This is a genomic window from Staphylococcus sp. 510 (assembly GCF_057219715.1).
On sequence record NZ_JBXVVK010000001.1, the window covers coordinates 115,343 to 173,013 of the forward strand.

The 57,671-nt window shown below is 33.5% G+C and carries 42 protein-coding genes, 4 pseudogenes and 1 riboswitch (2 of these 47 running past the window's edge); of the genes and pseudogenes, 15 read left to right on the plus strand and 31 right to left on the minus strand.

Features of this window, described 5'->3' with window-relative positions:
- From AC2D8K_RS00545 to lysA, 9 genes are all read left to right on the plus strand, one after another.
- Positions 1-1,108, plus strand: partial view of an ABC-F family ATP-binding cassette domain-containing protein gene (locus tag AC2D8K_RS00545; RefSeq protein WP_002451353.1) — the 3' portion only. Its footprint begins 494 nt before the window's first position; only the last 1,108 of its 1,602 coding nucleotides appear in the window; the start codon falls outside the window, past its left edge; it ends in the stop codon at positions 1,106-1,108.
- A 316-nt stretch (positions 1,109-1,424) separates the two neighbouring features.
- Positions 1,425-1,601, plus strand: a riboswitch (Lysine riboswitch).
- An 81-nt stretch (positions 1,602-1,682) separates the two neighbouring features.
- The gene (locus tag AC2D8K_RS00550; RefSeq protein WP_172852438.1) at positions 1,683-2,888 is read left to right on the plus strand and encodes an aspartate kinase; all 1,206 of its coding nucleotides are present in this window, start codon (positions 1,683-1,685) and stop codon (positions 2,886-2,888) included.
- Positions 2,889-2,946: 58 nt separating this feature from the next.
- Positions 2,947-3,936, plus strand: a complete 990-nt coding sequence (locus tag AC2D8K_RS00555) for an aspartate-semialdehyde dehydrogenase (protein WP_002451355.1) — start codon at positions 2,947-2,949, stop codon at positions 3,934-3,936.
- 1 nt (position 3,937) lies between these two features.
- Entirely contained in the window at positions 3,938-4,822 is an 885-nt protein-coding gene (gene dapA, locus AC2D8K_RS00560; protein WP_484697805.1) for a 4-hydroxy-tetrahydrodipicolinate synthase, read from the plus strand.
- Positions 4,822-5,544, plus strand: coding sequence for a 4-hydroxy-tetrahydrodipicolinate reductase (gene dapB, locus AC2D8K_RS00565; protein WP_484697807.1), 723 nt, complete (start codon positions 4,822-4,824; stop codon positions 5,542-5,544). Before dapA ends, dapB begins: the two co-directional genes overlap by 1 nt.
- Positions 5,545-5,567: 23 nt before the next feature.
- Positions 5,568-6,287: a 2,3,4,5-tetrahydropyridine-2,6-dicarboxylate N-acetyltransferase gene (gene dapD / locus AC2D8K_RS00570; protein WP_002451358.1), complete on the plus strand. Its 720-nt coding sequence runs from the start codon at positions 5,568-5,570 to the stop codon at positions 6,285-6,287.
- Between the two features lie 184 nt (positions 6,288-6,471).
- Complete coding sequence (locus AC2D8K_RS00575; RefSeq protein WP_037552151.1) at positions 6,472-7,623, plus strand: amidohydrolase; 1,152 nt, start codon at positions 6,472-6,474, stop codon at positions 7,621-7,623.
- A gap of 3 nt (positions 7,624-7,626) precedes the next feature.
- The gene (locus AC2D8K_RS00580; RefSeq protein WP_002451360.1) at positions 7,627-8,703 is read left to right on the plus strand and encodes an alanine racemase; all 1,077 of its coding nucleotides are present in this window, start codon (positions 7,627-7,629) and stop codon (positions 8,701-8,703) included.
- A 2-nt stretch (positions 8,704-8,705) separates the two neighbouring features.
- On the plus strand, positions 8,706-9,971 hold the full coding sequence (gene lysA / locus AC2D8K_RS00585; protein ID WP_002451361.1) for a diaminopimelate decarboxylase: 1,266 nt from the start codon (positions 8,706-8,708) through the stop codon (positions 9,969-9,971).
- Positions 9,972-10,260: 289 nt separating this feature from the next.
- On the opposite strand, the gene cspA is transcribed toward lysA, so the two are convergent.
- Complete coding sequence (gene cspA, locus AC2D8K_RS00590; protein ID WP_002433901.1) at positions 10,261-10,461, minus strand: cold shock protein CspA; 201 nt, start codon at positions 10,459-10,461, stop codon at positions 10,261-10,263.
- Between the two features lie 186 nt (positions 10,462-10,647).
- Positions 10,648-10,956: a regulatory protein MsaA gene (gene msaA / locus AC2D8K_RS00595; RefSeq protein ID WP_484697809.1), complete on the minus strand. Its 309-nt coding sequence runs from the start codon at positions 10,954-10,956 to the stop codon at positions 10,648-10,650.
- 157 nt (positions 10,957-11,113) lie between these two features.
- Between msaA and AC2D8K_RS00600 the strand changes: the two genes are divergently transcribed.
- Genes AC2D8K_RS00600 through AC2D8K_RS00610 form a run of 3 tightly spaced genes read left to right on the plus strand, consistent with a single transcriptional unit; the run spans position 11,114 to position 13,194 of the window.
- The gene (locus AC2D8K_RS00600) at positions 11,114-11,383 is read left to right on the plus strand and encodes an acylphosphatase (protein ID WP_002451363.1); all 270 of its coding nucleotides are present in this window, start codon (positions 11,114-11,116) and stop codon (positions 11,381-11,383) included.
- Between the two features lie 26 nt (positions 11,384-11,409).
- On the plus strand, positions 11,410-12,033 hold the full coding sequence (locus tag AC2D8K_RS00605) for a 5-bromo-4-chloroindolyl phosphate hydrolysis family protein (RefSeq protein ID WP_037552154.1): 624 nt from the start codon (positions 11,410-11,412) through the stop codon (positions 12,031-12,033).
- Between the two features lie 18 nt (positions 12,034-12,051).
- Positions 12,052-13,194, plus strand: coding sequence for a toxic anion resistance protein (locus AC2D8K_RS00610; protein ID WP_002451365.1), 1,143 nt, complete (start codon positions 12,052-12,054; stop codon positions 13,192-13,194).
- 37 nt (positions 13,195-13,231) lie between these two features.
- On the opposite strand, the gene brnQ3 is transcribed toward AC2D8K_RS00610, so the two are convergent.
- From brnQ3 to AC2D8K_RS00635, 5 genes are all read right to left on the minus strand, one after another.
- Positions 13,232-14,575 carry a branched-chain amino acid-like transporter carrier protein BrnQ3 gene (gene brnQ3, locus AC2D8K_RS00615; protein ID WP_002451192.1) on the minus strand — a complete coding sequence of 448 codons (1,344 nt, stop codon included), beginning with the start codon at positions 14,573-14,575 and terminating at the stop codon, positions 13,232-13,234.
- 126 nt (positions 14,576-14,701) lie between these two features.
- Positions 14,702-16,591 (minus strand): vWA domain-containing protein, encoded by a 1,890-nt coding sequence (locus AC2D8K_RS00620; protein WP_484697812.1) that lies wholly within the window; start codon positions 16,589-16,591, stop codon positions 14,702-14,704.
- Positions 16,592-16,603: 12 nt separating this feature from the next.
- On the minus strand, positions 16,604-17,395 hold the full coding sequence (locus tag AC2D8K_RS00625) for an ATP-binding protein (RefSeq protein ID WP_002451190.1): 792 nt from the start codon (positions 17,393-17,395) through the stop codon (positions 16,604-16,606).
- 131 nt (positions 17,396-17,526) lie between these two features.
- Positions 17,527-17,730 (minus strand): DUF6501 family protein, encoded by a 204-nt coding sequence (locus AC2D8K_RS00630; protein ID WP_002451189.1) that lies wholly within the window; start codon positions 17,728-17,730, stop codon positions 17,527-17,529.
- A 36-nt stretch (positions 17,731-17,766) separates the two neighbouring features.
- Complete coding sequence (locus AC2D8K_RS00635) at positions 17,767-18,576, minus strand: VOC family protein (RefSeq protein ID WP_002451188.1); 810 nt, start codon at positions 18,574-18,576, stop codon at positions 17,767-17,769.
- Between the two features lie 232 nt (positions 18,577-18,808).
- On the opposite strand from AC2D8K_RS00635, the gene AC2D8K_RS00640 reads away from it, so the two are divergent.
- On the plus strand, positions 18,809-18,979 hold the full coding sequence (locus tag AC2D8K_RS00640; protein ID WP_002451187.1) for a hypothetical protein: 171 nt from the start codon (positions 18,809-18,811) through the stop codon (positions 18,977-18,979).
- A 283-nt stretch (positions 18,980-19,262) separates the two neighbouring features.
- Here AC2D8K_RS00640 and sucB read toward each other — a convergent pair whose 3' ends face one another.
- The 20 genes and pseudogenes from sucB to AC2D8K_RS00740 form a co-directional block, all read right to left on the minus strand.
- Positions 19,263-20,549 carry a dihydrolipoyllysine-residue succinyltransferase gene (gene sucB / locus AC2D8K_RS00645; protein ID WP_002451186.1) on the minus strand — a complete coding sequence of 429 codons (1,287 nt, stop codon included), beginning with the start codon at positions 20,547-20,549 and terminating at the stop codon, positions 19,263-19,265.
- A gap of 17 nt (positions 20,550-20,566) precedes the next feature.
- Positions 20,567-23,371 carry a 2-oxoglutarate dehydrogenase E1 component gene (locus tag AC2D8K_RS00650; RefSeq protein ID WP_002451185.1) on the minus strand — a complete coding sequence of 935 codons (2,805 nt, stop codon included), beginning with the start codon at positions 23,369-23,371 and terminating at the stop codon, positions 20,567-20,569.
- A gap of 229 nt (positions 23,372-23,600) precedes the next feature.
- The gene (locus AC2D8K_RS00655) at positions 23,601-24,959 is read right to left on the minus strand and encodes a HAMP domain-containing sensor histidine kinase (protein ID WP_002451183.1); all 1,359 of its coding nucleotides are present in this window, start codon (positions 24,957-24,959) and stop codon (positions 23,601-23,603) included.
- On the minus strand, positions 24,956-25,615 hold the full coding sequence (locus tag AC2D8K_RS00660) for a response regulator transcription factor (protein ID WP_002451182.1): 660 nt from the start codon (positions 25,613-25,615) through the stop codon (positions 24,956-24,958). Before AC2D8K_RS00660 ends, AC2D8K_RS00655 begins: the two co-directional genes overlap by 4 nt.
- A gap of 358 nt (positions 25,616-25,973) precedes the next feature.
- Positions 25,974-26,086, minus strand: a pseudogene (locus tag AC2D8K_RS00665) (hypothetical protein); the annotation flags it as partial.
- A 182-nt stretch (positions 26,087-26,268) separates the two neighbouring features.
- The gene (locus AC2D8K_RS00670; protein WP_002451181.1) at positions 26,269-26,883 is read right to left on the minus strand and encodes a phosphatase PAP2 family protein; all 615 of its coding nucleotides are present in this window, start codon (positions 26,881-26,883) and stop codon (positions 26,269-26,271) included.
- Positions 26,884-26,895: 12 nt separating this feature from the next.
- Entirely contained in the window at positions 26,896-27,969 is a 1,074-nt protein-coding gene (locus AC2D8K_RS00675) for an undecaprenyldiphospho-muramoylpentapeptide beta-N-acetylglucosaminyltransferase (protein ID WP_002451180.1), read from the minus strand.
- A gap of 17 nt (positions 27,970-27,986) precedes the next feature.
- Positions 27,987-28,490 (minus strand): GNAT family N-acetyltransferase, encoded by a 504-nt coding sequence (locus tag AC2D8K_RS00680; protein ID WP_002451179.1) that lies wholly within the window; start codon positions 28,488-28,490, stop codon positions 27,987-27,989.
- An 81-nt stretch (positions 28,491-28,571) separates the two neighbouring features.
- Positions 28,572-30,029: a S41 family peptidase gene (locus tag AC2D8K_RS00685; protein WP_049424745.1), complete on the minus strand. Its 1,458-nt coding sequence runs from the start codon at positions 30,027-30,029 to the stop codon at positions 28,572-28,574.
- Positions 30,030-30,454: 425 nt separating this feature from the next.
- Positions 30,455-30,676 carry a YozE family protein gene (locus tag AC2D8K_RS00690; RefSeq protein WP_002451177.1) on the minus strand — a complete coding sequence of 74 codons (222 nt, stop codon included), beginning with the start codon at positions 30,674-30,676 and terminating at the stop codon, positions 30,455-30,457.
- On the minus strand, positions 30,676-31,176 hold the full coding sequence (locus AC2D8K_RS00695) for a PTS sugar transporter subunit IIA (RefSeq protein WP_002451176.1): 501 nt from the start codon (positions 31,174-31,176) through the stop codon (positions 30,676-30,678). Before AC2D8K_RS00695 ends, AC2D8K_RS00690 begins: the two co-directional genes overlap by 1 nt.
- Before the next feature lie 12 nt (positions 31,177-31,188).
- Entirely contained in the window at positions 31,189-31,617 is a 429-nt protein-coding gene (msrB, locus tag AC2D8K_RS00700; protein WP_002451175.1) for a peptide-methionine (R)-S-oxide reductase MsrB, read from the minus strand.
- Positions 31,610-32,137, minus strand: coding sequence for a peptide-methionine (S)-S-oxide reductase MsrA (gene msrA / locus AC2D8K_RS00705; RefSeq protein WP_002451174.1), 528 nt, complete (start codon positions 32,135-32,137; stop codon positions 31,610-31,612). The genes msrB and msrA overlap by 8 nt, the downstream gene beginning before the upstream one ends.
- Positions 32,138-32,234: 97 nt before the next feature.
- Entirely contained in the window at positions 32,235-33,077 is an 843-nt protein-coding gene (locus AC2D8K_RS00710; RefSeq protein WP_002451173.1) for a DegV family protein, read from the minus strand.
- 12 nt (positions 33,078-33,089) lie between these two features.
- On the minus strand, positions 33,090-33,572 hold the full coding sequence (locus AC2D8K_RS00715) for a dihydrofolate reductase (protein WP_002451172.1): 483 nt from the start codon (positions 33,570-33,572) through the stop codon (positions 33,090-33,092).
- A 168-nt stretch (positions 33,573-33,740) separates the two neighbouring features.
- Positions 33,741-34,697 (minus strand): thymidylate synthase, encoded by a 957-nt coding sequence (locus tag AC2D8K_RS00720; protein ID WP_484697818.1) that lies wholly within the window; start codon positions 34,695-34,697, stop codon positions 33,741-33,743.
- Between the two features lie 251 nt (positions 34,698-34,948).
- Positions 34,949-35,392, minus strand: a complete 444-nt coding sequence (brxA, locus tag AC2D8K_RS00725; protein WP_002451170.1) for a bacilliredoxin BrxA — start codon at positions 35,390-35,392, stop codon at positions 34,949-34,951.
- Positions 35,393-35,417: 25 nt separating this feature from the next.
- Entirely contained in the window at positions 35,418-36,533 is a 1,116-nt protein-coding gene (locus AC2D8K_RS00730; protein WP_484697820.1) for a conserved virulence factor C family protein, read from the minus strand.
- Positions 36,534-36,564: 31 nt separating this feature from the next.
- Positions 36,565-36,819, minus strand: coding sequence for a NifU N-terminal domain-containing protein (locus tag AC2D8K_RS00735; protein WP_002451168.1), 255 nt, complete (start codon positions 36,817-36,819; stop codon positions 36,565-36,567).
- 12 nt (positions 36,820-36,831) lie between these two features.
- On the minus strand, positions 36,832-37,026 hold the full coding sequence (locus AC2D8K_RS00740; protein ID WP_015364999.1) for a zinc-finger domain-containing protein: 195 nt from the start codon (positions 37,024-37,026) through the stop codon (positions 36,832-36,834).
- A gap of 318 nt (positions 37,027-37,344) precedes the next feature.
- On the opposite strand from AC2D8K_RS00740, the gene AC2D8K_RS00745 reads away from it, so the two are divergent.
- Together AC2D8K_RS00745 and AC2D8K_RS00750 are read left to right on the plus strand one after the other, a co-directional pair.
- Positions 37,345-38,049: a queuosine precursor transporter gene (locus tag AC2D8K_RS00745; RefSeq protein WP_002451167.1), complete on the plus strand. Its 705-nt coding sequence runs from the start codon at positions 37,345-37,347 to the stop codon at positions 38,047-38,049.
- Positions 38,050-38,211: 162 nt separating this feature from the next.
- Positions 38,212-38,610, plus strand: coding sequence for a ribonuclease HI family protein (locus AC2D8K_RS00750; protein ID WP_002451166.1), 399 nt, complete (start codon positions 38,212-38,214; stop codon positions 38,608-38,610).
- Positions 38,611-38,652: 42 nt separating this feature from the next.
- Here AC2D8K_RS00750 and AC2D8K_RS00755 read toward each other — a convergent pair whose 3' ends face one another.
- The 4 genes and pseudogenes from AC2D8K_RS00755 to ebh form a co-directional block, all read right to left on the minus strand.
- The gene (locus tag AC2D8K_RS00755) at positions 38,653-42,747 is read right to left on the minus strand and encodes a DUF1542 domain-containing protein (RefSeq protein WP_484697822.1); all 4,095 of its coding nucleotides are present in this window, start codon (positions 42,745-42,747) and stop codon (positions 38,653-38,655) included.
- A gap of 18 nt (positions 42,748-42,765) precedes the next feature.
- Positions 42,766-54,655, minus strand: a pseudogene (locus AC2D8K_RS00760) (hypothetical protein); the annotation flags it as partial.
- A 306-nt stretch (positions 54,656-54,961) separates the two neighbouring features.
- A pseudogene (locus AC2D8K_RS00765) lies at positions 54,962-55,054 on the minus strand (hypothetical protein); the annotation flags it as partial.
- A gap of 72 nt (positions 55,055-55,126) precedes the next feature.
- A pseudogene (gene ebh / locus AC2D8K_RS00770) lies at positions 55,127-57,671 on the minus strand (hyperosmolarity resistance protein Ebh); its annotated part runs 6,494 nt beyond the window's last position; the annotation flags it as partial.

Here is a 57,671-nt window from a genome sequence, read left to right on the forward strand (position 1 = left end):
GCTAGCCCAAAGTTTATTTGGCGATCCAGATGTATTATTACTAGATGAGCCTACCAATGGTTTAGATATTCCAGCTATTAGTTGGTTAGAAGACTTTTTAATCAACTTTGAAAATACTGTTATCGTAGTATCCCATGACCGTCACTTCTTAAATAATGTGTGTACACATATTGCAGATTTAGACTTTGGTAAGATCAAAGTATATGTTGGTAACTATGATTTCTGGTATCAATCAAGCCAATTAGCTCAAAAAATGGCTCAAGAACAAAATAAGAAAAAAGAAGAAAAAATTAAAGAATTACAAGATTTCGTTGCGCGTTTCTCAGCGAATGCTTCTAAATCAAAACAAGCAACGAGTCGTAAGAAACAATTAGAAAAAATTGAATTAGATGATATTCAACCTTCATCTAGACGTTATCCATATGTTAAATTCACACCTGAAAGAGAAATTGGTAATGATTTATTAACTGTTCAAAACCTATCAAAAACAATTGATGGTGAAAAAGTATTAGATAACATTTCATTTACAATGAATCCTAATGATAAAGCTATTTTAATTGGTGATAGTGAAATTGCTAAAACAACATTACTTAAAATCTTAGCTGGTGAAATGGAGCCTGATGAAGGATCTTATAAATGGGGTGTAACAACTTCATTAAGTTACTTCCCTAAAGATAACTCTGAATTCTTTGATGGTGTGGATATGAATCTTGTTGACTGGTTACGTCAATATGCACCAGAAGATGAACAAACTGAAACATTCTTACGTGGCTTCTTAGGACGTATGTTATTTAGTGGTGAAGAAGTTAAGAAAAAAGCAAGCGTGTTATCAGGTGGCGAAAAAGTTCGTTGTATGTTAAGTAAAATGATGCTATCAAGTGCTAACGTATTGTTACTTGATGAGCCTACCAACCACTTAGACTTAGAAAGTATCACAGCAGTCAATGATGGTTTGAAATCATTTAAAGGTTCATTGATCTTTACATCATATGACTTTGAATTTATCAATACAATTGCTAACCGTGTGATTGATTTAAATCAATCTGGTGCCGTTTCTAAAGAAATTCCTTATGAAGAATACTTAAAAGAAACAGGAGTATTACAATAAATGACTTCGATTGAGCGTATGAATACATTTTGATGATGTATTTATACGCTTTTTATATACAGATATAATGAACATTCCCCTACTACTCTAGTTATTTATATTTTAAGGAATACACTCGTTTTGTTATCCGAGTGCACAAGAGATACTAACTATTAAAATGCACTAAAAGGTTTACAATCGTTTAGCAACGATTGAATAAAAGCCACTATATTTTTTGAAAAAGTGGCTCTAAATTTTCTGTTTATTTTAAAAAATCGCAATTATCGGTTTACAGTCACATGTGGTATATGTATAATAAAAACATATCAATTGAATAAGATTTTGATGAGGCGCATTAAACATGAGTAAATATTAGGCAACTGTCTGCTAACAGCTAATATTGAAAGGGGGCAATGCCGAAACGAATGATAATAGCAGGTATCATTTGTTGGACTTTTTGGTTAAGAGCTAAGAGTTTGTCATTATTTCACAATAATGGAGTGCATCACTTGTACATAAATGTAGAACAAGTCGCATTCCAGACTTGTTCTTTTTTATTGAATGGATGTGTCTCCCTACTAACTGAGGAGGACAAATATTGAATAGAAGTGTTTTGAAATTTGGCGGTTCTTCCGTCAGTGATTTTACAAAAATTAAAAATATAGCAGGTATGCTAAAAAATCGTGTTGAACAAGGTGAACAACTGATTGTGGTGGTTAGTGCAATGGGCAAAACCACGGACCAATTAATGGAAAATGTGTCCACATTAACATCAACACCAAAAGAGCAAGAACTCGCCCTACTGTTAACTACAGGAGAGCAACAAACTGTTTCATATTTATCAATGGTTCTCAATGATATTGGTATTAGTGCAAAGGCAATGACAGGATATCAAGCAGGTATCAAGACCATTGGTCATCATTTAAAAAGTAAAATTGCTGAAATTGACCCATCAACCTTTGAAACAGCTTTTAATAAGTACGATGTACTTGTCATAGCTGGATTCCAAGGTATCAACGAGGATCATGAATTAACTACACTCGGCCGTGGCGGTTCTGATACGACAGCAGTAGCTTTAGCAGCAAGTAATCAGATTCCTTGTGAAATCTACACAGATGTTGATGGTGTGTATGCTACAGATCCAAGAATATTGAGTCATGCCAAACGTTTGGAGTATGTATCATACGAGGAAATAATGGAAATGAGCGCATTAGGTGCTGGTGTACTTGAGACACGTAGCGTAGAGTTGGCAAAAAATTATGATATACCATTATATTTAGGAAGAACATTATCAAATGTGAAAGGAACATGGATTATGTCTAGAAGTGATTTATTAGAGAAAAAAGCAGTTACTGGGGTTGCATTAGATCAACACATGATGCATGTAACGATCACTTATCCCCTACCAGATAATCAATTATTAACACAACTATTCACAGAGCTAGAAATAGGTTCTGTCAATGTAGATATGATTTCACAAATCGTTAACCACGAAGGACTACAATTATCCTTCAGTATAAAAGATACAGATGCACATCAAATCACAGCTATTTTAGAGCAATTAGCCGTCGATTTTGAAGCATTGGATTTCAAAATTAATGAAGCATATGTCAAAATTTCATTAATTGGATCCGGTATGAGAGATATGTCAGGCGTAGCATCTAAAGCATTTATTACATTAATCAATGCGAAGATACCTTTTTACCAAACAACCACTTCTGAAATCAGTATTTCTTATGTCATTGATGCTGAAAATGGTGAAAAAGCCGTGGAAGAATTGTACGGTGCATTTGATATATAATTGATTTTAACTTAATTTTTCACAATATTAATAATATTTAAAACGGAGTGACTTAGACATGACAAAATTAGCAGTAGTTGGTGCAACAGGATTAGTTGGAACAAAAATGTTAGAAACTTTAGATCGAAAAGAGATCCCTTTTGATGAATTGGTTCTATTTTCTTCAGCACGTTCAGCTGGTCAAACAATCGAATTTCAAGGGCAAACGTATACAGTACAAGAACTTACAGATGAAGCAGCAAGTGAACACTTTGATTATGTATTGATGAGTGCTGGTGGTGGTACAAGTGAACACTTCGCCCCACTATTTGAAAAAGCTGGCGCTATTGTCATTGATAATTCTAGTCAATGGCGTATGACAGAAGATGTTGATTTAGTTGTACCTGAGGTTAACGAACCCCACTTTACAAGAGGCATCATTGCTAATCCAAACTGTTCTACGATTCAATCAGTCGTACCATTAAAAGTATTGCAAGATGCATTTGGATTATCAAGAGTAGCTTATACGACATATCAAGCGGTTTCAGGATCAGGAGTTAAGGGTAAGAGAGATTTATCTGAAGGTGCAAATGGTAAAGCACCAGAAGCTTATCCTCATCCAATTTATAATAACGTATTACCACATATTGACGTATTCCTTGAAAATGGTTATACAAAAGAAGAACAAAAAATGATAGATGAAACACGTAAAATTTTAAATGACAAAGATTTAAAAGTGACTGCAACTTGTGTACGTGTGCCAGTTCAAGATAGCCATAGTGTTGAAATGGATGTTACTTTAAAACAAGATACTACCGTTGAAGCAATTCAAGAATTATTCGATAAAGATGATCGTGTTGTTCTTGTAGATAATCCTGCTAAAAATGAATACCCTTTAGCAATTCACTCAACAGGTAAAGACGACGTGTTTGTTGGTCGTATTCGTCGAGATGACACATTAGACAATACTTTCCACGTATGGTGTACATCAGACAACCTACTTAAAGGTGCAGCATTGAATGCCGTTCAAGTTTTAGAACAAGTTTTAAAATTGAAAGGAGTTCTTTAATATGACACACATGTTTGAAGGTGTAGGCGTCGCATTAACAACGCCATTTGTAAATAATGAAGTAGATTATGATGCATTAAGACGACACGTTACATTCTTATTAGAAAATAATGCACAAGCGATTATTGTAAATGGAACTACAGCTGAAAGCCCTACACTAAACGATGAAGAGAAAGAACATGTTTTAGAAACAGTTGTGAATTTAGTTAACAAACAAGTTCCTGTGATTGCAGGTACAGGTACAAATAATACTGAAAAATCTATTCAAGCGTCTGTACGTGCACGTCAACTTGGTGCAGATGCATTGATGCTAATTACACCTTATTACAATAAAACAAATCAACGTGGTTTAGTTCAACACTTTGAAACAATTGCGAATGCAGTTGAATTACCTGTTGTCTTATATAATGTACCTTCACGTACGAATATGACGATTGAACCAGAAACAGTTGAAACGTTAAGTCAAAATAAATATATTGTAGCGCTTAAAGATGCGACAAATGATTTGAATTATTTTGAAGAAGTTAAAAAACGTGTGAATCAAGATGAATTTGCCATTTATAGTGGTAATGACGACAATGTGGTTGATTTTTATCAACGTGGAGGTAATGGCGTGATTTCAGTCATTGCTAACGTCATTCCAAAAGCATTTCAACACTTATATGATGCTAAACAAGATGGGGACACATTGGCAAAGGCATTTGAACCGATTGGCCAATTATTAGACGCGTTATCAGTTGATGTTAATCCTATTCCAATTAAAGCATTAACGGCTTATGAAGGATTTGGAAGCTATGAATTACGTTTGCCTCTTGTACCACTTGAGGATAATGATCGTCAAACATTAGAGCAAGCTTACGAAACATTTAAAGCAGGTGAAAAATAATGAAGATCTTATTAATTGGCTATGGTGCTATGAACCAGCGTGTTGCTAGATTAGCTGAAGAAAAAGGCCACGAAATTGTCGGTGTTATTGAACCGATGAATAGTGATTCATCACCATACCAACAATTTGAACATATTGCAGATGCTAAAGAAGCAGATGTAGCAATTGATTTTTCTAATCCTAATTTATTATTACCCCTATTAGATGAATCATTTGAATTGCCATTAGTCGTTGCGACTACTGGTGAAAAAGAGAAAATCACACAAAAATTAGAAGCATTAGGTAAAAAGATGCCAGTATTTTTCAGTGCAAATATGAGTTATGGTGTTCATGCACTTACTAAAATTTTAGAAGCTGCAGTTCCCCTATTACAAGATTTTGATATTGAACTGACAGAAGCACATCATAATAAGAAAGTGGATGCGCCTAGTGGTACATTAGTGAAGTTATATGATGTTATAGAAGGATTACGTGATAAAACAACTCCAGTATATGATCGCCATTATAAAACTGAGAAACGTACACCAGACGAAATTGGCATCCATACAGTTCGTGGCGGTACGATTGTTGGAGAACATGATGTGTTATTTGCTGGAACAGATGAAACAATTACGATTTCACATAAAGCACAATCTAAAGACATTTTCGCGAATGGTGCAATTGGTGCAGCTGAAAAATTAATCAATAAAGAAAACGGTTTTTATACATTTGATAATTTATAAAATATAACTAAAGGAGCAAAATTATGGTACAACATTTATCAGCACAAGAAATTATTCAATATATTAGTGATGCAAAAAAATCAACGCCTTTAAAAGTTTATGTCAATGGTACATTTGATGGCGTCAACTTCCCCGAATCATTTAAAGTATTTGGTTCAGATCATTCTAAAGTGATCTTTTGTGAAGCGGATGATTGGAAACCATTTTATGAGTCGTATCAAAACAAATTTGAGGATATTGAAATTGAAATGGATCGTCGTAATTCAGCCATCCCATTAAAAGATTTAACAAATACGAATGCACGTATTGAACCAGGTGCTTTCATTCGTGAACAAGCTGTAATCGAAGATGGTGCTGTAGTCATGATGGGTGCAACAATTAACATTGGTGCTGTTGTTGGCGAAGGTACAATGGTAGATATGAATGCTACTCTAGGCGGTCGTGCGACAACTGGTAAAAATGTACATGTTGGTGCAGGATCAGTATTAGCTGGTGTAATCGAACCACCTAGTGCGTCACCTGTTGTCATTGAAGATAATGTGTTAATTGGTGCAAATGCAGTTATTTTAGAAGGTGTTCGAGTTGGTGAAGGTGCGATTGTAGCAGCTGGCGCTATTGTGACGCAAGATGTACCTGCAGGAGCAGTTGTTGCCGGGACACCTGCTAAAGTGATCAAGCAAACGTCTGAAGTCGAAGATTCTAAACGTGAAATTGTATCAGCATTACGCAAATTAAATGATTAAATTATTATAATAATACGGCAGTTGAAACAAAGGAGTGGCCTATGGTTTGAACTTGAACGTGAGTGTGTTTAACGCCCTACCGTTCAAATGATCACATTGCCTCTCCTCATTGTTTCGACTTTTTATTATCATGATATTTAATAGTATATATTTTGGGATTTTTATGGTGAAAGGAATGATAATGATGAATGAATTAGAATTTGTAACAACACACCGTCGACATTTACATCAGCATCCTGAATTAAGTTTACATGAATATGAAACTACTCAGTACATTACTAATTTCTTAACAGAATTAGGCGTACCATTTGAACGTCCATTGGAAACAGGTGCGATTGCATATCTTGAAGGTAATAGTCAGCATACTATCGCTTATAGAGCAGATATAGATGCATTACCCATTTTTGAAGAAAATGATGTAGAGTTTCGTAGCCAAAATGATAACGTGATGCATGCATGTGGCCATGATGGTCATACGACGGCACTGATGTTATTTGTTAAGCGTTGTAAAGCAATGGCAGATAAAGGTACTCTCCCTCACAATATTGTATTTATATTCCAACCTGCAGAAGAAACAGGTGGTGGTGCACATCGTCTTATAAAAGCCAAGGCTTTTGATAATTACCCTATTGAAGCTGTATTTGGTATTCACGTTAATCCTTTTTCTGATGAAGGCACAGTTGTCATTCGAGACGAAGAAATTACGGCAAGTGCGACAGAGTACCGATTCTATTTAACAGGACTATCTAGTCACGTTGCTGATAAAGAACAAGGTCATTCATGTGGCGAAGCCTTACAACACGTCTTAACACAAGTGGGTCAAATACAACAATTTCATTTGAATGGATTAAAACGAAATATAGTACATATGGGTCATTTTGAAGCTGGTGAAGCTATCAATACAGTACCAAGTAATGGCTATTTAGAAGGAACAATTCGTACATATGATGTCGATGATTTAACTATTGTAAAAAATCAAATGCAAAAAATTGCTGAAAGTGTATCATTATTATTTAATGTGACGTGTGAAGTAAAATTTGAGGAAGGCTATCCACCTACAATGAATAGTCCGAAATTACGCGAACCTGTTGAACAGGCACTTAAAAATGCAAATCTAGAAGTCATCGACAAACCAACACCATTCTTATTTGGTGAAGACTTTAGTTTCTATGGTCAATTATTAGCACCTGCTTACTTCGTCTTCGTTGGAACTCGCAATAAAGATAAAGGTTATGTGACAGGATTACATACGTCTCATTTAAATTTTGATGAAAAGGTATTAATAGACGTAGCCAATTATTATGAACAACTACTATTAAATTATAAAGAGGTGTAAGCATTGACAGCAATTTGGTCAGTCGATACAGAAGCATTTTATAACAATGCTAAGAAAGTGAAAAATCAACAACCCATTATGGCCGTTGTTAAAAATAACGCTTACCACTATGGCTTAGAATTTGCGGTAAGGCAATTTTTACGTGCAGGTATCAATACATTTAGTACGACGTCACTTAAAGAAGCGGTTCGTGTACGTGAATTAGCACCAGATGCAACGGTGTTTCTTATGAATGCGGTATATGATTTTGATACTGTACGTGATTATCATATTCATATGACCTTACCTTCTTTAAAGTATTATTACGAGCATAAAGAAGATTTACGAGATATTCATGTGCACTTAGAGTTTGAAAATTTACTGCATCGTTCTGGATTTAAAACACTAGAAGAGATTCAAGAGGTATTACAAGATCATCAACATAATAAGAACCCTAAACGCATGATTATTTCTGGTTTATGGACACATTTTGGTTATGCTGATGAATTTGGTGTAACTGAATATGATGTAGAACGTTCAGCATGGTTGAATGTTTTACATACATTATTAAATGAAGGGTATCAATTCGACTATATACATTCTCAAAATAGTGCAAGCTATTATCGAGAAGGACAAGTCGTTCTCCCCCACCATACACATGCTAGAGTGGGTATTGCTTTATATGGTTCACGTCCATATAGTGGATTGAATGAATCAGCCATTCAACAAGCATTGACTGTAAAAGCGAATGTCATACAAATTAGAGAAGTTCAAAATGGTGACTATTGTGGCTATAGTTGGGCATTTGAAACACAACATGACAATACTAAGCTTGCTGTGGTAGATGTTGGTTATGGTGACGGTATATTAAGAGCAAGAGCACAACATGAAGCATTGATAAACGGTAAGCGCTACCCTATTCGTGCCCTAATGATGAGCCATATGTTTGTAGAAGTTGATGAACACGTACATGCACAAGATCAAGTTGTATTATATAATGAAAGTATGCGCATTGATGAATATACCTTTAAGGGTGTGGGAGCAAATTCAGAACAACTGAGCGCTATGAATCACGATTCTCTTATAAAGGAGTACAGATAAAGATGACAGTAGAATATAACGAATACGGCGAATTAACAATGGGAGGTACAAGTCTTAAAACAGTTGCACAAAGTTTTGGTACCCCAACGATTGTTTATGATGAAGAACAAATACGAAATCAAATGCGTCGTTATCATAAAGCATTTCAACAAAGTGGATTAAAATATAATATTTCATATGCTTCTAAAGCATTTACTTGTATACAAATGGTTAAATTAGTCCAAGAGGAAGATTTACAACTCGATGTTGTATCTGAAGGAGAATTGTATACTGCATTAGAAGCTGGCTTTGATCCAAGTCGTATACACTTCCATGGTAATAATAAAACGAAGCATGAAATTAAATACGCTTTAGAAAATCATATTGGATATTTTGTCATAGATTCTTTAGAAGAAATCGATTTAATTGATCGATATGCAAGTGAAACAGTACAAGTAGTTTTAAGAGTTAACCCAGGTGTTGAAGCACATACACATGAATTTATCCAAACAGGACAAGAAGATAGTAAATTTGGCTTATCGATACGCTATGGCTTAGCTAATGAAGCAATTGATAAAATCAAACAAACTAACCATCTTCATTTAAAAGGTGTACATATTCATATTGGCTCACAAATTGAAGGAACAGAAGCATTTATTGAAACTGCAAAAATAGTTATGAATTGGTTAAATGATCAACAAATTCATGTTGATTTACTTAATCTTGGTGGTGGTTTTGGTATTAAATATGTTGAGGGAGATGTAAGCTTCCCTATTGAAAGCAGCATTGCTGAAATCACTGATGCAATCAAAAATGAAGCACAACAGTTAAATATGGAAACACCTGAAATAGGTATTGAACCCGGTCGTTCTATCGTTGGCGAAGCTGGAATAACATTGTATGAAGTGGGAACGATTAAAGAGATACCAGAAATTAATAAATACGTATCTATAGATGGTGGTATGAGTGATCATATTAGAACAGCACTTTATGATGCTAAGTATCAAGCTTTATTAGTAAATCGCCAAGAAGAAGCGGATGATACAGTTACTATTGCGGGTAAATTATGTGAGTCTGGTGATATTATCATTAAGAATGCAAAATTACCAAGTTCTGTACAACGTGGTGATTATTTAGCAATATTATCAACAGGTGCATATCATTATTCAATGGCATCTAATTATAATCAAATGCAAAAACCTTCAGTGTTCTTTATCAAAGATGGAAAAGCTCGTGAAGTGATTAAACGTCAATCATTAAGACAACTTATTATTAACGATACTAAATAATAAAAGTTAATCTCGTATGGCATTTTATAAGGCTATAACAATTAGTTTAATGGAACTCGTTGTTATAGCCATTTTTTTAATCTTGAGAGTTCATCTCTCTAAATGATGCTTTAGTATTTAAACATAAATAAAACGTGACTTAACACTGAGAGTTAAAAGTCACGTTTTTAATGATAGTCTAAAAAGTATCCTATATCATCACATAGCACATTGAATGAATCGCATAAAAAAACACCTTACATCTTGGTAAGGTGTTAGTTAATAAAGTCAATTAATTACAATCTATTTATTATAGTTTTACAACGTTCGCAGCTTGTGGTCCGCGGTCGCCTTCAACTACTTCAAATTCAACTGATTGACCTTCTTCTAATGATTTGTAACCATCTTGGTTAATTGCTGAGAAATGTACGAATACGTCGTTTTCTCCTTCAACTTCGATGAAGCCGAATCCTTTTTCAGCGTTAAACCATTTAACTGTACCTTGTTTCATAATCTGAAACCTCCAAGACTAAAATTCATTCAATATGCGTTATTCGCATATTACAAAAAATACATGACCTAATTACTCATAACGATAATAGCAAATATTTTTTGCAATATGGAATAAAACTATTGCTTACTTGATATTATAATTTAAATAATGCAAAATTGCAATACAATTATAGGAAATTATCATTTAAACTATTTTTGGAAGATTATAATAAACTTCATTATTTTTTAAAACAATAAAACTATAAAATATTTGTAAATCCTCATCACAATCTTCACAGAAATTTAAATCACAATTATTGTAAAATGCGTACATATTATATTTCCCCATTACGCAATTGTCGTAATATGCGTTACAATCTTTGATTAATTTACAGTATACATCTAACATGTCTTCATATGTAGAAAACTCGGATTGTTTAACAATCTTCTCTGGCCAATCTTCAAACAACCACCAACCTTCATAGTCAGCTCTAATTTTTGCAACCGTCCACATATGTATCCCCTTCTTTTTAAAATTCTATATTGATAATTTTAACTGGTTGTATATCAAAATCAAGTTAGAAGACTCATACTTTTGACTGATAGACGATATAGCAAATATTAGTTTTTTTACGTCTTTATCCTTATAATAGTGATATGAGGTGATAATAATGGAACGTAAACATATACAAGTATTTGGCACAGTACAAGGTGTCGGCTTTAGATATTATACGCAGAGACTAGGCAATCAACATCACGTCGTAGGTACAGTGCAAAATGTTGAAGATTATGTTGATATATATGCTCAAGGAGAAAAAGACAATTTAGAATCATTTATAAATAGTGTTATTGAAGGTGCTTCTCCAGCCTCACATGTAACTAACTATCAGATAGAAGACTTAGATTTAGACGAATCATTAACTGATTTTAAAACAATTTAAATCAATACTAAAAAGGAAGATGGCAGTTGAGATATAATATTTCAAGAGTTTTGGGGACCATGGTAGGCATACCGGTAGCGATGATTGCTTGGATGGTAAGTATCTTTGGATTTGATTTGTCTTTTATTATAGACGGATTCATCGGTTTGGGAGGATTTGTCGTGTCTTACTTCCCTACTCAGCGCTTGACTTCACGTAAATATCTAAATGAAATAGGATTAACTCGAAGAGAATATCGATATGTTAGAAGTCAATTAAACCAAGCCCAATCTAAAATACGTTTGATTTTCAAATCATTTATCAATATTCGTTCTATTAAAGATTTTAGACAGGTTAACGACATTTATAGAATCTCTCGCTCGATTTATATGAGTGTAAGACAACGTCCAGGAATGTTTTTTAAAGTAGAAGGATTCTTTTATTCGCATATTGATAATGCCTTGAATTTAGTAGATTCATATACGAGATTAACTAAAATGCCTAGAAAGTCTCCCGTAGAAAAGCAGAAATTAGAACAAACAAGAATTACATTAGACGAAGTCAAACGAACGTTAGTAGCAGATTTAAAACAACTCAATGAAGACGATTATGAACGATTAGATGTAGAAATGGAATTAAATAAATTAGAACAACAGCGTCGAAAAAAATAATATAGATAAGGAGAGTAAATGGATATGGCAAATGAACATGAACGTACCCCATCACACCCTCTTGATCAATATATCAATCAACAATCTGAGCAACCGAATACGGTTGTTGAAGATTTTGAACATCAATTTACTGAAGCTGATCAAAAAAGGATTAATGAAATTAGTGAACAAATAAAACCACTTGATCACGATGGCTTATTATCTTTTGGTACCAACTTGCAACAAAATATGTCACAGTTTTCACATCAAATGTTGGATGATGTTCAATCGAAAGATATTGGACCTATTGGAGACTCATTAAGCCAATTGATGAGTAAATTAAAATCTGTGAACCCTAATGACTTAGATCCTAATAAACAATCTAGGATAAAACGTATCTTTAGAAGAACCAAAGCTTCTATTAATGAGGTATTCTCTAGAATGCAATCAGTGAGTTCGCAGATTGATCGAATTACCATTCAATTGGAAAAGCATAAAGGTAACTTAACGAAAGATATTGATTTATTAGATGGGTTATATGATCAAAATAAGCGATATTTTGATGATGTGACACTTTATATTGCAGCAGCACAACGTAAAAAGCAAGATATACAACAACATATCATTCCTGATTTACAGAAGAAAGCTGAAACAACAGGTAATCAAATGGATATTCAAGCAGTCGCAGACATGGAGCAATTTGTGGATCGATTAGAAAAGAGAATCTATGATTTACAACTTTCAAGACAAATTGCTATTCAAACTGCACCACAAATACGAATGATTCAAAATGTAAATCAGGCATTAGCTGAAAAAATTCAAAGTTCAATTCTAACAAGTATTCCATTATGGAAGAACCAAATGGCTATTGCGTTGACATTGATGCGACAACGTAATGCAGTATCAGCACAACGTGCAGTCACAGATACAACGAATGATTTATTAACTCAAAACGCATCAATGTTGAAACAAAATGCAATTGAAACGGCAACAGAAAATGAACGTGGTGTCGTCGATATTGAAACATTGAAACAAACACAAAGTGATATTATTGATACGATAGAACAAACATTACAAATTCAACATGAAGGTCGTCAAAAACGACAAGCTGCTGAAAAAGAATTATCTGGTCTTGAAAATGACTTGAAGCAACATTTATTATCAATGCGAAAAGAATCTTAAAAAAGCTTCCCTACTTACTTTAGGGAAGCTTTTTTATCTATTCTTTTTGATAAACGATAGGTTGTTGTTTGATAAATATACCAATAATGTATGCGATGATGGTAGTAATGACCGCAATTGGGAACCATTCTAATGAATAATCTTTTAGCCATAGATGATCCATGAAGCTCAGTTGTAACCATCCTTGTGTATGAATCACACTCAAGATAGATACAATAGCAACAACTATAACAGTGATTTGTTGTGTAATAGGTTTTGTCGGAATAAATCTTGCTATCAATATGAGTAACACAACTGTGATTGCCACAGGATAGATGACGCTAAGTACGGGTTGTGACATTGTAATCACAGCATTTAGACCTTGATTCGCAATAATAAAACTAATAATAGTAAAGATAATGACAAATGTTTTATACGAAATTTTAGGAATAATTCTGTGGAAATACTCACTTACAGCAACTATTAAACCACATGCAGTTGTTAGACAAGCTAATGCTACAATGATACCTAATAAATACTTACCGAAAGTTCCGAAGCCTGTAGATGCCATTGTCGTTAATAAAAATGTACCTACATTTTGATCTTTAGCAGCAAGTGATTTTAACTTGGCATCTGAAATATCAATGTGATTGCCGATAAATCCTAAAGAAATATAGATAAAGATTAACGCGACAGCAGCGATTAAACCTGCCATTAAGGTTTGCTTAAATATCTTATCAGCATGATTGACACCTGTTGCCTTAATCGCATTCACTACAATCATTGAAAATGCAATAGCAGCAATAGCATCCATTGTTAAGTAACCTTGTGTAAACCCTTGAGAAAAACTACCAATATTACTGTTAAAAAGTTCTGTATTACCATGACTTGATGTATGGCCACTAAAATCGATAAACCCTTTAACAATCATTGCTAAAATAGTAATCAGTAATAGTGGCGTAAGTAATGAACCGATACGATCGACCATTTTATTTGGATTAATACATAAATATAATACGATAATAAAATAAATAAGTGTAAATATAAATAGAGCTAAATTGCCATTCGTATGTGCTATCGGTGTGACAGTCATTTCAAATGATGTTGAAGCTGTACGAGGTATAGCAAATAATGGTCCTATAGTTAAATAAATCACTATTAAAAATATTATCGAAAAAACTGGTGATATTTTATTAAATGCACCAATATAACCTTGTTTATCAAGTGCACCAACGACAACGCCAAGTAAAGGCAATCCTATACCAGTTAGTGCAAATGCGAGAATCGCAGGCCAGAAAAAGTGTCCACTATCTAAACCTAAGTTCGTTGGAAAGATTAAATTACCTGCACCAAAGAACATGGCAAAAAGTGTGAACCCTACAATCCATGTATTCTTGTTCATAATGCTGCTCCTTTGTCCTTAAATATGCAACATTAAACATTCTAGCATAGATATAATTCATAAGTCTATATAATTTCAGAAAATTTAAAAACTTAGTTGATTTAAATTTAGCAAATAGACATATTTTTAAAAAGATTTAAGTAATAGTTTTTTCAATAATGGTGATAACAAGCTTGGTAAATGTTCAACACCTTCAACAAATATTGAATACTGACCATAAATATTATGAATCGTCTGTTCAATATCTTCGGTAATTGGATCTTGACTCAAGAATACATTAAAGACTTCTATACCAAACTTACGAGCATCTTCAACAGCTTCATACGTATCTATGATGCCATCTTGACTATAATTATATGCAGAAGGTTCCCCATCAGAAAACACAATGAGAAATCGCTGATGATGACTGCGACGAATTAATCTATCACTCGCGATTCGAATGGCAACCCCATCACGATTATCATCTTGTGGTTCTAAAGCCATGATACGCGGTCCATCTTTTTTCAATGTTGAATAGTCGTAATGGATAATCTCATCTATAATATTAGGTTGCTTCGTATCATCTGAATCAAAGGCATCTTCGTTAAAGGCCAATATTTCATGTTTGACGTTCAATTCTTTTAACGTCTCGTGGAAGAGTACGACACCTTTAATCGTTTCATCCATTTTGTCATGCATGCTTGCTGAAGCATCGATTAATAATGTAAATGTAGCATCAAATGATTGGCTTAAATCTTGTTTTTTATAGAACAATTTATATTGATCATCTATAAACCAATTGATTAAATTCTTCTGTAGTCGACCTTTAGTGAGATTATGTCTCTCATCTTGATGTTCGCGTTCGATCGTCTTTTTAATAATTTGGATTAAATCCTTAATTTCAAATTGCACATCATTTTTAACATCTTCATAAGCTTGGATGTATTCAGGTAAAATATCAGGGACTTTCCATTTAATATCAACATTTTGGTTAATGCCTTCTAATGCAAAGGCGCTATTTTGTCCAATAAAGCCGCCTTCTTCACGATCTAGCGTGTTTTGTGACCCCTTACCTTTTTTAGTCATCATATCGGTCATATCATCGGATGAATCCCCTTCTCTAGCTGTATCATTGTCAGCCATCACTTCACTATTTTCACCCTCATGTAGTTCCATTTCGAGATAAGCGCCACCTTCAGAAGAACTATCAGCAGCTTTGGTTTCTGCTTCAGCTGTCACTGCATCATTTTCCTCTTGCGACTGATCTTTACCATCTGTATTAGCAGCATCTGTTCGTTTTAGATCTTCAAACAAGTCTTGTTGAATATTTTCATATAGATTTTTAGGAATATAGTAATATTCATTTAACATATCTTCTTTTAATAAATCATCTACTTGATATAATATGCGTTCAGCTAAATACATATTGTCTTCAGAACTTTGATTCTGAAAGAAGTTAGGCAAATATTGATACATATTAACTAAAACGTCATCAAATTTTGGATGGATGGATGGTATGTCATAGAAGTTTTGTTCAATAAAAGCATGCTCTAAATATAAAAATAATAAATCAGTATATAGTGTTTTAGTTTTATAAACATTAATTTGTGATTCAGTAAATGTAAGTCTTGTAATTAAACGTAAATCTATATATTTTATTGTGCTTGGACGTTGTAATTTAATCTCATTGAATATACGTATATCTTCTAATAGTTTGAAAAGTTGATGGAAAAATTTAGGGTGTTTAAATTCATTATTATGCAACACCTCATTAACGATATCTACATCCATCATTTGATAACCATAGGCCGCTAACATAACATCTGTTTTGAGACCAGCAGCTTCAACTGCTTTTGGACGGTGAGACCAGAACCAACTTGTAATTAGTGTATTACTGAATGGATTATAATAAGGGAATTTTTGAATTTTAACTTGTGTTTGTTCGTTTTTTAATAGTAAACGAGCTAAGTCTTGTAACATCATTACTTGTTTAACATCTAACTGTTCGTCGTTAAATTTAATGAAACGGTCGCTCATGATTATCCCTCTCTAAAAGTTAAGTTCTATTGCATTAATAATGGCTTGCTGTTCTCGTTCATCCTCAAGTTTATCTATAATTGTACGTTTAATGGCACGTTCGATTGGCATAACTGTTGCTAAGTCACTTAAATCAATGAGTGCACGTATACTTGCAGCTTCCTCTGAAATCTGACCTTGTTTGGTCATTGTACGTAAATCTTCGTTGAATTTAATGATTTTTTGGATAGTTGTATCATCTTGTAAACGACTTTGTTCTTTAATAACATGACTTAAAATATCGCCGTCGATATAATCCACTTGAATCACAACAAATCGGTTTTTAAGTGCTTCGTTCATTGGTAGCGTACCTACATAGCCTTCATTGATTGCGGCAATCACGTTAAAGCCAGGTTTTGCTTGAATGACTTCTCCAGTAAATGGATTAGTTATACGTCTGCGGTAATCTAACACACCATTTAAGATAGGCAATGTTTCCGGTTTAGCCATATTGATTTCATCAATATATAAAATATGTCCTTCTTTCATAGCTTTAATAACGGGCCCATCGATAAATACAATTTCTTGATGCCCTTGTTCATTTGTCTTAATCGTTTTAAATCCTAGTAGACTCTCTGCGTCTAAATCTACTGAACAGTTAACTTGATACATAGGCGTATTTACCACTTCACTTAATGTTTCTGCCAGTTTCGTTTTACCGGAACCTGTTGGCCCTTTTAATAAAATATTTTTATTTAAATCAAATAATGCTTTTGCATCATTAAAAACTGAAACGTCCGCATTTTTATATTGTGCTTGTACCATGATTAATATGCTCCTTTTTTATCAATATGAAAAAAGACTAAGACATGTGGGTTTGGGTTTCCAATTGTCTTAGTCTTGTTGACTGTTATCTTTATATACTTGTTTGATAGTCTAAACTGATTGCAACGATTTTAAACTTCTTTAAAGTATGTTTTGTAATAGCCACCAACTAAACCTGAATTATCGATGATTTGATAATATTCTTCAGTTTCATTAATGACATCATATTGTTTACCAACAGTTAGCATATCAGATACAGTGAACTTCTTCGCATCTGTATTTGTAACTTCTACTTTTTTAATTGGTGTACGCTCTTTCCATGTTTCGTGTAACATCTTTAATTCCCTACCTCTATAGTTATTTTAATAAGTTTATTTTTCCAGTGTATAAATGAATGAAATACCACTTTTTTCAGTAATACGTAATGAATCAGAATCATCTTGTTCTAACGTTTGATAAGGTATACCTATGTCATCTAACGTTTGTTTAGCGTTTTCAAATTCCGACTTATTTTGAGTGGAAAATTCTATTTGTTCAATCATACCTACATCTTCATTATTGATTTCTGTCTCTGCTTCATATAGATGCAATTCACCACCAAGACCACCTTCTCCAATTTTAAATACTTGGATGGCTTGTGTTGAATCTTCATATGGATGATATTCTGCAAATATATTTAATCCAAATACATTTGTAAGGATAGATGCTGTGATAGGCAATTCATTCACCTTAAGAATCACAGGGCCTAAGCCTTGAATTTGATGTAGCGGATTGACAGTACTTTCAAATGATGGCATACCTAATGGAACGCCTGTGTTATGTTCATTTGAATAGATATCAAATAATTGTTGATTATGATCATTGAAGTTAAAGTGCTTATTACCATTGAGTTCAGTAATTGAGCTATAAGACATTTGATGATTGGTAAAAATAGATTGATATTCATCTAGACCTGAGTCTGATGGAGTTCTTAATCCAACGCTATCGATATGTAAGTTTTGATAATTACTTTTAGGTACTTCAACAAAATGTATACGAGTACCAGGACTTAAATTGGCATCGCCAAATCTTAAAGCATTTTCACCCTTTTTAGATGAATTAAAACCTAATATATTTTCAAATAAATCTTTAGTTTTAGATAGGTCACTAGTACCTAACGTGACACTTCTAAGTCCGCTCATTTACTGACACCCCTAATCATTTATCGTTACATTATTATTATAACGTATTTTTACGATGATTTATATGATGAACTATTACGATGATGGATCATATGAATGGATAAAAGTTTAAATTGTATTGTGAAAAGTTTGGTTGTAATTAATTTTTTAAAATTAAGTTAAAATTCATTTTGGTATTGTTGTCAAAGTGTATTAAAATATAATTATAGAGATAAAGTAAGGAGGCATACACATGTCTACGATGTGGATAGTATTTGCAATTACTGTTTTAATCGCTGCTTATTCAGGTATACAAGTTTTTACGAATTTACAGAATAAGCAAAAGCCTAATTTTAAATATTTCTTAATTGCATTTATTGTATTTATTATTTTAGCAATTATAGAGATTATCGTCTTATACTAAAAGTTACCCTATAGTTTTAAATGTTAAAACATAGAAATAGCCAGTAAATGATGTTTATATTGACCCATTTACTGGCTTTTTTAGACTATTTAAGCAAGTGTTTATAAATATTCTGATTTAGAAAATAAATAATACAACCCGATTATAAAAATAATGATATAAATCATAAACCATCATTTTATTAAAATTATATACTACTAAAGTATTATTTAATACATAAAGAACCAACGGTGATTCATATCACCGTTGGTTCTTAAATTATATTCAACGTTAGTCGTTTAAATTAAGATTCTAATAATAAATCTTCAGGGTTTTCAATTAGGTCTTTGATTGTTTTTAAGAATCCTACTGCTTCTTTACCATCAATAATTCTGTGGTCATAGCTTAATGCGATGTACATCATTGGACGATTTTCAATAGTATCTTTGTCAATTGCAATTGGACGAGTGATGATAGAGTGCATACCTAAGATAGCAGCTTGGCTACCATTGATAATTGGTGTACTCATCATTGAACCGAAGATACCACCATTTGTGATTGTGAATGAACCGTTAACCATGTCATCTAAGCCTAATTTTTTATCGCGAGCTTTGACAGCTAAATTAGCGATTTCTTGTTCGATTTCAGCAAAGTTTTTCTTATCGCAATCTCTTACGAATGGTACTAATAAACCATCGTCAGTAGATACAGCAATACCGATATCATAGTATTGTTTAGTAATCATGTCTTCGCCATCAATTTCAGCATTGACTTCTGGATATTTTTTAAGTGCAGCAACTGCAGCTTTAGTGAAGAATGACATGAAACCTAATTTAGTACCATCATGATCTTTGATGAATTGTTCTTTTTTACGTTTACGTAAATCCATAACGTTTGTCATATCAACTTCATTGAAAGTTGTTAACATAGCTGTATTATTAGATACTTCTAATAATTTTTTAGCAGCAGTTTTCTTTCTACGTGACATTTTTTCACGAATAACTGGTTTAGATGGTTTGTCACTAGATTTTTTAGCTTCATTACCAGAAGGTTTGTTGTCATTTTGTGATGATTGTTTAGCTTGATTTTGACTGTTGTTTACATCTTCTTTTCTAACAACATCATTTGATTTTCCAGCAACTTCACTTAAGTCAACGCCGTTAGCGCGAGCATGGCGACGTGCTGAAGGTGTTGCTTTCACACGTTGGTTATTAGCTGAATCATCTTGAGATTGATCTGATGATTGAGTATCGTTTGATGGTTGAGAAGTTTCTTTAGATTGTTGATCATCTTTATTAGTTTCATCATTACTTTGTGGAGTTTGATTATCTGATGAACCACTTGATGCATTACCACTGCCTTCACCAACAACTGCGATAGCTTGACCTACTTCAACTGTATCGCCTTCATTAGCAAGTTGTTCTGATAAAACACCTGCTTCTTCTGATACAACTTCTACGTTAACTTTATCTGTTTCTAATTCAAGAATAGCTTCGCCTTTATCTACGCTATCTCCAACATTTTTTAACCACTCTGCAATGGTACCTTCTGTAATTGATTCTGCTAATTCTGGAACTTTAACCTCTGGCATTTTGAATTTCCCCCTATTTATTTAGTAATGCTACTTTCAATAATATTATTTTGAACAAGTTTATGGATTTCTCCATCACCTTCAGCTGGTGCTGCCCTTTGGATTCTTCCATGGTAACTTAAATCGTATTTATCACCAACTAGTGCTCTTAAGTATGGATAAACGAATAACCATGCACCTTGGTTTTTAGGTTCTTCTTGAACCCATGATACTGATTCAAGATTTGGTAGTTGATCGAAAATTTCTTGAATTTCCTCTTCAGGGAATGGATATAATCTTTCAACTGCTACAAGTAATACAGATTCGTCAGGATTTTTAGCTAAATATTCTTTTAAGTCAATGAATACTTTACCTGAAGCTAATATTACTTTTTTAACTTTATCAGCTTCATAATCTTCAGCAATGATTGGTTTGAAACCACCAGAAGTAAACTCATCAATTGGCTTAGCAACTGTTTTGTTACGTAATAAACTTTTTGGTGACATAACAATTAATGGTCTCATTTCTTGAGTATCTAGGCTTGCTGCTTGAGCACGTAGTAAGTGGAAGTAGTTACTTGCACTTGATAAGTTCACTACAGTGCTATTGTTTTCTGCTGCAAGTTGTAAGAATCTTTCAAGACGTGCTGATGAATGTTCTGGACCTTGCCCTTCAAATGAATGAGGTAAGAATAATGTTAAACCTGAACGTTCGCCCCATTTTGCACGTGCACTTGATAAGAAGTTATCAAACATCATCTGTGCCATATTTGAGAAGTCCCCATATTGTGCTTCCCAAATATTGAAACTTCCTTTATTTTCAACATTGTAACCATATTCAAAACCAACAACAGCTGCTTCTGATAATGGTGAGTTATGAATATCGAATGATGCTTTTTGGTCTGGTACATGATGTAATGGTGTGAATGTGTCGCCATTTTCTTCATCATGTAATACTGCGTGACGATGACTGAATGTACCACGTTCACTGTCTTGACCAGTTAAACGAATAGACGTACCATCTTGTAAAATTGTTGCGAAAGCAAGTTGTTCCGCTTGTGCCCAATCTACTAAGCCATCTTCTTTTTCAAATGGTTCTTTACGTTTTTCAAGTACTTTATTTAATTTTTTCAGTACATTGAACCCTTCAGGATAAGTTAACATCGCGTCATTGATTTCTTTTAAGTGATCAAATGAGAATTCCTTATCATCACTTTTAAGTGGTTGTTGTAAGGATTCTGGTTTTTCCATATCTGGATTGTCCATTTTATCTGATTTGTCAATCTTATCATGTGCTGCACGCATTTCTTTTTGAACACTATCAATGACTTGATTCATTTCATCTTCACTGATAATGCCTTCATCTACTAACTTTTTACCATAAACCAATTCTACTGAATCATGCTTACGGATATTTTGATATGGTAATGGATTTGTAATTGACGGTTCATCCATTTCGTTATGACCGTAACGTCTATAACCTACTAAGTCGATGACTACATCTTTATGGAATTCTTTACGGAATTCCATAGCGATATCAATGGCTTCGATCGTTGCTTCTACGTCGTCAGCATTAACATGTAAAATCGGAACATCATAACCTTTAGCAACATCTGTTGAGTATGTTGTTGAACGGCCATCTGTTGGTTCAGTTGTGAAACCGATTCGGTTATTTGTAATGATGTGTAAAGATCCACCAGTTGAGTAGCCTTTTAAATCACCTAAGTTCATTGTTTCAAAGTTAATACCTTGACCAGGATATGCAGCATCACCATGTATAATGATTGGCATAGCTTTATGGAAGTCAGTTTGTGGCGCGCCAGCTTGTTGTGTATTATCTTGCGCAGCACGTGTACGACCTTCAACAACGGGCGCTACAATTTCCAAGTGACTTGGGTTGTTTGCTAAAGCGATTCGTTGTTCAATACCGTATGAATCTGTAGTTTTTACGCCACCTAAGTGATACTTCACATCGCCAGTCCAACCAGCAGTTAATTCTAAGCTACCATCTTCTGGCAAGAACTTCATAGGATCAGTGTGCATGAATTCTGAAATCATCATTTCATATGGTTTCTCTAATACGTGAGTCAGTACATTTAAACGACCACGGTGCGCCATACCGATTTGAATATTTTTGATTCCAGCTTCGCCAGCTAGTGTAATCGTGTGTTGTAGCATTGGTACTAGAGCATCGACACCTTCAATAGAGAATCGTTTTGCACCAACGAAGTTTTTGTGTAAATATTTCTCGAAACCTTCGACATGAGCCAATTTATTAAATAATTCAGTTTTTTGTTTATTATTTAATGTTGCTTTATATGGTGTTTCGATACGACGTTTTAACCATACACGTTCTTTATTGTTATTAATATGCGTATATTCGAACGCAATAGGACCTTTGTATCTTTTTTCCATACGAACAATAGCTTCATATGCATTATCATAAATATCAGTAAAGTGTTCTGATACGATTCCAGCTGAGATATTTTCCAAAGTAGCTTGATCTAAATCGAAATCTTCTATTTCTAATTTAGGAATATTTTTACGCTCTGGAGGATTGACTGGATATATATTTGCTTTTAAATGTCCGTATTGTCTAATGTTATCGATTAATCTCATGACACGTTTAATTGTACTGTCACCAGATTGTGAACCACCCTCATTAGCGGCTGGTTTAGCCTCGATATGAGCTTCCCCTGTTTGAATTGTACTAAATAGGACTTGTAAATCTTCGGGTACTGATGATGGATCTTGTAGGTAATCATCATATAAATCTAGCATTAACCCTAGATTTGCGCCGAAGTTTACAGGTGCCTCTGTAACCTCTCTCTTGTCCTTTGTCATATTACACCCTCCACAAAAATGTTGAAACGCTTACAAGACAATAATAGCATTATTTCAAATTTTGTTAAAGTAGATTTACCTATTATTGTAAAAAAACAGAACCAAGATAAATTTGGTTCTGCATTAATTTCATAATATTAAAATGTTGGTCATAAAGATGTAAACTAAAAGCTTAATTAGGTACACAAAATGTATGATTTACAAAGGATTTTCGTTCTAATTGATGTCTTTAAAATATGATTTTAAAGGTTGTGTAATGATCAACTTCACTTTCTACTTGAATAAATCCGCCATTTAATTGAACGATTTTATCAGCAATAGATAGACCTAAACCATTACCACCTTGGCTGCGAGCTCGAGATTTATCTACACGGTAAAAACGGTCAAATATAAATTCTAGGTCTTGCTTTGGAATACCTAAACCGTGGTCAGTAATCTCTATACTAATTTGTTTGTTTTTAAGTTGAGTCTTAATCTGAATTAATTTATTTTCAACATCATATTTCATCGCATTGTCTATAAAGATTAAAATGAGTTGTTCGAATTGATGACGGTTCATATTAAGTTTTAAAGGTTTTTCATCTAGTTCAATATCAAACGTATAGTCTGGGTGTAGTTGTTTAAGAGAATTAACTCTAGATAATATTTCAGAATTGATATCTACGAGTTCTTTTTCAACTTGGCCATTTTTAACATTGTCTTTAGTTAATAATAATAATTCTTCAACTAATTTGGTGATTCTGTTCATTTCTTCTAAAGAAATATTTAGTGATTCTTCTAGCACGGCTGGATCTTTTTTACCCCATCTTTGAATTAAATTCAAATGACCTTGAATAATTTGTAATGGCGTTCTTAATTCATGGGATGCATCTTCTACAAATTGTCGTTGTTGATTAAACGTTTCTTCGATATGGAACATCATCTCATTAAATGTAGCGATGAGATTATCAGTTTCCTCATAGTTTGTCGTCAACTCTAATTTATTTTGGAAACCGTCACGCCGAATTTGATTCATTTTATTAGACATGGTCACAATGGGTTTGGTGATTTGTGATGAGACGATATAACTTACAATGGCAGTGATAAATGTTGCTATTAAGCCAAATGCAATGGCTACAATATATAAAGATTGTACAAGATGTTCATAATTTTCTAATGAATGAATTAATACGCTATATCCATTAAAGTTTTGAGTATGGATACGTTCTGTGATTGCTAAGTAATCAACGCCTTTATATTTAATGATTTTGACTCTTTCTGGGTGAGAAAGGCCTATATTAGAAGGTACAGATGGCAAATTTTCATTTGTTGTTTGAAGTAATTTTTTTCCTTTAGTATTAAAAATAGTCACTTCTTGAAAGTTTTCTAACGAAGCATTTAAATCTAAGGCCGATATTTCATCTAAGGGTTTGGCATGAAATAAATTGATAATATCGTCAGAACTACGTTCAGCTTCGTCTAATTCACTATCATGTAAGGCATCCTTTAAAAAGAAGATGATTACCAGACAGAATAAAACGATAGTGATAAAAGTGATAAATGTGGTGATTAACATCCATTTATATTTGAGTTTCCGTTGTTTCATCATCGAATCACGTACCCTACACCGCGTACTGTTTCAATGACTTTATCTTTACCAAAGGGTTTTAGTTTGTTTCTTAAATAGCGGATATAGACATCTACGACATTCGTTTCAACTTCAGTATTATATCCCCATACATGATTTAAAATTTGTTCACGTTGTAATACGTGATTTTTATTTTCTGCTAACACGTAGAATAAGTCATATTCAGTTTTAGTTAAATCTAATTGAGTGCCATCTACTGTAACCTCAAAAGCTTCTTTATCTATAATGATACCGTTAATATTAATAGTATCTTTTTTAGGTTGACGACGAAGAATGGCTCTAATACGAGCAAGTAATTCTTCGATATCAAATGGTTTAACAATGTAATCATCAGCACCATAATCTAAACCAGCAACTTTATCATAAGTATCACTTTTAGCAGTAATGATGATAATAGGCGTTGTTTGCTGTTGACGAATTTGACGACAAATCTCTAAACCATTTATATTCGGTAACATTAGATCTAAAATAATGAGATCGTAAGTTTTATTCAGTGCTTTGTCTAGACCAGTAGCACCATCATTTTCAATATCGACTTGATAATTTTCATGTGTTAGTTCAAGTTCAATAAATCGAGCTAAGTTTTTTTCATCTTCTACAATTAAAATGTTTGTCATCTTTGCACCTCTTAATATGGTTATGCACAATGTTAAATAAAACTCATTTAACATATGATTGATGTATTTATCTTTAATATATTCATTGATGTTGAATGTAGACATCTGATTTCGAAACTTAGTCATTGATTTCGTGAATGTTGTGAATCTACATGTCAATGATTAATTAGATGACTTAATTCATATGCCTTTGCCTCTTTGTGTATAACCCATTAATTGTATTCTTAACTAAATTTTATCATATTTTCAATCGTTACATAGTCGGTATTGAGAAGTATTTTTATTATTATTTCCAGTATTAAAAATAGCTAAAATCGTTGGTAGTTAATGATCATAAAATAAGTTTATCATTTTTTATTGTTTCTAATTGACAATGATTCTCATTAGTGTATAATAATAGTTGAAAATGATTATCAATACCAAAAAGAACTTTCCCCCCCCACATATATTTCGTTCTTAAGGATTGGTCATTTTCATATAATCCCCTTTTATATGCCCGTAAAAGACTAACGTTGAAAAACGTTTTAATAAAGCAGTAGACCTTTAGACACTTGAGGTTTACTGCTTTTTTAGTTCCGCTAATGATGACAATTAATGATAAAAGAAAGCACCACATTTCCTTAAGTTGAAATGTGGTGCTTCACTGTCTTATTTTATTTTGTTAATTGCTCATTTAAGATTAGTGTTGATAATACAATACTAAATGCGCCACCAATGATTCCTGCAATAATATCAGTTGGATAATGTACACCTAAATACACACGTGATGTTGAAACCATCAAAATGAGTGAAGCTGCTAACCCTATTAAAATGCCTTTTGATAGTCCAGAATCCGTTCTGTTCAAGATATAAATGATACTACCGAAATAAGATGTTGATCCCATTGCATGTCCACTCGGGAAACTAAAACCAGTAATATCAATTAAGCGCAATAATGTTGGTCGTTCTCTATCAAAGATATTTTTTAAAACGGGGTTTAATATGCTTGATAAACTCATCACGATAATAAAGAATAAAGTTTCAATTCTTAGTCGTTTTAACATTAAATATGCGATAAGCATTAATGATAAACAAACCATAGCCCATACTTCACCTAGTTTGGTAGCACCAAGCATGATTGAAGTTGTAATAAAGCTTTCTGATGCATAAATGAATTCGTAAACTTCATTATCTATCCATTTACCTAAGCGTGATTCATGGAAGAATGCTATGATTCCAAATATCAAAGTAAAAATGATAAGTAATGAAATTCGTTTTAATCGACTCATTACATTGTCCCCCTAATTGTCTAAAGCATCATTGATTATTTTATCGAATAAATCTTCTTTAGTGTAACTTTCTTTATAAGTCTGCATTTGTTTAATGATATCCTCACGATTTGTTTCAATGTGATTCAACTCTTCTAACAATCTTACTTGCGTCAATTCTTCTTCAGGAATGGCTTTACCATAACCTTTAGACTCGAAGTTTTTCGCGTTATCAATTTGGTCGCCACGTGATTGATCAAGACCAAGTGGTATTAATAGCATTGGAATTCGTAACGTAAGGAATTCATAAATAGCATTTGATCCTGCACGACTTACTACTGTATCAGTAATCGCAAGTAAATCTGTTAAATCATCTTTAACAAATTCAAATTGTACGTAGCCTTCTTTTTTAATTGAATCGTCAACTAACCCTTTACCGGTTAAATGTATAACTTGATATTGGTGTAATAAAGCTTCTAGGTTTTCACGAATAGCATCATTTAATTTTTTACTGCCTAAGCTACCACCCATAACAAGTAAAACCTTTTTATCTTGCTTAAATTCAGTTAATTGATAACCACGTTGTTGATCTCCTTGTTTTAAATCTTCACGTACTGTCGCACCCACAAAATCTGCTTTATCTTTTGGTAAATAGTTTAATGTATCTTCAAACGTTGTATAGATTTTCTTAGCGAATTTTAATGCAATTTTATTTGCTAAGCCAGGTGTTAAATCTGATTCGTGAATGATAGTAGGAATCTTTAACGAACGTGCCGCAATGACAACAGGTACAGACACAAAACCACCTTTTGAGAATAGTAAATCTGGCTTTTGTTTTTTCAAAATTTTACGTGCGTCAAGTACCCCTTTTAGAACTTTAAATACGTCTTTCGCATTTTCTAATGATAGGTAGCGGCGTAATTTACCACTCGAAATAGGATAGTATGCAATATTAGGTAATTGTGATTCTATCATTTCTCTTTCTATACCATTTTTAGAACCAATATAAAACGCCTCATGCCCTTTGTCTAATGCAGTAGGAATCAGACTTAGATTGACTGAAACGTGTCCAACCGTTCCGCCTCCAGTAAATGCGATTTTAGTCATAAATATAACCTCTATTCTTATATGTTTTTATAATATGCGTAAAATGGTGCACCACGATCGAATGGATGGTAATCAATTTCGGCTTCGCCCACTTTAGTAAATCCAAACTTTTCAAATAATCCTTGTGCTGGTTTATTAAGCGCAAACGTATCTGTCAAAATGACATGGACACCATGGTCTTCTGTCAAATCAACTGCAAATTGGAATAATTCAGTTGCTGCACCTTTATATGATTGTGAACCAGCTAATCGATGGATTACGTATGCCCCTTTACGATCAATTGGCCATTCTAATTCATCATACCATTCTGACTGATTTTGGTCGATGACAATAAAGCCATAAATTTCATTATCAACATCTAATACATAAAGTGTTTCAGATTCGATATCTTCTTCAAAATGTTCAGTTACAGGGTATTTATCATCCCATTGATTGTTGTTGAATTTCTCCATTATTTCTTTTGCTTCTTCTACTAATATTTCAATTCTAGAAAGATCTTTTTTCGTTGCTAATCTAATCATAATCTAAAACACCTCTTTGTATTTATGTTTATTAGTTAAATACTCTCATCTTTAAATTCACGCTTTTTAATCATTTTAAACTTATTTTAACTTCTTAAGTAGTTGGTCTAAAACAGTATCATTTTTATTTGATTTTTCGACTAATTTTTGAGTGAACTTATCATTTGTTTCTTTATCAAATTCACCGTTAACAGTTAAATCATTGTCTTTTTGGAAGGCTTTAATTGCTGACTCTAAACTTGTATCAAATGATTTAGTTTCATTATCTACTTTGAAACCAAGCGCTGTTAAACCTATTTTCATTGTTTTGACATGTTTATTGTTATCTCCTAACTTATACGTTTTATCATTAGGAATCACGCTTAATGATTGATACTTAGGTGTAGCAATTTCGATATCGGGTTTAATCCCTTTACCGTGAATATAATGACCATCAGGTGTTAACCATTTCATTTCAGTATATTTTAATAATGAGCCATCGTTGAATTCACGTGTCGTTTGTACAATCCCTTTACCAAATGACTTAGAACCATATACTTTAGCTTTATGATAATCTTTGAGGGCGCCAGTAAATACTTCTGAGGCACTTGCTGAACCTTCATTGATTAATATAGATACTTTCATATCTTTGGCTTCTTTTAAAGGATCGTTTTCGGTTTTAAGCTGTTGTTTGTCATCACCTTTTTGAAGTTGAACAACTGTTTTGTCTTTATCGATGAATATATTTGCCATTTTAACTGCTTCGTCTAATAATCCTCCAGGGTTATTTCGTAAATCTAATACGATGTTACGAACGCCTTGTTTATGCGCTTTCTTAATCGCATTTTTCAATTCGCCTGATGTGTTGTTTTGGAATTTATTAATTGTAATAACACCAACATTGTCTTTTTTCTCATATTCAACACTTTTAACATGGATTGTATCACGTTTAATGGCAATATCTTTTTCTACTGAACCACGTTTAATCGTTAATGTGACTTTGGTACCTTTTTTACCACGTACCATTTTTACAACTTCATCTAATGGTTTATTTTTAATTGATTTGTGATTAACTTCAGTAACCACATCTTTTGGTTTGATGCCAGCTTTTTCTGCTGGAGAACCTTTCATTGGACTCGTAATACTGATTTGATCATTTTTCTTTTGCATTTCTGCTCCGATACCTACGAAATCACCAGACACACCTTCATTGAATGATTTGGTTTGCTCTTTGGTCATATACTCTGAATAAGGATCTTTTAATTCCTTGACCATCCCATCTATTGCCGCTTGAGAAAGTTTATCGGATTTTTCATTTTTATAGTAATCTTTATTTAATGTTTTATAGACATATTCAATTTTATGTAAATTAGCACGTTGTTCCTTATTCAGACCACTCATTTGATGACTGATTAACAATGTAGCTGCAACGGTAATTGCTACAGTAATCAAAATAATGCCAATAATGAGTATAATCAAATGCCATAATTTAAGATGAATTTTCTTTTGAACTTTATCTTTTGTTTTCTGCTGTTTTAAATCTTGTTGATCTTGTTCGATTTGTTCGTCTTTATCATTCGTCACATAATCACTCCCTTAATCTATGGTGACCATTCAAATAGATGTCTTACATTGAAACATCTTTATTACATTATTATTCTAGTATGTTGCATTTTATTTAACTAGCAATTTGATTTCCAAAAAAGGTACTTATAGTATGTATGGATTAATTTAGAAAATCAACTGAAATATCAATGATTAAAGCACATGATAAATTGATTTTAAGATGCAATTTAAAAGTATAAAAGAAAAGAGGTTGAGACAATAAGGTTTAATGCTCTAGAAACCGATTCAATGGTATCTATAAAGTAGGTTTGAAAGATTTGCTATCACGATTCAACAAATATGGTATTATCATATTTGTTTATCATTTTAAGCAATTCAAATCTTAAACGCTTACGTCCCGACCTCTTTAAATGTGTATGCTAAAATTTTAACCATTCAGTGTATTCTTCGTATAAATCATCAAACACAGACATAGATAATGTAAAATCTCCATGCGTTTCTATATAGTCAGACAGAGTATTGAAATCATTCTCATGACGCGGAAATGCTAAATCTTCAAAAATTTGTTCAGCTAAGCGCCCTTTATCATCTTTTCTACCTCTAACTGTCATAGCAAATTGATAAAATGAATAGTTCTTCATTAGTTCATAGTCACATCAATAACTTTTGTTTCGCCTTTAACAACTGCGTTGACATCTTCAAAATGAATTGATGCTGTTTGATCAGAGTTAGTAATAATGACTGGAGAAATGACTGATTTTGCGTTGTTTCTAATGTATTCAACATCAAATTTAATAATTGGATCTCCAACCTTAACTGTATCTCCACTGTCTACAAGCACTTCAAAGCCTTCTCCATCAAGTTGAACTGTATCTAACCCGATATGCACTAATAATTCAAGGCCATTCTCTGCTTTTAATCCAATTGCATGTTTTGTAGGGAATACATTATCTACATTACCTTCAATTGGAGATACTACAGTACCTTCAGTTGGATTAATACCAAAGCCTTCACCCATCATTTTTTGAGCAAATACTGGATCTGGAATATCCTCGATTTTCACATATTCTCCTGATAATGGTGCATAAATTTGAATATTCTTATCTACTTCTTTACCTTTGCCAAATAATTTTTTAAACATAGTATTTCACTCCTATTTCTCAAAGTGTTGTATTAAGTCACCGTAACCTAATTCTTCTAATTTATCATAAGGAATAAATTGAATTGCTGCTGAGTTAATGCAATATCTCAATCCCCCCATTTCTTTTGGTCCATCATTAAACACATGGCCTAAGTGACTGTTAGCATCTTCAGAACGTACTTCTGTTCTAATCATACCAAACGTTTTATCTACTAATTCAATGATTTCGTCATCATCAATGGCTTTTGAAAAACTTGGCCATCCACAATCAGATTCGAATTTTTCTTCTGATGTAAATAGTGGTTTGCCTGATAGTTTGTCTACATAAATACCTTTTTCAAAATGGTTCCAATATTCATTTTGAAATGGTGGCTCGGTACCATTTTCTTGGGTAACAAGATATTCCATATCATTAAGTTCGTCTTTGTTCTTTTTAATCATGTTGAGACCCCCAATGTGTTTCTATAAATGCTTTTCTGCCTGAACCACGTTGGTATTGTTCATAGTGTGTAGGATTCTTCTTATAGTAATCCTGATGATAATCTTCTGCAGGATAGAAATTTTTATATGGTTTGATTGGTGTGATAACCGGTTTCTTAAATATACCTTGTTCATCAATTTGTTGTTTCTTTAAGATAGCAGCTTTACGCTGTTCATCGTCATGATAAAAAATGACAGGTTGATAACTTTCGCCACGATCGAAAAATTGACCGCCATCATCTGTTGGATCAAATGTCTTGAAATAAACATCTAATATATTTTCGAATGAAGTTATTTCTGGATTATAAGTAATTTGGACAGCTTCTACATGTCCTGTTTGATTTGTACATACTTGTTCGTAAGTAGGGTTTTCTACATGACCACCACTATATCCAGAGACTACTGATTCAATGCCAGGATATGATGTGAATGGTTTAACCATACACCAAAAACAACCACCAGCTAATGTCGCATAAGCCATTTGATTGCCTCCTTCCTATTCTTGTTAATAATTTACGATATTATTAGTTAGAAATAAAGATAAACGCTCAAAGGCTTTAAGACATTGAAAGCGATTATTATTTTTCTCGAACGACAACTAAACCAATAGCACCTTTTCCTGTATGCGTCGTGACAACAGGTGTTGTGATATTAACATCGTATTCTTGACAATTAAATGCCTCTGTAAAAGTGCTTTTAATTTTATCTACAAAATCTAATGCACTTGCATGTGTGATGCCTACTGATTTAATTTTATGATTTTCTATGAATTCTGAAATTTCTTTTTTTAGATAATTAATACTAGTATTTTGAGTTCTCGCGTTATGTACTAATTCTAATTTGCCATCACTTAAAGTACCTATTGGTTTGATTTTCATGATATTACCAATAAGTCCTTTAGTCTTACTTACACGGCCACCTTTAATCAGTTGATTTAATTGTCCAATGACTACAAATAACTTAGTGTTTTCTTGTAATTCTTTAACGCTTTTTACAATGTCAGTTGTAGATGTACCTTGTTCGATCAATTCAACAATATGTTTAATTTGATATGCTAAACCATTTGAAATTGATTTAGAATCAATGACTGTTACATTTGCATCTACCATTTCACTCGCTTGATATGCAGTGTTATATGTACCACTTAAGCCAGATGACATGTGAATACTAATAATCTCTACATCGTCTCCTGCAAGTTCTTCATATAGGTTGATAAATTCACCGATAGCAGGTTGACTTGTCTTAACATCAGCATCTTGTTCCATATATTCAATATATTCTTCAGAAGTAATTTCAATTTGATCAATATATGATTTACCATCAATCGTAACATTCAAAGGTATAACATTAATTGAATTCTCCTTTAAATAGCTTTGGGGTAAATCTGATGTAGAATCCGTAACGATAACTTGCTTAACCATAAATAACTCCTCCTATGACTTTTTCCTTATTAAATGTAAAAATGTGTGTGGAATTGTACTTTTTTCATCTAGTTTCCCTTCAACTGATGACTCAACTTCCCATTCTTCAAAAGTGTAAGGAGGAAAGAATGTATCACCTTGAAATTTTCCATCTACCACAGTAATAAACATATCGTCTACTTTATCGATCATTTCTTCAAATAGTGTTTGACCACCAAAAATAAATACGTGGCCTTCTAAATGTTGAATCTCTTCAAAAGAATGAATGACATCCACACCCTCGGGATGAAATGACTTATTTTTAGTCAAAACCACATTTCGTCTGTTGGGTAAAGGTTTTCCAATTGATTCATACGTTTTTCGGCCCATTACTAACGTATGGCCTGTCGTTAATTGTTTAACGTGTTTAAGGTCGTTAGGTAAGTGCCATGGTAATTGATTTTGGTACCCTATGACTCTTTGTTGATCGTGTGCGACTAAAATAGATAATGTCATTTCGTTGTCCTCCTTGGTATGTGGGCATTAATACATCAGTTTCATAAATTTAATGTAACATAAATTGAATGCAATTCGTTACAATAACGTCGTTGATACTGATAATTTTATGATAAAAATTGAAAAATTTCTCATAATTATACTAAGATACAAAAAATATTTTAAATACTAAACAGCTATAGGTGCTTTGATAGCTGGATGTGATTCATAATTGATTAATTCTATGTCTTCGTAATTAATATCAAATATTGATTTATCAGTGTTAATCTTAATTTGTGGTGGATTGAAACTATCTCGAGATAATTGTGTTTCGACTGCATCCATGTGATTAGAATAAATATGTGCATCACCAAAAGTATGAATAAATTCACCAACTTCGAGACCACATTCTTTAGCAATGAGATGAGTAAGTAATGCATAACTTGCAATATTAAATGGTACGCCTAAGAAGATATCGGCACTACGTTGATATAATTGACAACTTAATTTTCCATCTTGTACATAAAACTGGAACATCGTATGGCATGGTGGTAACGCCATAGTATCAATCTCAGTAGGATTCCAAGCAGACACGATATGTCGTCTTGAATTAGGATGTTGTTTGATTTGTTCAATCACAGTTTTAAGTTGGTCAACATGATTACCATCTTTGTCTTCCCAATCTCTCCATTGTTTACCATATACATTGCCCAAATCACCGTATTTTTGTGCAAATGTATCATCGTTTAAAATATTTTCTTTGAATTTTTTTATTTCAGCTTTATATAATTCATTAAATTCACTATCTTGTAGAGAACGATGTCCGAAGTTTGTCATATCTGGTCCATGATAGTCTTCTGAGTTGATGTAATTTTCAAAAGCCCATTCGTTCCAAATATTATTATTATATTGAAGAAGATATTTTATATTTGTATCTCCTTTAATAAACCATAGTAATTCTGTTGCAACGAGTTTAAAAGATACTTTTTTAGTGGTTAATAATGGAAATCCCTTAGACAAATCAAATCTTAGTTGATGTCCAAATTTAGAAATGGTTCCTGTATGTGTACGATCATCTCTTTGATTTCCTATTTTTAGAATTTCTTCACAGAGACCGTGGTAAGCTGCATCAAATGAATTGAGCATAATGATGACATCCTTTCTTAATAGTGTGTATTGATGTATCTTTGGCATGACTACCAACATTTAACATTAATTTTATTATACTGAGATTTAATCGTTGAAAAAAGTAGTAAGCCAGATATGTGTAAAATTTAATTTATTTAGTCAAAAAAGAATACAAAAAGAGTAGCACAGCTTCGCACCTCAAAGTGTTCTAAGAAAACTGTACTACTCTTACTACCCTATAATTATCATTAATATGTGATGAAATTTGATTATTTTACGTCACAATGATCATCAAAAGCATCTTTTAAGTCCATTGCAATGTCATTGATATCTCTACCTTCGATATGCTCTCTTGGCATAAAATGGACTAGATTTTGACCTTTAAATAATGCAAATGATGGACTGGATGGTACTTGTTGAATATATTCACGCATTGTTGCGGTTGCTTCTTTATCTTGTCCGGCAAATACAGTGACTTTATTTGTTGGTTTCGCTTCGTTTTGTTCTGCAACTGCAACGGCTGCTGGTCGTGCTAATCCGGCAGCACAACCACAAGTAGAGTTGATAACGACGAAAGTTGTGTCATTATCATTGACTTGTTTCATGTATGATTCAACAGCTTCACTCGTTTCTAAACTTTCAAATTGGTGATCTGTTAGTTCAGAACGCATTTGTTGAGCGAGTTCTTTCATATATTGTTCATATGCATTCATATTGATATTCTCCTTTATTCATTGATTAGGATTTATTTCTATTCGCAATTTGTTTCCAAACAGAGCCGAGTGCTTCATCACCCTTTTCTATTCTAGAAATGGCCATTTCGATTTGTAATTTTACTTCATACGCTGGATCATCGGCATGTGCTTTAAGACTAACTAATTGTTGTTCGTTTCCTTCATCAAATATAAACATAGCTGCTCTCCAACGAACGATTTTTTGAGGGTCGTCAAGTGCTTGTTCCATTTCTGGTAGTGCCTCTTTAAATCCTAAATCGCTTAGGCAGTCTCCTGCTGTACGTCGTACTGCTGGACTTTTATCATGTAATCCTTTGTATATATATGGTAGGATTTGACGATCTTCAATCATTCCTAATAACACAATCGCTTCACGACGGAGTGGCACCTTCTCTTCATTTAATGCAGCGTCTAATAAAGGAATATCATCAAAAGTCGGTGTTGGGAATGATTTCAACATTCTTAATTTTTCTTTCCAGTCTGAAGCTTGTTGATACGTTTCAAGCGAAACACGATGATATTGGCTTTCTGGAATGACAATATCTGTTTCTAATGCTTCTGTAATGAGTTGTTGAATTCGTTCTTCTGGATATAGTGCTAATGTTTCTTCATATACGTCATTCATAACATCGTCGATATCACCATATCGAATACCAAAGTCTTCCCATTTTCTTAAAAATACTACGTTATCGCTATCTTTTTGAGCTTTAAGCATACTATCTACATAAAATTCAGGTAATTGTTTACGCTTTTCATCATGTCCAGTGGATAGTTTGATTTGATATGGTATCCCCTTAAACATTAACACCTCAGCTTTAACTTCTCCAAAGTGTTCATCTGGTTGTGTTTCTTGTTGTGAATGTTCTTCCTTATTTAAGGTAGAAGTAATTAAAGGTAGGACGTCTTCCCAATCGGCTTTAGGCTGTTTATCGATTGCTAAGAAATCCATAACATAGAAAATGGACTTCACACCATCAAGTTCTAATAAGTCATTGATAAATTGTGGTTGTTGATCATTAATAGTTGTATAAGTATTAGATTGATTATCTTTCCTTTTCTCTGTCAAGACGACTTTCATCGTATTAGGACTCGGTGTAGGTTCTACACGTAAAATTTCCATAGTCTCTGTCCCTCCATGCAATCAGATTTACTTATTGATTGAATTTATCTTCTATTTGAGGGATTAGCGTTTGCCAATCTGCTTCATCCTCTTTATCAACTGAAATGAAATCCATGACATAAAAAATAGATTTCACACCTTCGATATCAAATAAGGCATTTATGAATTCGGGTTGACCTTCTTCTGCTGATGTATACGTATTCGATTTCATGTCTTCTCGTGTTTCGTTTAAAGTGATTTTCATTGTATTGTGATTCGGTGTTTCTGAGATTGAAACAATTTCCATAACAATAACCTCCTATTGAAGTTCATTTCCTATTTGTTTAATTTGTTTACCAATTGAACATTCATTGATACAAAAATGATGTGCCTGTGTCTTGTTTTCAGTCTTTCTTATATGCGACTTTAATGGACATTGATGACAATACGTAGTCAATAATTGATCAATTTGATTTATAGCTTGTTGTTCGGAATAAGTAAGGATACTCTCCACTCCCTTTAGCTATAGAATTTTTTTATGTCGCAAATAAAGAATTCGTGACATTAGTGTAGCGCATATGACATTTCTTTTGTGCCAAGTTCGTCTTATCTACTGTCTTAGACTCATTAATTCACATGTCGATATTATAGCATTTATTATCCATGATTGAACAACAATCAATTTGTCTTTCTGATATTTCAATATTCATAGAATTTAACGTTTCGTGGATTTGGAAAACGGATTGCATAAAATACTGTTTTAGAGTAAAATGGTTAAGTTATTTTAGCGGTTTCTAAACACCCGCATTAACAAAATTTAGGAGGAAATGATATGTATAATGAATTGTTTGGAGTTGCAACGTTTTTAGTGACGTTTATTTTAATGGTAGCGATGTATCGCATGTTTGGGAAACAAGGATTACTAGCATGGGTTGCGATTGGTACGATCATCGCAAATATACAAGTTATCAAAACTGTAGAAATTTTTGGCATTTCAGCTACTTTAGGTAATGTAATGTTTGCTTCTATTTATTTAGCGACGGACATTTTAAATGATATATACGGAAGAAAGGTCGCAAAACGTGCAGTTTGGTTAGGTTTTTCCTCAACACTGGTTATGATTATCGTCATGCAAATGTCTTTACATTTTATTCCATCCCCAGAAGATACTGCACAAAATGCTTTTCATGCCATCTTTGATGTTGTACCTAGAATTGCTTTAGGTTCAATTGTTGCTTATATCATTGGTCAACACGTGGATGTATTTATATTTTCATTAATTAAAAAGCTATTTAGTTCAGATAAAACTTTCATTATTAGAGCATATGGAAGTACAATAATTAGCTCTATCATTGATACAGCATTATTTGTATCCATCGCATTTATAGGTAGTTTACCTGGTATGGCAGTTTTTGAAATTTTTATAACGACATATGTTTTAAAACTTGTATCTACTATTTTTAATGTACCATTCGGATACATTGCCAAATCATTCTACCGTAAAGGTAAAATTACTAAGTTAGATGAAGGTTTTTAAGTTACCTATTAAATATCAATCGCTTTGCTTAATATTCTAATTGAGTAAAGCGATTTTATTTATAATAATTGAAATTGGATGAATTTGTACTTATTATTGTGATTTAATTAAAGTACAGATGATGAGACTAGTTTAGAACATATAAATGAAGTAGGTGTAGATATGGCTAAAATTAATTTTGATGCTGCGACTAAAGGGAATCCTGGAAGAAGTGCATGTGCTATTGTTATTAAAGAGGAAGATCAACATCACGTGTTTACTCATGATTTAGGAGAAATGGATAATCATAGTGCTGAATGGGCAGCTTGTATCCATGCATTAGAACATGCTAGAGAACTAAAAGTGAATAATGCCCTACTTTACACTGATTCAAAGTTAATTGCAGATAGTGTAGAAGCAGGATTTGTTAAAAATGCTAAATTCAAACCTTATTTTGAACAATTAGAGATTTTAGAGCAAGACTTTGATTTATTGTTTGTAAAATGGGTACCTAGAGATCAAAATAAAGAAGCTAATCAACATGCACAACAAGCATTATATAAAATATTAAAAGCCAAATAATAAAAAGGAGCACCGATTGAAGTGATTTCAATCGGTGCTCCTTTATTTTGAGGAACGATTACTTTTTACGTTTAGAAGATTTTTTAGATTTCTTTTTCTTCTTTTTGGAAGCGACGACTTTTTTATTTTTAGTTGGTGCTTTTCCTTTTGTATTCGTTGATGTCTCTTTGCTTTCTCTTTTCCTTTTGTATTCGTTGATGTCTCTTTGCTTTCTCTTTTCTTTTTAGCAATCAGTGGTGCAACGTGTGAATCATCTCCCTTTAGTATGTGTTTCTTTTTAGATGATTCAGTTACTTTCTTATTGCTTTCTTCTTCATTGTTCTTTTTCTTTTTAGCTACTAACAATGGTGTGTGGTCGACGTCATCGATTAGGTGTTTGTTCTTCTTAGTTTCTTGTGAATGAAGATCTACGGTTTCATCTTCCTCTTCTTTTTTACGACGTTTCGCTAATATGAACCAGAATCCCGCTAATAAACTTGAAATACCTACAAATCCAAGTGTATTTTTTAATAAATCTACGAATCCATTTGAATTTTTATGGTGTTTGAAGTCGTCATTTGGTTCGTCAGTGTCTTTCTTCGCGTGTTCATTTGTTACAAGATCTTTTAGACTGTCTGTCGCATTGCCGTTAGTACCCATAAATGTTTCTAATTGGTTAATGTTAAGTGCGCTTGTTAAATCTGACAAGTTTGGACGAGTATGTGTTGACTGAGTCGGATTATTTGAATTCCATCCTACTATTTCAACAGATAGAATACGTGCGATACCTTCATTTAACGCTTGATCAACAGCTTGATGTGATTGGGCATTATCTATATTTCTAATTGTATTGTTTAAGATATCATAGATTTTATTTAATGCATCTTGTTTTTGGCTACGTGTTCCAAAAGGACTATTTTGGATACTTCTAGATTTTTGATGAGCAACTTGATGAATAGATGAAATGGCATTGTTCTTATGTTTCGCTAAGTCGTTAGCAACAGGTTTGAATTGGTTAATTGTTGCTTGATATTGATCTTTTTGCTTATGGATTTCAGATAAAGATGTTGCTTTGTTAATTGCTTGGATAGCATTGTCTTTCAACTTATTAAGTTGTTTGATTGCATCTTGTTTTTCTTTATCAGATAGATCTTTTCTAGCGTTAATTTCATCTGTTTTTTGTTTGATTGCGTCTTCAATCGCTTTTTGTGCTTTAACTTTCGCTTGATCAATTGTAAATGCATTAGGGTTAAAGTGGTAAATTTGGTCTTGACCACTTTGTTTAGCATGATCAACGTCCTCTTGATTCGTTGCTTTATTGATATTGTCAATGGCTTGTTGTTTTAATTTATTCACTTCAGCAATCGCAGCATCTTTTTGTGCTTTTGTTAAAGTAGTGTTGTTATTAATATCGTTAATTTTATTTTGGGCTAGATCTTCTATATCTTTAATGGCTTGATTTTTAGCTACTATTAACGCTTGTTCAATTACTTTAACTGGCACATGAACAATCACTTTTGATCCATTAGCTAGAGTGATTTCAACGCGTGCCTCTAAATCATCAGAGATGTTTGTCGTATTAGGTGTGTCTAATACTTTAGCTTTAATTTGATCACTTAAGTTGATATGTTTAAGCACATCTTCGTCAGTTATCACTTCGTCACGTTGGACAATAATTTCACCATTAACTAATACCTGTTGAGCTGATGCTTTTGGTAATTCATGTGTGACTGGTTGTTGATCTACTTCCCAAATAGGTGCATTTTGAATTTGATCAATGGCTTTAGTTAATGCATTTGAAATGTCATCTTTTGTTCTTGCATTTTCGATATTAATCAATGCTTTATTTTCAAAATCATCGATTTCTTTTAATGCTTTTGCTTTCTGATCATCTGTAAGATTTGGATTGCTATTAATTTCATCGCGTTTTGCGTTAGCGATATCTTTTATCGCTTGTTTAGCATCTACTTTAGACTGAATTAAATCTTTAAGTTGATTTAATGCATTATTGAATTGATCTTTGGCATTTTGAATTTGTTCTTTAGTTGTAGCACCTGTAATATCAACATTCGCTTGTTGTTGTAATTGACGAATTTGATCTTTTAATGCTTCTTTTTCTGCATTAGATAGATCTGGATTATGGTCGATTGTATCCAATAAATCTTGACTTTGTCGATTAATATCTTGCTTAGCATCATTTTGAGCTTTCGGTATTTCATTAGCATGAATTTGATCAATAGCTTGACTACCTATATTTTCAACATTATCAACTGCTTGATTCGTTGTTGCTTTATTAATATTATTGATTGTTTGATTAGCCAGTGCTTCGGCTTTATTTTTAGCATCTATCTTATCTTGCTCAGTCGCATTTGCATTATCAATATCATTTAATTTATCTGCTAATGCTTTATTGATAGATTGAATTGCTTTGTTTTTAGCATCTTGTAATCTAGCATCGCCATTCAGTTGATTCATAGCATCTTTAAGTGCTTGAATTGCACCTTGGATATCGTTTGTATCTCCAACTTCATCATCAGTACCTTTTAATAATTTTATGGCTTGATCTTTAGCTTGAGTGAAGTTCGCTTTAGTATCATCATCTGCATTTTGGTAATTAATACTATTTTCACTATTTGGAACATCATTATTTACAATATCTTTCAATGCTTTCATCACATCATCTAAATCAATTTGATTATTAATGATGTTATTAAGGGTATCTAAATCATCAGCTTGAGCAACTAATTGATGTGCTAAGTTTCTTTGATTTGGATTTAAATTTTCTAAACTATCGATAAATTGATCTGCTTTACCTTTAGCTTTAGTAACATTTTGATCACCATTAAGGGCATTTTCAGCATTAATGATCGCTTGTTTTAAAGCCTCTACTTCAGCATTCGTTAATGCATTACCTTTAGCTTTGTTCAATACATCATTTGCACGATCTAAAGCAGTGTTATAATTCGCTTTTAATGCCTCATCAGCATCGATGTAATTTGAACTTGCTTTCACTGGCGCTTCTGTTCGTTGAACATATTGATTTAAACTATTCATTGATTGATCTAAAGTTGCCGCTTTTTGAACTGCTTGAGTCACATCGTTTAACGTGCTAGCAGAATTAATTTGTTGTTGTGCCATTTGTTTTTGAGCATTATTCAAATGTGTTAATTGATCTAATTTATTTAATGCATCAGATTTGGAATCATTTAATCTTTGATTACCATTTAATGCATCTTTCGCATGATTGATCGCATCTTTAAGTTGATTGATTTGATCAGTTGTTAAATTAGATCCAGTTGGATGATCTAATGCTTGTTGAGCATTTGTGATAGCTTCATCAAAATCATGTTTGAGTTGTGTATCGGCATTAATATAATTACCACTTTGTTTCGTTGGTTCATTATTATCGTTAACCGCTTGTTGAAGTTCATTCATAGCATGATTTAACGTAGTAGCCTCGTTAACAATATTTTGAATGTCATTCACATCGTTAGAATTGTTGATGCTATCAATTATCGCTTGATGTTGTGCTTGATTTAAAGCAGTTAATTGATCAAGGTGTTGAGCTGCATTTGCTTTTGCTTCTGTAACCTTTTCATCACCATTTAAATCGTGTTTAGCATTTTCAATCGCTGTTATCGCTTGTTCAACTTCTTGTTGTGTCGCATTTTGAGATACAAGTTGTTGTGCTTGTGCTACTGCTTGATTATATGCAGCTTGTTTGTCAGGATCAGCTTGTGTAAAGTCAACAGTATTTGTTACATGATTGTGTTCATCAATCGCTTGTTGTAATTGATCAGTAGCATGATCTAATTGATGTGACTTATCTTCTATTTGTTCGATTGATTTTAACGTAGTTGCTTGATTAACTTGGTCTTTCATCGTTGATTTTTGTTCATCATTGAGATGTGGTTGTCGATCAATATCTTGGATAGCTTGTGCTTTTGCATTAGTTACACGTGCGTTTCCATCTAAATCGTTCATCGCCTGTTGTAACGATGTTATTGCATTTTCAACTTCTGTTTGAGTTGCGTTTGGACCTGTTTGTGTATCTGTAATATGTGATGCATTTGTTAACGCTAAGTTGAATGCATCCTGCTTATCAGTTGATGCTTCTGTGTAATTAGGCTCAACACTTTCTCTATTTGCTTGATTCATTCAATCTTTAAGTCTTCCCATTGCTTGGTCAAGTTGATTTGCAGATTGGACGATTTGAGCAACATCATTTCTTGTTGGCGCTTGGTTAACCGCATCTTTCGCAGATTCAAGTTGATCATGATTTAAATTGTTAAGTCCATCTAAACCAATGATTGCTTGTTGTTGTGCTTGAGCAAGTTTTTGATCACCGTGTAGATTGGCGATAGCGTCGTTTACTTCTTGTAATGTTTCATCTACTTGAGCTTTATCCATGATAGGATTTGTTGTTTCATTGATGATTGCTTTGGCATTTGAAACGGCTTGTTTATACGCTTCTTGCTCAGGTGTATCTTCATTAATAAATTGACTACTAGATTCAACTTGTGGTTCATTTTGAATTGCATTTCTTAATGAAACCATTGCTTGATTTAATGCATTTGCTTGAGATATGGATTCTGCGACCATATTACGCGTTGGTGCTTGATTGATTTGACTTTCAAATGCGTCACGTTGCGCGTCATTTAAACCACTAAGTTGATTTAAATTATTAACTGCAAGTTGTTTATCATTTTGGAGTTTTTCATCGCCATGTAAGTGATTTTTCGCATTTGTAACAGCTTCTGTAAGTTGTTGAACTTGTGTTCTATCCAATGTTGGATGATCAGCTTGATTAATTAATGCTTCCGCTTGTTGTACTGCATTTGTATAAGCGTTTTGTTCAGGTGAATCTTCATTAATAAATGGACTACTATTTTCAACTTGTTGATGATCTTGAATCGCGTCTCTCAATGCTTTCATTGACTGATCTAAAGCTTCTGCTTGCGCTACTTTTTGAGCTACTTCGTCACGAGTAGGTACTTGGTTGATTTGTTCTTGTAGTGCTTGACGTTGTGCAGCATTTAGATTTTGTAGATGATCGATCGTTTCGTTTGCCAGTTGTTTATCTTGAGCTAATTTTTGTTCTCCGTGTAATTGATCTTTGGCATTAATAACCGCTTGAGTTGCTTGTTCAATTTGTGATTGATCTAACGTTGGATTTGTAGCTTGATTGATAATATCTAGTGCATGTTGAACCGCTTGATTATAATCATCTTTTTGTTTTGGATCTTCATTTGTAAATTGACTGCTCGTTTCAACTTGTTGATGGTCCTTAACGCTCTCTTTTAATGCTTGCATTGCATTGTTAAGTGCTTCTGCTTGCGCTACTTTTTGAGCAACTTCATCTCTTGTCTTTGCATTCGTAATTGCATCATTAAGCGCTTGTTGTTGTGCTGGTGTTAATTGATTAAATTGATTCATTGTTTCACCGGCATGTTGTTTATCTTCAGCTAGTTTTTCAACACCATTTAACGCTTGTTTAGTAGCATTCACTGATTCAATCGCTTGATTTACATTATCTTTATTGATTGTTGGATTAGTTATTCCAGCAATAATACTTTCAGCATTTTGAATTGCGTTGTCATAATCTTGCTTTTTATTAGGATCTGCGTTGATGTATGGACTACTATCTAATGTTGTTTGTTTATCGGCAATACTTTGTTGTAACGCATCCATATATTGATCAAGTTGTTGTGCTTCGGTTACATCATTTTTAACAGCGGTACGTGTTGTTTCATTATCAATTAAAGCATCTTCCATATGTTTTTGAGCATCATTAAGATGAGGTAATTGGTTAATGAGTGCCTTAGCATGATCTTTTTCACTTTGCAACATAGCTACACCTTGAAGTGCTTGTTTACTATTATTAACACCTTCAGTTGTTTGATTAATTACATTTGTATCTAATGTGGCTTGTTGTTCGTTAATCAAATCTTGAGCATGTTGGACTGCTTGATCATAATTGTGTTGTTCTGTAGGGTCCTCATTAATGTACGCACTACTTGCTTTAACTTTTGCATTATAATCAATACTTTGACGTAAGTCATGCATAGCTTGGTTCAGTGTACCTGCTTGTTGTTCAATTTGTTGAACATCCGTGATGAGTGGTGCGTGATTCACTTGTTCTTTTAAAGCTGATTTTTGTGGATCATTTAAATCTGTTAGTCCATCAATGGCTTGTTGAGCATGTAATTTAGAATCTTGTAATCTTTGTTCGCCGTTTAAGTTTTGTAATGCTTGTTGAACTTGAGTTAATGCTTGTTCAACTTCTGGTTGAGTTGCATTTGGACCACGTTGATGATCAATAATAGATTGAGCATGAGCAACAGCATCTGAATATGCAGATTGTTTATCCGGATCAGCATTAACAAATTGACTTTGTTGTTTAACGTCATTTTGGTTAGCAATTGCATTTTGTAATTGATTCATTGTAGAATCTAGCGCTTGAGCGTCTCGAACATGTTGATTTACGGCATTAATGTCAGTCGCTTGAGCAATATCATCTTGTAAATGTTGTATTTGTGCTTGATTTAGATGATCTAAGTGATCAATAGTTTGTGTCGCTTGTTGTTTAGCGTGAGTTAGGTTTTCATCACCATCTAAAGCTACTTTATTCGTATTAACAAGGTTAGCAGCTGCATTAATATCAGTTGGATTCATAACTGGTGTTGTTGCATTAATGATTTGATTAGCATCATTCACGGCATTGTTATAGTCATTTTGACGATCAGCAGTTGCATCATGATAATCTTCAGAATTAAGTGTTTGTTGATGATCTTTAATACTATCTCTTAAGTGTTCCATTGCTTGATCTAATGTTTGAGCATTTTGTTTAATTGCATCGACATCAGTAACTAATGGTGCATTTGTAATTTGTGTTTCCAAATCATGTCGTTGCGCGTCATTTAAGTGAGGTAATTGCATTAATGCTTGATTTGCTTCTTGCTTAGCTTGAGCTAAGTTTGAATTACCATTTAAGTTTTGAATCGCTTGCATTACTTTATCAGTCATTGCTTCGATTGTACTTTGATCTTCGTTCGTACCTTGTTGTGGATTTAATACATTTTCTGCATTACGTACTGCTTGATTGAACGCATCTTGGTTAGCTTGATCAGCATTTAAATAATTACCATCAGCTAATATTTGATTTTTATTATGAATCGCTTGCTCTAATTGATCCATTGCATTATTCAGATTTTCAGCAGTTTGTTTAGCTGTGTTAACAAGATCTATATTTGGCGCATGTTCAATCTGAGTTGTGAGTGCTTGTTTTTGTGCGTCATTAAGATGTGTCATGCCATTGACATCGTTAGTAGCATTTTGCTTTTTAGTTGTCAGTTTCGTATCACCATTGAGGTTATCTTTGGCCTGATTGACTTGAGTTAATGCTTGTGTAATGTCATCTGGATTTAAAGTTGGATCAACAGTTTGATTTATGATGGATTCAGCTTGTCTGATTGCATCTTGATATGCAGTTTGTTTATCCGGATCAGCGTCATGATAATTTTCACTACCTAAAATATCGTTTTTATTTGCAATGCCTTGTTTTAAGTTGTGCATTGCATCATTCACATTTTGTGCAAGTTGTTTAACTTGATTTACCTCTTCAATTGTCTGTGCTTGCTCTATTTGATTTGTAAGTGCATCATGTTGTGGTTGATTTAAATCAGGTAATGTATTGAGATTTGCTGTTGCATCTTGTTTAGCTTGAGCTAAGTTTTCATCACCATTTAAATCATCTTTTGCATGATTAATAGCATTCGTCATTTGGTTTACAACATCTGGTGATAATTGTACCACTTGATTGCCATTAACAACTTGTTGTGCTTGCTCTACAGCATTATCATATGCCGTTTGTTTATCTGTGCTAGCTTGAGTGTAATCAGTTGTTTGAGGTACTTGAGTATTTGCTTGTAATGTTTGATTCAAGTTACCCATTGCAGTGTTTAATTCATTTGCAGTTTGTTTGATTTGATCGACACTTGGAACAAGACCTGCTTGATTCACTTGTTCTTTTAGAGCTGCTTTTTGTGCAGGATTTAAGTTTGGTAAACCATCAATCATTGTAGATGCTTGTTGTTGTGCATCGTGCAGATTATCATTACCATTCAAATCGCCCTTCGTTTGATCCACTTGTTGTAAAGCATTAGTTACAGTTTGTGGGTCTACGATTGCATTCGGAGTACCGTTGATAATTTGTTCAGCGTGATGGATTGCATCGCTATATGCTTGTTGTTTATCTGGGTTAGCATTTGTGTAATTACCATCTGCAATTGTTTGATCTTTGTCTGCAATACCTTGTTTTAATGCTGACATTGCTTGATCTAGAGCGCTTGTTGTAGCCTTATCCTGATTTACATCATTAACGGTATTTGCTAAATTCACTTGTTGTTTTAATGCTTCTTGTTGAGCAGGGTTCAAATCTTGTGCGTTATTAATTTGCTCAATAGCTTCTTGTTTTGCATGTTCAACGTTTGAATTACCATTTAACGCATCCTTAGCATCGTTAAGTTGTTTTAATGCTTGTGCGATGTCATCTTGTGATGCATTGTTTTGGCTATTATGGTCTACGATACTTTCTGCATGTGTTACTGCATCGTTATAAGCATCTTTCTTAGGTTGATCTGCATCTGAATAATTGATACTACCTAACGTATCTGCTTTAGTTTGTAATGCTTGATTTAATTGATTCATAGCATTATCTAAACTTTCAGCATTTTGCTTAATTTTGTTCGTTGTGGCAATATCAGGTGCTTGATCAATTTGACGAGTTAATGCATCAATTTGTGCTTGATTTAAATGACTTAAATGTTGTAATGCACCAGTAGCTGTTTGTTTCGCTTGATTTAAGTTTTCTACTCCATTTAAATCTTGAGTTGATGTTTTGATTTGATTCAATGCTTGCATCACAGACTCTGGATTTAATGTAGGTTGAGTTGTTTCATTAATTATACTTTCAGCATTTGTAATGGCATGATTGTAGTCATCTTGGTTACTAGTATTAGCATCCACATATGGCTGGCTTGCTTGAACGTCATGTTGTTTAGCAACTTCTTGTCGTAATTCAGTCATGGCATGGTTCAAGTTTCCTGCATTAGATTTAATCGTATCGATATCAGGAAGTTGTTGTGCTTGATCAATTTGATCTTGGATACGTTGACGTTGTGCGTCTGACAATCCAGTCATTTGTTGTAAAGCATTTGTTGCTTCTTGTTTTGCATTGGCAAGATTTGTATTACCATTTAATCCTTGCTCTGCATTGTTAACATTTTGAGTTGCAGTATTAATGTCTGCAGGATTAATAATGACGTCCGGTGTACCATTGATTAAATTTTGTGCACGTTGGTAAGCATCTGTATAAGCACCTTGTTCTTGTGGACTTGCATTAGTGTAATTACCGTCCGCAACAATGGTATCGTGATCTGCAATTGCTTGTTTGAGTTGTTCCATAGAAGTATTTAATGCATCAGCATTATTTTGTAAATCTGTAACAGCTGCAACAGTTTGTGCTTGATTTACTTTTTCTTTAAGTACATTTTTTTGTTGCTCATTAAGATGTGGTGCATTGTCAATGCTTTGAATAGCTTGAGTTTGTGCATCATGTAAGTTCTGTGCACCATTTAGCGCTTGTTCCGTATTTGTAATAGCTTGTATTGCTTGTTCAACTGCTTGTTTATCACTATTTGGTCCTGTTGCTTTATCTAATATGTTATCTGCATTTTGTAATGCTTGATCAAAGGCTTGTTTCTTATCAGGATTTGCGTCTGCATAATTTTGGCTATTTAAGATATCATTTTGATTAGCAATTGCTTGTTGTAATTGTTGCATTGCTTGGTCTAATGATTGAGCATTTGCTTGTATTTGATGCACAGCCTCTACTGAAGTTGCAGAACCAATTTGATCTCTTAAGTGATCACTTTGATCATGGTTAATATAATCCAATGCATTTAATTGTGTATTAGCTTCATTTTTGGCATTTTGAAGATTAGTATTACCATTTAATTGATCTTTAGTTGTATTAACTTGATTGATGGCAGCTTCTACTTGTTCTTTTGATAAGTTATTACCATTTACTGGATCTAAAATCGCTTGTGCGTTTGTAACTGCATCATCATAATTTGTTTTTCTATCTGAATCAGCATCTAAATAGTTGATTTGTTGTTTGATAGACGCTTGATTGCTGATGCTATCTTTCAATTGACCCATTACTGTATCTAATGCATTTGCTTGTTCTAATGCTTGAGCAACTTGAGATAGCGTCGTAGCACCATTAATAGCATTTGTCGCAGCTTCTCGTTGATGTTGGTTTAAATGCGTATCATTATTTAATGTTTGTAGTGCATTGGTTTTAGCTTCTGATACTTTTTCTTCACCATTTAATTCTTGTTTAGCATGATTAACATTTTCAATCGCTTGTTCTACTTCAGACTGTGTAAGATCATGTCCAAGGTCTTTATCAAGTGTATTCTGTGCTTGATGCACTGCATTCGTATATGCAGATTGTTTGTTAGTATCAGCATTAGTATAATCTACACTTTGTTCAACATCTTGATAGTGATCAATACTTTGTTGTAATTGGCCCATGGCATGATTTAAATCTTGTGCGGTTTGTTTAGCTTGTGCTACTTCAGCTAATGTTTGTGCATTGTTGATACGATCTTGAGCAGTGTTTGATTGAGCATGATTTAAGTTTGAGTAAGTGCCTAGTTCTTGGATAGCTGCAGTTTTAGCGGCTTGAACTTTTTCTTCACCATTCAAATCTTGTTGTGCTTGCTTCACGTTTGCTAAAGCTTGTTCAACTTGAGATTGAGTAAGATCATCTCCATGGTCTTTGTCAAGGATACTTTGTGCTTTTGTAACAGCATCTGTGTATGCCTGTTGTTTATCAGTATCAGCATCAGTATAATCCACGCTTTGTTCAACATCTTGATGATGTGCAATACCTTGTTGAAGTTGACCCATTGTGTTATTAAGCGTATTTGCCTCTTGTTGTGCTTTTGTGACAGCTTCTAATGTTTGTGCATCATTGATATGTTGAGTAGCTGTATTAACTTGAGCATGATTTAAATTTGCATACGTGTTTAATGCTTGTTTAGCTGCAGCTTTAGCTTCTTCCACTTTACGATTACCGTTAAGGTCTTGTTTGGCATCATTTACTTTAGCAATGGCAGCTTCAACCTGAGATTGTGTGGCATTCGTACCACTTGTTGGATTCGTAATAGCTTCGGCTTGTGAAACTGCATTATCATAAACTTGTTGTTTATCAGTGTCAGCATCAGTGTAATTCACACTTTGTTGAACATCGTTATGATTTGCAATGCTGTCTTTAAGTTGCCCCATTACTGTATTTAATGATGTAGCTGAATCTTTAAGCGCATTAACAGCTGCAATATCATTAGCTTGTTGAACTTGATCATTCAATGCATTAATTTGATTTTGGTTTAAATGATTCATTTGGCCAATATCATTTTTAGCAGCTTCTTTAGCTTGAATTAAGTTTTGTGCACCATTTAACGCAGCCTTTGTTTCATTTACTTTAGTTGCAGCTTGATTAATTTCAGTAGCGCTCATGTTAGGTTGACTTGTAGCATCGATGATCGCATTTGCTTTATCAATAGCCGTGTTGTAGTCATTTTGATTGCTATTTGATGCATCTAAATAATTTTGTCCTGCTTTAATTGATGGGTTATCTTGAATGCTTTGACGTAATGCGTGCATCGCTTGATCTAGTGTTTGAGATTGTGTTTTAACGTTATCAACATTTGCTACATTTTGAGCTTGTTGAATTTGACGTTTTAACTCATCCTTTTGTAAATTTGTTAAGTTTGGTAGATCATTAACAGCGTTGGTAGCATTTGTTTTTGCTTGTTCTAATATCTGTGTACCATCTAAAGCATCTTTAGTAGATGTTACTTGTGCTAAAGCTTGTGCAACAGCATCTTTATCTAGATTTTGACCGTGGTCTTTATCTAAAAGTTGTTCTGCAGTTGAAATGGCTTGATTATAAGCTTGTTGTTTTGATGGTTCGGCATCGATATAGTTTTGACTGTCTAACGTTTGTTGTTTGTTAGCTATACCATCTTGTAATTGACTCATAGCTGTGTTTAGTTCAGTAGCTTTGTCGCTTTGTTGGTTTACATCTGCGACAGTTGTTGCACCATTAATTTGTTGTGTTAATGCTTCTTTTTGAGCATTGTTTAATGATGTTAAGTGTTCTAAATCAGCTAGTGCTTGAGTCTTAGCATGTTCAACGTTTTGGTTACCGTTTAAAGCTTGTTCTGCAGCTTGAACTTTTTTCATTGCTGCTACAACATTAGTTTGTGATGTGTTAGGACCATGAGCTTTGTCTAATATTTGTTGCGCTTGTTGAACAGCATTTGAATAATCTTCTTTGAGATTAGTATCAGCATCTGTATAATTTACGGATTGCTTCATTGCTACTTGGTTTGCGATAGCTTGGTTTAATTGGTCCATCGCAGTGTTAAGATCATTTGCACTATTTTGAGCTGCTGTTACATCACTTACATGTGTGGCTTGGTTAATTTGTTGTGTAATATCAGCCTTTTGTGCATCTGTTAAATGACTTAAATGATCTAAATGAGTTAAGGCATCTTGTTGTGCATGTCTTAAGTTTTCAGTACCATTTAGTGCTTTTTCAGCAGTAGTCACTTGAGTTGCAGCTTGTGTAATAGCATCAGGATCCATTGTAGGTGATGCTATTGGGTTGATGATTCCATTAGCATTATCAACTTGTCTATTATACGCCTCTTGTAAATTTTGATTAGCGTCTGTGTAATTTTGACTCGTTTTAATATTAGATACATTAGCGATACTATCTCTTAATGTATGCATTGCATCATTGAGAGTTGTTGCTTTGTTTTTTGTTGTATCAACATCAGGTAATGTTTGTGCTTGTGAGATTTGTTGTTTTAACTGGTCTCTTTGAGCTTCATTTAGTGAAGTTAATCCACCAACAGCTGTTGTTGCATTTTGTTTTGCTTTACGTAGGTTTTCATCACCATTTAAGTCTTGTTTAGCAGAATTAACTTGTGATGCAGCATTTGAAATTTCACTAGGAATTAATACAGCTCCATTTGTACCATGAATGATATCTTCTGCATTTGCGACCTGATTTGAGTATGCTGGGCGTTTATCATCGCTTGCATTAATATAATTGCCGCTTGTCAATGTATCGTTTTTATCAGCAATTGCTTCTTTTAAGCTTGTCATATTGTTGTTTAATTCAGTAGCCAGTTGTTCAATTGCTTTGACATCTGCCACACGCTTACCGTTAGATACTTGAGCTTTTAATGCATCTTTTTGAGCATTATTTAAATCAGGACTGTTATTAATCGTATTCGTTGCATTACGTTTAGCATCTTCAAGGTTACGTTCACCGTTTAATGCTTGTTGTGCTTGATTGATTTGATTGATAAGATTTTGAACTTCATTTATCCGGTGTATTAGGACCTGATTGTTGGTTTACAATGCCTTGTGCGGTATCTAAATACATATCATAATCAGTTTGTTTAGGTTGATCAGCGTCTAAGTAATTTTGAGTTGCTTGTACTGTTGGCTGATTGTTCACTAATGTATTTAATTGATCCATTGCACCATCTAACGATTGAGCCTCTTGTTTAATTTGATTTACATCAGCAATATTATTCGCTTGATTAACATTTGCTTCAAATGCTTGTCGTTGGGCATCAGTTAAGTGTGTTAACGTGCCTAAATATTGTTGTGCATTTGTTTTTGTATCATTTAATTTTTGATCACCATTTAATGCTTGTTTAGCATCCACAATTCGTTGTAAAGCTTCTTCAACTTTATCTTGAGATGTATTAGGACCATTTGCATGATCTAATATAGCTTTAGCAGCTGTTATACTTTGCTCATAATCAGATTGTTTTGATTGATCGGCATCGGTATAATTCTCAGTTGTTTTAACTTGAGGTGCTTGATTTACTTCAGCTTGTAATTGTTGCATTGCTTGATTTAAATCATTAGCAGCTTGTTTGACTTGATTAACGTCGCTAATATGTGGTGATTGTGTAATTTGATTTAATAAATTCGCTTTTTGCTGATCTGTAATTTGACCTAATGTATCTAAATATTGTTGAGCTGCTTGCTTAGCCGCGTCTAAGTTTTCATCACCATTTAAATTAGTTTTGGCAGTTGTAACTTGTTGAGCTTTACTATTGATTGTATCAGCATTCATTTCAGGATGAGTTGCTGTATTGATAATCGATTCCGCATCTGTGACAGCTGTATTATAGGCTTGTTGTTGATCTGGAGATGCATCATGATAATCTTCATTATCTTTAACTGTTGTTTGGTCAGCAATACTTTGTCGTAATGTGTCCATGGCTTGATTTAATGTGTCAGCATTGTTTTGAATACCTTGAACGTCACTAACTGTTTGACCATTATCAATGTCTTGCGTTAATTGCGCTTTTTGAGCGTCTGTTAATGATGTCAGTGAATTTAATTGTTGTTTAGCATTTTGTTTAGCTTGTTCTAAATTCTGAGTACCGTTTAATGCTTGTTCGGCATTTTGAACTTGTCTTAAGGCTTCTTCGACTTGCGCTTTATTTTTATTTGGACCTGCTTGGTTAAGAATGTCTTTAGCCGCTTGGACAGCAGATGTGTAATTCGCTTTATTATCTGGTGAAGCGTCTTGATAATTTTGACTATTTAATATGTCATTCTCATTATTGATACCAGTTTGTAAGTCAGACATCGCTTGATTTAAATCGTTCGCAGTTTGTGTTAACTGTTCGACATCAGCAATGTGATTAGCATGATTGATATTGTCAGTCAAACGCGCTTTTTGAGCCTGATTTAAATGAGATAAGTCATCCAGTGCTGTAGTTGCTGTCGTTTTAGCTTGGTCAAGTCTTTCTTCTCCATCTAAAGCATCTTTTGTTTGGTTAACGTTATTAATCGCTTGATTAATTGTATTCACATCAAGTGTTGGTTGTGATGTTTCATTAATGATAGTTTCTGCATTTGTTACAGCATCATTATAATTTAATTGTTTTTGCTGCTCTGCATCTATATAATCCTCGCCTTGTTTAACATCCGCTTTATTCGCAATCGATTGTTGTAAGTTTGCCATAGCACCATCAATATTATTAGCAAGTTCTTTTGCATTATTTACTGTATCAATTTGATGTGCGTCATTGATTTGTGTTTCTAATGCTTGACGTTGTGCTTGATTTAAATGTGTTAACTGACCAAGAGCAGTAAGCGCTTGTTGTTTAGCATTATTAAGGTTGGTATTACCATTTAATGCTTGTTCTGCAAATGTGACTTGTTTTAATGCATGGTTAACTTCATTCGGTGTAAGAATAGGACTTTGGCCTGCACCTTCAACGATAGCTTTTGCTTGATCGTATTTACTGTTATAAGCCGATTTTAATTCAGGGTCCGCATTGACGTAGTTATCGCTTTGAATAAGTTGGTCGTGATTAGCGATACCTTGTTTTAATGCTGTCATTGCATTATTTAAATTACCTGCATTTTGCTTAATGTCATTAGCTTGTTGAACATTTTGTGCTTTTGAAACTTGTTGAATTAACGCATTTTTTTGTGCTTGATTTAAATCATTTGCGCCTACAATTGTTGCAGTTGCTTCATCTTTGGCGCGTTGTAAATTTTGTTGTCCATTTAAGGCAGCTTGGCTTGATTTAACAGTTTCAGCTTGTTGATTGATTGTCGTTGGATCCATGACTGGTTGTGTTTGGCTATCAATAGTACCTTTTGCATCATCAACGGCATTATCATAACTTGATTTGATAGATGGTGTTGCATCTGTATAGTTAATACCTGATTTAATTTGTTCATTATTAGCAATACTATCTCTTAATTTAGTCATTGCATGATTTAATTGATTAATATCATTTTGTAATGCTACAAGTGCCGCATGATTTGGTGCAGCATTAATTTGTTCTTCTAAACGATGACGTTGAGCATCATTTAAACTTGTTGCATTTTGTAATGTAGTCAACGTTGGTTGACGATCTAAAGTTAAATTAGTGCGTGCTTGATTTAAATCCGCTTCATTTGTTTGTGCTTGTGCCACTTTAGCTTTAATATCAGCTACCGTTGGTTGACCAGCAATAAGTTGATTTAATTCATTTAATGTTTGTCGTGCTTTACCTAACTCTTGATGATAGGCCTCTAATGAAGCGGCTGTCATACCATCAGTATCAGTTGGTCGATTAATACTTGTTTCTAAACTATTTTTCGCAGCTTCTAATGGTGCTTTATCAGGCGTTAAATGCGCTTTAGCTTGATCTAAATCAGATTTAACGTTATTAGCTTGAGCGACATTAGTATTGATGTCTTGAACTATTGGATTACCGTTAAGTACTTGTTTAACCGCTTCAAGTTTTTCTTTTGCAGCATTTAATTTATCGTTAAATGTATTGATAGAATCTTGAGTCATGCCGTTAGTATCAGTGTTATCAGCCGCTTGGATACTTTGTTGTAAAGCGTCTTTCGCAGCTTCTAAAGACGCCTTATCAACTGTTAATTGTTGTCGTGCTTGGTTTAATGCATTAGTTACATCTTTTGATGCACTTGTGTTGGTATTGATATCATCAACGGTTGGATTACCATTTAATACTTGTTCGATATCGCGAAGTTTTTCACGCGCAGCATTTAATTTATGATTATAATTTGCAACTGATTCTTGAGTCATACCATTTGTATCAGTTGTTTGGTTGATACTTTGCTCTAGTTCAGTTTTGGCCTGTTGTAAAGGTGCTTTATCAACTGTTAATTGTTGACGAGCTTGATTTAATGCATCTTTCGCAATGTTTGCTTCATTCGTATTTGAATTGATGTCTGCAACACTTGGTGTACCATTAAGTACTTGAGTAATAGAAGCAAGTTTGGCTTTCGCTTGTTCAAGTTTTTCATTATAAGCATTAACAGATGATTGTGTCATACCAGTTGTATTGGTAGGTTGATTAATACTTTGTTGTAACGCTTGTTTCGCAGCCTCTAATGGTGCTTTATCAGGTACTAAGTGTTGACGTGCGTCATTTAAAGCATCTTTTGTATTTGTTGCTTGGTTCACATTGTCATTGATTTGTGCAACAGTTGGATGATTATTTAAGACGCGATCAATCTCTTTTATATTTTCTTTTGCGGCATTTAATTTTTCATTATAATTGGCTACTGATTGATCAGTCATACCTGTTGTGCTTGTCACTTGATTAATATCATTTTCTAGATCAGCTTTAGCTCTTTCTAAAGGTGAGACATCAGGTGTTAAGTTTGCAATCGCTTGTTTCAATGTATTGTATTTATCTTCTACTTTTGCTTTTTCGTTTGCGATATCTTGTTCTGTTGCATCACCATTATTAATTACTTGTTGAGCTGCTTTTGATTCTGTTTGAGCAGCTTGTTTCGCTTGTTGATAAGCATTGATTGATTCAGTTGTCATACCATCTGTAGATACTGTTTGGTTAATCTCATCATCAAGTTTAGCTTTCGCAGTTTTAAGTTCACTATTATCCGCTAAAGGTTGTAATTGATTAATCGCTTGTGTAATACGTTCATTCACTTGGTTGACTTGTCTTAAAGCATCTTGAACTTCTTGAACAGTTCGAATTGGCTTATTAATAATAGCATCAGCATTTTGACGTGCTTGAGTTAAATCAGGCTTAAGAGCTTGCATCGCTTGGTTGTAAGCTGTGATACTAGCTGGTCTCATTCCTGATGTTGTACCAGTTCTATTAAGAAGTTGAGCTGCTTGTTGCAATGCTTCTGTATCAGCCGTTAAACCAGCTTTAGCTTTATTTAATTCAGCTAAAGCGTTGTCTACATTTTGTTTTTGTTCTGCGATTTGTTGAGCTGTTGCATCTCCGTTATCAATCACTTGTTGTGCTTTTGTGATTTCTGATTGAGCAGCTTGTCGTTTCGCATTGTAATTATCAATACTTTGTTGTGTCATGCCATCGAGTGAAGGCTGTTGATCAATAGAAGATTGTAAGTCATTTTTAGCTTGCACTAATTCATGATTGTCGGCTTTATTTTGTAGTAAAGCTTTGGCTTGATCAATTTTTGCTTGCGCTGCTTGAACAGTGTTTAATGCTTGTGTCACTTGTTCAGGTGATGCAAATTGATCTTGAATGACTTGGTCTGCTTGAGCTTTTGCAGTATTGATTTCATTTTGTGCATTTGTCATAGCATTGTTAAATTGAGTAATACTTGCAGGTGTTTTGCCATCAGTGCTAATAGGATCATCTAAATGATTTTTCGCTGAAATTAACTCGCGTTTGTCAGCTTTAGTAAAAATGGTTTCAGTAATTTGTTCTGTACTACCATCATCATAAGTGATTACCACTGGAATGCTTGTTGTACTACCACCAGCAAGATTAACAGGTAATGGTGTACCTGTTTTGATTGTTGCATTTCGTTTATTTAAAACTTGTACAGCATTATTAATATCTTCAGGTGTTACGTTAGAACCATAATCTTTCACAATTTGATTAATAGTGACAGAATGTGCATTTGGTATGTTATACGTATTTGTGTTTGTACTCTCTGAATTACCTGAGCCAGCTTTAGATATCATAGTAATATCACTATTAGGTTTAATCGTATTTGCATCGAAAGTTACTTTACCTGTCGCACTATCTACGCTTATATAACTTGGTTTATTAGCAATTGTCCATTGTCCATTAGACCCTTTTACAACTTGTAATGTTTTTGTCTGTTCGTTAGTATTACCTACATTTTCAATATAAGTAATATCTAGCGCTGTTGTTGGGTTAACAAGGTTATTTGGTGTGTTGTTAGGTGCGATGTCTACTTTGCCGTTTTCCCAAATGTGAGATGTAGCTTGATTAGGTTGAGGTGCTACAACTGTAAATATTTGACTCGGTTGTTCATCACTTATTAATTCGCCGTTACCTTGTGTTGCAATGACTTGAACATTGTCTGATGGACTAAATGTACCTGGTGCTATTGTAATGCCGCTAGTTGTACCTACAATACCAGTCACATTTTGCGCAGAAGTTTCTTTAGTCCAAGGGCTAGTATTATTATTACGA

Excerpts from the sequence above, each read along its gene's own strand:
- dapA (WP_484697805.1), top strand. The coding sequence starts at position 3,938 with ATGACACACATGTTTGAAGGTGTAGGCGTCGCATTAACAACGCCATTT.
- AC2D8K_RS00575 (WP_037552151.1), top strand. The coding sequence starts at position 6,472 with ATGAATGAATTAGAATTTGTAACAACACACCGTCGACATTTACATCAG.
- AC2D8K_RS00600 (WP_002451363.1), top strand. The coding sequence starts at position 11,114 with ATGGAACGTAAACATATACAAGTATTTGGCACAGTACAAGGTGTCGGC.
- AC2D8K_RS00670 (WP_002451181.1), bottom strand. The coding sequence starts at position 26,883 with ATGAGTCGATTAAAACGAATTTCATTACTTATCATTTTTACTTTGATA.
- AC2D8K_RS00660 (WP_002451182.1), bottom strand. The coding sequence starts at position 25,615 with ATGACAAACATTTTAATTGTAGAAGATGAAAAAAACTTAGCTCGATTT.
- msrA (WP_002451174.1), bottom strand. The coding sequence starts at position 32,137 with ATGGCTTATGCGACATTAGCTGGTGGTTGTTTTTGGTGTATGGTTAAA.
- AC2D8K_RS00610 (WP_002451365.1), top strand. The coding sequence starts at position 12,052 with ATGGATATGGCAAATGAACATGAACGTACCCCATCACACCCTCTTGAT.
- AC2D8K_RS00625 (WP_002451190.1), bottom strand. The coding sequence starts at position 17,395 with ATGGTACAAGCACAATATAAAAATGCGGACGTTTCAGTTTTTAATGAT.
- AC2D8K_RS00715 (WP_002451172.1), bottom strand. The coding sequence starts at position 33,572 with ATGACATTATCTATTTTAGTCGCACACGATCAACAAAGAGTCATAGGG.
- AC2D8K_RS00720 (WP_484697818.1), bottom strand. The coding sequence starts at position 34,697 with ATGCTCAATTCATTTGATGCAGCTTACCACGGTCTCTGTGAAGAAATT.
- AC2D8K_RS00745 (WP_002451167.1), top strand. The coding sequence starts at position 37,345 with ATGTATAATGAATTGTTTGGAGTTGCAACGTTTTTAGTGACGTTTATT.
- msrB (WP_002451175.1), bottom strand. The coding sequence starts at position 31,617 with ATGATTAAAAAGAACAAAGACGAACTTAATGATATGGAATATCTTGTT.
- AC2D8K_RS00680 (WP_002451179.1), bottom strand. The coding sequence starts at position 28,490 with ATGATTAGATTAGCAACGAAAAAAGATCTTTCTAGAATTGAAATATTA.
- AC2D8K_RS00690 (WP_002451177.1), bottom strand. The coding sequence starts at position 30,676 with ATGAAGAACTATTCATTTTATCAATTTGCTATGACAGTTAGAGGTAGA.
- lysA (WP_002451361.1), top strand. The coding sequence starts at position 8,706 with ATGACAGTAGAATATAACGAATACGGCGAATTAACAATGGGAGGTACA.
- AC2D8K_RS00655 (WP_002451183.1), bottom strand. The coding sequence starts at position 24,959 with ATGATGAAACAACGGAAACTCAAATATAAATGGATGTTAATCACCACA.
- AC2D8K_RS00735 (WP_002451168.1), bottom strand. The coding sequence starts at position 36,819 with ATGGAAATTGTTTCAATCTCAGAAACACCGAATCACAATACAATGAAA.
- AC2D8K_RS00750 (WP_002451166.1), top strand. The coding sequence starts at position 38,212 with ATGGCTAAAATTAATTTTGATGCTGCGACTAAAGGGAATCCTGGAAGA.
- dapD (WP_002451358.1), top strand. The coding sequence starts at position 5,568 with ATGGTACAACATTTATCAGCACAAGAAATTATTCAATATATTAGTGAT.
- AC2D8K_RS00640 (WP_002451187.1), top strand. The coding sequence starts at position 18,809 with ATGTCTACGATGTGGATAGTATTTGCAATTACTGTTTTAATCGCTGCT.
- AC2D8K_RS00675 (WP_002451180.1), bottom strand. The coding sequence starts at position 27,969 with ATGACTAAAATCGCATTTACTGGAGGCGGAACGGTTGGACACGTTTCA.
- AC2D8K_RS00650 (WP_002451185.1), bottom strand. The coding sequence starts at position 23,371 with ATGACAAAGGACAAGAGAGAGGTTACAGAGGCACCTGTAAACTTCGGC.
- brnQ3 (WP_002451192.1), bottom strand. The coding sequence starts at position 14,575 with ATGAACAAGAATACATGGATTGTAGGGTTCACACTTTTTGCCATGTTC.
- AC2D8K_RS00635 (WP_002451188.1), bottom strand. The coding sequence starts at position 18,576 with ATGAGCGGACTTAGAAGTGTCACGTTAGGTACTAGTGACCTATCTAAA.
- cspA (WP_002433901.1), bottom strand. The coding sequence starts at position 10,461 with ATGAAACAAGGTACAGTTAAATGGTTTAACGCTGAAAAAGGATTCGGC.
- sucB (WP_002451186.1), bottom strand. The coding sequence starts at position 20,549 with ATGCCAGAGGTTAAAGTTCCAGAATTAGCAGAATCAATTACAGAAGGT.
- AC2D8K_RS00695 (WP_002451176.1), bottom strand. The coding sequence starts at position 31,176 with ATGTTTAAAAAATTATTTGGCAAAGGTAAAGAAGTAGATAAGAATATT.
- AC2D8K_RS00630 (WP_002451189.1), bottom strand. The coding sequence starts at position 17,730 with ATGTTACACGAAACATGGAAAGAGCGTACACCAATTAAAAAAGTAGAA.
- AC2D8K_RS00755 (WP_484697822.1), bottom strand. The coding sequence starts at position 42,747 with ATGAATCAAGCAAATAGAGAAAGTGTTGAGCCTAATTACACAGAAGCA.
- AC2D8K_RS00730 (WP_484697820.1), bottom strand. The coding sequence starts at position 36,533 with ATGGAAATTTTACGTGTAGAACCTACACCGAGTCCTAATACGATGAAA.
- brxA (WP_002451170.1), bottom strand. The coding sequence starts at position 35,392 with ATGAATGCATATGAACAATATATGAAAGAACTCGCTCAACAAATGCGT.
- msaA (WP_484697809.1), bottom strand. The coding sequence starts at position 10,956 with ATGTGGACGGTTGCAAAAATTAGAGCTGACTATGAAGGTTGGTGGTTG.
- dapB (WP_484697807.1), top strand. The coding sequence starts at position 4,822 with ATGAAGATCTTATTAATTGGCTATGGTGCTATGAACCAGCGTGTTGCT.
- AC2D8K_RS00620 (WP_484697812.1), bottom strand. The coding sequence starts at position 16,591 with ATGAGCGACCGTTTCATTAAATTTAACGACGAACAGTTAGATGTTAAA.
- AC2D8K_RS00710 (WP_002451173.1), bottom strand. The coding sequence starts at position 33,077 with ATGGTTAAGCAAGTTATCGTTACGGATTCTACATCAGATTTACCCCAA.
- AC2D8K_RS00555 (WP_002451355.1), top strand. The coding sequence starts at position 2,947 with ATGACAAAATTAGCAGTAGTTGGTGCAACAGGATTAGTTGGAACAAAA.